This window comes from Enterobacter cloacae complex sp. IR5418 (genome assembly GCF_049238105.1).
GTDB lineage: Bacteria > Pseudomonadota > Gammaproteobacteria > Enterobacterales > Enterobacteriaceae > Enterobacter > Enterobacter hormaechei.
Map to the genome: position 1 here is coordinate 1 of NZ_JBMKHS010000020.1, position 54335 is coordinate 54335.

General features: G+C 52.7%; 64 protein-coding genes, 1 tRNA gene and 2 pseudogenes. 8 read left to right on the plus strand and 59 right to left on the minus strand.

Translation table 11 applies throughout. The features are described 5' to 3' along the window. Window positions 1–108: 108 nt before the first annotated feature. A complete protein-coding gene (locus tag ACOTX7_RS15520; protein ID WP_221813627.1) occupies window positions 109–1206 on the minus strand; it encodes a hypothetical protein in 1098 nt (365 codons plus the stop codon). A 160-nt stretch (window positions 1207–1366) separates the two neighbouring features. After that, a complete protein-coding gene (locus ACOTX7_RS15525; RefSeq protein WP_350364030.1) occupies window positions 1367–1552 on the minus strand; it encodes a universal stress protein in 186 nt (61 codons plus the stop codon). An 876-nt stretch (window positions 1553–2428) separates the two neighbouring features. Between ACOTX7_RS15525 and rstB the strand changes: the two genes are divergently transcribed. Both rstB and tus read left to right on the plus strand, forming a co-directional pair. Beyond that, on the plus strand, window positions 2429–3727 hold the full coding sequence (rstB, locus tag ACOTX7_RS15530; RefSeq protein WP_221255894.1) for a two-component system sensor histidine kinase RstB: 1299 nt from the start codon (window positions 2429–2431) through the stop codon (window positions 3725–3727). A gap of 74 nt (window positions 3728–3801) precedes the next feature. Continuing rightward, window positions 3802–4731 (plus strand): DNA replication terminus site-binding protein, encoded by a 930-nt coding sequence (tus, locus tag ACOTX7_RS15535; protein ID WP_221255893.1) that lies wholly within the window; start codon window positions 3802–3804, stop codon window positions 4729–4731. On the opposite strand, the gene fumC is transcribed toward tus, so the two are convergent. Next, a complete protein-coding gene (gene fumC / locus ACOTX7_RS15540) occupies window positions 4732–6126 on the minus strand; it encodes a class II fumarate hydratase (protein ID WP_006808928.1) in 1395 nt (464 codons plus the stop codon). A 182-nt stretch (window positions 6127–6308) separates the two neighbouring features. Then, complete coding sequence (fumB, locus tag ACOTX7_RS15545) at window positions 6309–7955, minus strand: class I fumarate hydratase FumA (RefSeq protein WP_221255892.1); 1647 nt, start codon at window positions 7953–7955, stop codon at window positions 6309–6311. Window positions 7956–8154: 199 nt separating this feature from the next. Here fumB and manA point away from each other — a divergent pair, with 199 nt between their 5' ends. Together manA and ACOTX7_RS15555 are read left to right on the plus strand one after the other, a co-directional pair. Beyond that, window positions 8155–9330, plus strand: a complete 1176-nt coding sequence (gene manA, locus ACOTX7_RS15550; RefSeq protein WP_221255891.1) for a mannose-6-phosphate isomerase — start codon at window positions 8155–8157, stop codon at window positions 9328–9330. Window positions 9331–9429: 99 nt separating this feature from the next. After that, window positions 9430–10956, plus strand: coding sequence for a YdgA family protein (locus ACOTX7_RS15555; protein WP_221813626.1), 1527 nt, complete (start codon window positions 9430–9432; stop codon window positions 10954–10956). A gap of 81 nt (window positions 10957–11037) precedes the next feature. Here the strand turns inward: ACOTX7_RS15555 and ACOTX7_RS15560 are convergent, their stop codons facing one another. After that, the gene (locus ACOTX7_RS15560) at window positions 11038–12066 is read right to left on the minus strand and encodes a Mal regulon transcriptional regulator MalI (protein ID WP_205920995.1); all 1029 of its coding nucleotides are present in this window, start codon (window positions 12064–12066) and stop codon (window positions 11038–11040) included. A gap of 179 nt (window positions 12067–12245) precedes the next feature. On the opposite strand from ACOTX7_RS15560, the pseudogene ACOTX7_RS15565 reads away from it, so the two are divergent. Next, a pseudogene (locus tag ACOTX7_RS15565) lies at window positions 12246–12440 on the plus strand (PTS sugar transporter subunit IIBC); the annotation flags it as partial. 139 nt (window positions 12441–12579) lie between these two features. Here the strand turns inward: ACOTX7_RS15565 and ACOTX7_RS15570 are convergent. From ACOTX7_RS15570 to ACOTX7_RS15830, 53 genes and pseudogenes are all read right to left on the minus strand, one after another. Beyond that, a complete protein-coding gene (locus tag ACOTX7_RS15570; protein ID WP_023306078.1) occupies window positions 12580–12897 on the minus strand; it encodes a hypothetical protein in 318 nt (105 codons plus the stop codon). Beyond that, complete coding sequence (locus ACOTX7_RS15575; protein ID WP_421626106.1) at window positions 12897–13136, minus strand: hypothetical protein; 240 nt, start codon at window positions 13134–13136, stop codon at window positions 12897–12899. Before ACOTX7_RS15575 ends, ACOTX7_RS15570 begins: the two co-directional genes overlap by 1 nt. An 82-nt stretch (window positions 13137–13218) precedes the next feature. Next, on the minus strand, window positions 13219–14550 hold the full coding sequence (locus ACOTX7_RS15580) for a phage tail protein (RefSeq protein ID WP_421626107.1): 1332 nt from the start codon (window positions 14548–14550) through the stop codon (window positions 13219–13221). A gap of 60 nt (window positions 14551–14610) precedes the next feature. Next, complete coding sequence (locus tag ACOTX7_RS15585) at window positions 14611–15576, minus strand: DUF6453 family protein (RefSeq protein ID WP_032659060.1); 966 nt, start codon at window positions 15574–15576, stop codon at window positions 14611–14613. Window position 15577: 1 nt separating this feature from the next. Continuing rightward, window positions 15578–19477, minus strand: a complete 3900-nt coding sequence (locus tag ACOTX7_RS15590) for a phage tail protein (protein WP_421626108.1) — start codon at window positions 19475–19477, stop codon at window positions 15578–15580. Between the two features lie 55 nt (window positions 19478–19532). Continuing rightward, a complete protein-coding gene (locus ACOTX7_RS15595; RefSeq protein ID WP_213812725.1) occupies window positions 19533–20126 on the minus strand; it encodes a tail assembly protein in 594 nt (197 codons plus the stop codon). Next, window positions 20114–20845, minus strand: a complete 732-nt coding sequence (locus ACOTX7_RS15600) for a C40 family peptidase (RefSeq protein WP_047731824.1) — start codon at window positions 20843–20845, stop codon at window positions 20114–20116. Before ACOTX7_RS15600 ends, ACOTX7_RS15595 begins: the two co-directional genes overlap by 13 nt. 12 nt (window positions 20846–20857) lie before the next feature. Further along, entirely contained in the window at window positions 20858–21628 is a 771-nt protein-coding gene (locus ACOTX7_RS15605) for a phage minor tail protein L (protein WP_421626109.1), read from the minus strand. Continuing rightward, window positions 21628–21978, minus strand: coding sequence for a phage tail protein (locus ACOTX7_RS15610; RefSeq protein WP_045621122.1), 351 nt, complete (start codon window positions 21976–21978; stop codon window positions 21628–21630). Before ACOTX7_RS15610 ends, ACOTX7_RS15605 begins: the two co-directional genes overlap by 1 nt. Before the next feature lie 75 nt (window positions 21979–22053). Then, the gene (locus ACOTX7_RS15615) at window positions 22054–22491 is read right to left on the minus strand and encodes a type II toxin-antitoxin system YafO family toxin (RefSeq protein WP_421626110.1); all 438 of its coding nucleotides are present in this window, start codon (window positions 22489–22491) and stop codon (window positions 22054–22056) included. A gap of 8 nt (window positions 22492–22499) precedes the next feature. Beyond that, window positions 22500–23072 (minus strand): hypothetical protein, encoded by a 573-nt coding sequence (locus ACOTX7_RS15620; protein ID WP_047731821.1) that lies wholly within the window; start codon window positions 23070–23072, stop codon window positions 22500–22502. Window positions 23073–23553: 481 nt separating this feature from the next. Further along, window positions 23554–24378: a hypothetical protein gene (locus ACOTX7_RS15625; RefSeq protein ID WP_407205775.1), complete on the minus strand. Its 825-nt coding sequence runs from the start codon at window positions 24376–24378 to the stop codon at window positions 23554–23556. A 14-nt stretch (window positions 24379–24392) separates the two neighbouring features. Continuing rightward, window positions 24393–24803, minus strand: coding sequence for a hypothetical protein (locus tag ACOTX7_RS15630; protein WP_421626111.1), 411 nt, complete (start codon window positions 24801–24803; stop codon window positions 24393–24395). 73 nt (window positions 24804–24876) lie between these two features. Continuing rightward, complete coding sequence (locus tag ACOTX7_RS15635; protein WP_421626112.1) at window positions 24877–28008, minus strand: phage tail tape measure protein; 3132 nt, start codon at window positions 28006–28008, stop codon at window positions 24877–24879. Then, window positions 28008–28295 carry a DUF1799 domain-containing protein gene (locus ACOTX7_RS15640; RefSeq protein ID WP_045626282.1) on the minus strand — a complete coding sequence of 96 codons (288 nt, stop codon included), beginning with the start codon at window positions 28293–28295 and terminating at the stop codon, window positions 28008–28010. The genes ACOTX7_RS15635 and ACOTX7_RS15640 overlap by 1 nt, the downstream gene beginning before the upstream one ends. A gap of 17 nt (window positions 28296–28312) precedes the next feature. Then, window positions 28313–28651: a phage tail assembly chaperone gene (locus tag ACOTX7_RS15645; protein ID WP_213812717.1), complete on the minus strand. Its 339-nt coding sequence runs from the start codon at window positions 28649–28651 to the stop codon at window positions 28313–28315. A 65-nt stretch (window positions 28652–28716) separates the two neighbouring features. Further along, window positions 28717–29649, minus strand: coding sequence for a phage tail tube protein (locus tag ACOTX7_RS15650; protein WP_213812716.1), 933 nt, complete (start codon window positions 29647–29649; stop codon window positions 28717–28719). Window positions 29650–29695: 46 nt separating this feature from the next. Next, window positions 29696–30142 carry a phage tail terminator-like protein gene (locus tag ACOTX7_RS15655; protein ID WP_421626113.1) on the minus strand — a complete coding sequence of 149 codons (447 nt, stop codon included), beginning with the start codon at window positions 30140–30142 and terminating at the stop codon, window positions 29696–29698. After that, a complete protein-coding gene (locus tag ACOTX7_RS15660; protein WP_149462219.1) occupies window positions 30132–30731 on the minus strand; it encodes a hypothetical protein in 600 nt (199 codons plus the stop codon). The genes ACOTX7_RS15655 and ACOTX7_RS15660 overlap by 11 nt, the downstream gene beginning before the upstream one ends. A 2-nt stretch (window positions 30732–30733) precedes the next feature. Further along, window positions 30734–31087, minus strand: coding sequence for a hypothetical protein (locus ACOTX7_RS15665; protein WP_421626114.1), 354 nt, complete (start codon window positions 31085–31087; stop codon window positions 30734–30736). A gap of 1 nt (window position 31088) precedes the next feature. Beyond that, entirely contained in the window at window positions 31089–31571 is a 483-nt protein-coding gene (locus tag ACOTX7_RS15670; RefSeq protein WP_421626115.1) for a DnaT-like ssDNA-binding protein, read from the minus strand. 2 nt (window positions 31572–31573) lie between these two features. Beyond that, a complete protein-coding gene (locus tag ACOTX7_RS15675; RefSeq protein WP_421626116.1) occupies window positions 31574–31903 on the minus strand; it encodes a hypothetical protein in 330 nt (109 codons plus the stop codon). Window positions 31904–31942: 39 nt separating this feature from the next. Then, window positions 31943–33079 carry a P22 phage major capsid protein family protein gene (locus ACOTX7_RS15680; protein WP_421626117.1) on the minus strand — a complete coding sequence of 379 codons (1137 nt, stop codon included), beginning with the start codon at window positions 33077–33079 and terminating at the stop codon, window positions 31943–31945. A 17-nt stretch (window positions 33080–33096) separates the two neighbouring features. Beyond that, on the minus strand, window positions 33097–33849 hold the full coding sequence (locus ACOTX7_RS15685) for a DUF6651 domain-containing protein (RefSeq protein WP_421626118.1): 753 nt from the start codon (window positions 33847–33849) through the stop codon (window positions 33097–33099). Window positions 33850–34643: 794 nt separating this feature from the next. Then, a complete protein-coding gene (locus ACOTX7_RS15690; RefSeq protein WP_421626119.1) occupies window positions 34644–35747 on the minus strand; it encodes a hypothetical protein in 1104 nt (367 codons plus the stop codon). Window position 35748: 1 nt separating this feature from the next. Next, on the minus strand, window positions 35749–37152 hold the full coding sequence (locus ACOTX7_RS15695) for a DUF4055 domain-containing protein (RefSeq protein WP_221925515.1): 1404 nt from the start codon (window positions 37150–37152) through the stop codon (window positions 35749–35751). A gap of 4 nt (window positions 37153–37156) precedes the next feature. After that, window positions 37157–38461 (minus strand): terminase large subunit domain-containing protein, encoded by a 1305-nt coding sequence (locus ACOTX7_RS15700; protein ID WP_045351056.1) that lies wholly within the window; start codon window positions 38459–38461, stop codon window positions 37157–37159. Then, on the minus strand, window positions 38439–39437 hold the full coding sequence (locus ACOTX7_RS15705) for a terminase small subunit (RefSeq protein ID WP_421626120.1): 999 nt from the start codon (window positions 39435–39437) through the stop codon (window positions 38439–38441). Before ACOTX7_RS15705 ends, ACOTX7_RS15700 begins: the two co-directional genes overlap by 23 nt. A gap of 67 nt (window positions 39438–39504) precedes the next feature. Next, window positions 39505–39741 (minus strand): hypothetical protein, encoded by a 237-nt coding sequence (locus tag ACOTX7_RS15710; protein WP_016042202.1) that lies wholly within the window; start codon window positions 39739–39741, stop codon window positions 39505–39507. Between the two features lie 293 nt (window positions 39742–40034). Next, complete coding sequence (locus ACOTX7_RS15715) at window positions 40035–41108, minus strand: phage head spike fiber domain-containing protein (protein WP_421626121.1); 1074 nt, start codon at window positions 41106–41108, stop codon at window positions 40035–40037. Then, the gene (locus tag ACOTX7_RS15720) at window positions 41066–41212 is read right to left on the minus strand and encodes a hypothetical protein (RefSeq protein ID WP_231372884.1); all 147 of its coding nucleotides are present in this window, start codon (window positions 41210–41212) and stop codon (window positions 41066–41068) included. Before ACOTX7_RS15720 ends, ACOTX7_RS15715 begins: the two co-directional genes overlap by 43 nt. A gap of 4 nt (window positions 41213–41216) precedes the next feature. Next, window positions 41217–41486: a hypothetical protein gene (locus tag ACOTX7_RS15725; protein ID WP_045618277.1), complete on the minus strand. Its 270-nt coding sequence runs from the start codon at window positions 41484–41486 to the stop codon at window positions 41217–41219. 7 nt (window positions 41487–41493) lie between these two features. Then, window positions 41494–42123, minus strand: coding sequence for a glycoside hydrolase family 19 protein (locus ACOTX7_RS15730; RefSeq protein WP_214596942.1), 630 nt, complete (start codon window positions 42121–42123; stop codon window positions 41494–41496). Further along, complete coding sequence (locus ACOTX7_RS15735; protein WP_421626122.1) at window positions 42123–42401, minus strand: phage holin family protein; 279 nt, start codon at window positions 42399–42401, stop codon at window positions 42123–42125. The genes ACOTX7_RS15730 and ACOTX7_RS15735 overlap by 1 nt, the downstream gene beginning before the upstream one ends. Continuing rightward, complete coding sequence (locus tag ACOTX7_RS15740; protein WP_013096310.1) at window positions 42391–42780, minus strand: phage holin family protein; 390 nt, start codon at window positions 42778–42780, stop codon at window positions 42391–42393. Before ACOTX7_RS15740 ends, ACOTX7_RS15735 begins: the two co-directional genes overlap by 11 nt. A gap of 779 nt (window positions 42781–43559) precedes the next feature. Further along, a tRNA-Asn gene (locus tag ACOTX7_RS15745) sits at window positions 43560–43634 on the minus strand. Between the two features lie 156 nt (window positions 43635–43790). Further along, the gene (locus tag ACOTX7_RS15750) at window positions 43791–44600 is read right to left on the minus strand and encodes an antitermination protein (protein ID WP_125358661.1); all 810 of its coding nucleotides are present in this window, start codon (window positions 44598–44600) and stop codon (window positions 43791–43793) included. Further along, a complete protein-coding gene (locus ACOTX7_RS15755) occupies window positions 44600–44716 on the minus strand; it encodes a hypothetical protein (RefSeq protein ID WP_017383030.1) in 117 nt (38 codons plus the stop codon). The genes ACOTX7_RS15750 and ACOTX7_RS15755 overlap by 1 nt, the downstream gene beginning before the upstream one ends. Further along, complete coding sequence (locus tag ACOTX7_RS15760) at window positions 44713–45096, minus strand: hypothetical protein (protein WP_110921173.1); 384 nt, start codon at window positions 45094–45096, stop codon at window positions 44713–44715. Before ACOTX7_RS15760 ends, ACOTX7_RS15755 begins: the two co-directional genes overlap by 4 nt. Next, window positions 45093–45725, minus strand: a complete 633-nt coding sequence (locus ACOTX7_RS15765) for a recombination protein NinG (RefSeq protein WP_421626123.1) — start codon at window positions 45723–45725, stop codon at window positions 45093–45095. The genes ACOTX7_RS15760 and ACOTX7_RS15765 overlap by 4 nt, the downstream gene beginning before the upstream one ends. Continuing rightward, entirely contained in the window at window positions 45718–45888 is a 171-nt protein-coding gene (locus ACOTX7_RS15770) for a NinE family protein (protein ID WP_421626124.1), read from the minus strand. Before ACOTX7_RS15770 ends, ACOTX7_RS15765 begins: the two co-directional genes overlap by 8 nt. Continuing rightward, entirely contained in the window at window positions 45885–46322 is a 438-nt protein-coding gene (locus ACOTX7_RS15775; protein ID WP_013097726.1) for a recombination protein NinB, read from the minus strand. Before ACOTX7_RS15775 ends, ACOTX7_RS15770 begins: the two co-directional genes overlap by 4 nt. A 183-nt stretch (window positions 46323–46505) precedes the next feature. Then, a complete protein-coding gene (locus tag ACOTX7_RS15780; protein WP_045344901.1) occupies window positions 46506–46787 on the minus strand; it encodes a hypothetical protein in 282 nt (93 codons plus the stop codon). 45 nt (window positions 46788–46832) lie between these two features. After that, window positions 46833–47081: a hypothetical protein gene (locus tag ACOTX7_RS15785; RefSeq protein ID WP_250023314.1), complete on the minus strand. Its 249-nt coding sequence runs from the start codon at window positions 47079–47081 to the stop codon at window positions 46833–46835. A gap of 181 nt (window positions 47082–47262) precedes the next feature. Continuing rightward, window positions 47263–47757: pseudogene (locus ACOTX7_RS15790) on the minus strand (hypothetical protein); the annotation flags it as partial. Continuing rightward, window positions 47754–48062, minus strand: coding sequence for a hypothetical protein (locus tag ACOTX7_RS15795; protein WP_017693172.1), 309 nt, complete (start codon window positions 48060–48062; stop codon window positions 47754–47756). The gene ACOTX7_RS15795 and the pseudogene ACOTX7_RS15790, both read right to left, overlap by 4 nt. Window position 48063: 1 nt before the next feature. Beyond that, a complete protein-coding gene (locus tag ACOTX7_RS15800; RefSeq protein WP_421626125.1) occupies window positions 48064–48672 on the minus strand; it encodes an ead/Ea22-like family protein in 609 nt (202 codons plus the stop codon). Then, complete coding sequence (locus ACOTX7_RS15805; protein ID WP_063840967.1) at window positions 48669–48872, minus strand: hypothetical protein; 204 nt, start codon at window positions 48870–48872, stop codon at window positions 48669–48671. Before ACOTX7_RS15805 ends, ACOTX7_RS15800 begins: the two co-directional genes overlap by 4 nt. Continuing rightward, window positions 48869–49168, minus strand: coding sequence for a hypothetical protein (locus tag ACOTX7_RS15810; RefSeq protein WP_023311412.1), 300 nt, complete (start codon window positions 49166–49168; stop codon window positions 48869–48871). Before ACOTX7_RS15810 ends, ACOTX7_RS15805 begins: the two co-directional genes overlap by 4 nt. A gap of 1 nt (window position 49169) precedes the next feature. After that, on the minus strand, window positions 49170–49859 hold the full coding sequence (locus ACOTX7_RS15815; RefSeq protein WP_110875521.1) for a replication protein P: 690 nt from the start codon (window positions 49857–49859) through the stop codon (window positions 49170–49172). After that, window positions 49856–50791, minus strand: coding sequence for a replication protein (locus ACOTX7_RS15820; RefSeq protein ID WP_017383042.1), 936 nt, complete (start codon window positions 50789–50791; stop codon window positions 49856–49858). Before ACOTX7_RS15820 ends, ACOTX7_RS15815 begins: the two co-directional genes overlap by 4 nt. A 184-nt stretch (window positions 50792–50975) precedes the next feature. Further along, entirely contained in the window at window positions 50976–51521 is a 546-nt protein-coding gene (locus ACOTX7_RS15825) for a toxin YdaT family protein (RefSeq protein WP_221813249.1), read from the minus strand. Between the two features lie 30 nt (window positions 51522–51551). Next, on the minus strand, window positions 51552–51770 hold the full coding sequence (locus ACOTX7_RS15830) for a helix-turn-helix transcriptional regulator (protein WP_022650973.1): 219 nt from the start codon (window positions 51768–51770) through the stop codon (window positions 51552–51554). Window positions 51771–51878: 108 nt separating this feature from the next. Here ACOTX7_RS15830 and ACOTX7_RS15835 point away from each other — a divergent pair, with 108 nt between their 5' ends. The 3 genes from ACOTX7_RS15835 (at window position 51879) to ACOTX7_RS15845 (ending at window position 53940) form a co-directional block, all read left to right on the plus strand. Continuing rightward, window positions 51879–52538 (plus strand): LexA family protein, encoded by a 660-nt coding sequence (locus ACOTX7_RS15835; protein WP_032645823.1) that lies wholly within the window; start codon window positions 51879–51881, stop codon window positions 52536–52538. 95 nt (window positions 52539–52633) lie between these two features. Then, a complete protein-coding gene (locus tag ACOTX7_RS15840; RefSeq protein ID WP_017383046.1) occupies window positions 52634–53176 on the plus strand; it encodes a hypothetical protein in 543 nt (180 codons plus the stop codon). Continuing rightward, window positions 53164–53940 (plus strand): DUF1828 domain-containing protein, encoded by a 777-nt coding sequence (locus ACOTX7_RS15845; protein ID WP_026080590.1) that lies wholly within the window; start codon window positions 53164–53166, stop codon window positions 53938–53940. The genes ACOTX7_RS15840 and ACOTX7_RS15845 overlap by 13 nt, the downstream gene beginning before the upstream one ends. Window positions 53941–54073: 133 nt before the next feature. Here the strand turns inward: ACOTX7_RS15845 and ACOTX7_RS15850 are convergent, their stop codons facing one another. Further along, the gene (locus ACOTX7_RS15850; RefSeq protein ID WP_063869141.1) at window positions 54074–54271 is read right to left on the minus strand and encodes a hypothetical protein; all 198 of its coding nucleotides are present in this window, start codon (window positions 54269–54271) and stop codon (window positions 54074–54076) included. Window positions 54272–54335: the final 64 nt, after the last annotated feature.

Consider the following 54335-nt stretch of genomic DNA (forward strand, 5'->3'; position numbering starts at 1 on the left):
GAAGATGCGTGATCTGATCCTTCAACTCAGCAAAAGTTCGATTTATTCAACAAAGTCAAGATTACCCTAAAGGTTAGCCCGCTTACGCGGGCTTTTAAGGCAGCTTGCCTACAGAGGGTAACGCAAAGTCGCGTACAGTTCAGCGCCAGAGGGCAGATCTTCACCGCGCACAGCTAAGACCCTTGCCCCGGTAGCCATTGCCCGTTTAGCGATCTCGTCGATGATACCGTAACTGTTTTCTCTGTCGTCCAGTGATAGTAAGCCATCCTCGTCAATGGTTCCCTTTAATGCGCTTTCGATATTAACCAAAAGCAGCTCGATAGCCCCAAAAGTAGCGGCGCGGGCGGCATCCGATATCTCCTGAGTCACCCGCCGTTGACCTGCGCGGATTTCGAAACGTGTTTTAAGGGAATCCAACTGCACCTGATAATAGTAGTCCAGTAAGGGACGTACCTGGGATACCAGGTCAGTTAAACCGATATGTTCAGCGTTAGTGAATAAGGTTTCGTCGGTAAGGTTCGACAGAGAATTAGTTGCACGATATATAGAGGCTATAGGTTCGGCAGCGACTAAAAAAAGCGGGTGATCGTGGCTGGCAAACAGAGGACGCAAGGCTTGATCTATCTTTCGGGTGTATTGCGCGAGTCGTACCTTATGATGTACAGCGCCATGATGATGGTCGTTTAATGCCGCTTCGGTCATTGCGTCGCGTCTGCATGTCGGCATGTTCGGCACGTCTACTTCTTCAGGGGGAACATCCGGGAAAAACTCAATTAGCCGAGCTTCGTTCACTGATAACGCCAGGATATACGCAGAGTGCGGGAACGTAAGCGCACGTAACAGCGGCTTAAGGTAAAAGCGTTCGCTTACTTCAAGCTGGTCAGATAAATTGTTCGCTAAACGGTAAGTCGTAATGCTTTCCGGTGTCGCCAGAATGGCGAGGCTTCTGGCGTGGCAATCCCAAAACTCAACATCTTCCAGCACCGAACAGAGTTCTTCTTCGAGCATGGCTAAACGGCGTTTATCAACGCCTTTTTCTTCAACCTTCTGCAAAGCCTCTTTGATAAAGTTGCCTAACTGAATTTTGCTCGCATCTAAATTCTGCCGGATCGGGGAGGTGCCCAGGTAGATAGAGACGCAGGCATCGGAGCGAATATCAGATAAATGGGAAAACTCTTCACGGCCAAGAATATCAACATATAACATATACTACCTCAAGAAATTACGTTTTAAGTAAAATTACGCCACCCGTATTAAGCTTTATGTCATCTCGACTGAATATATTCTTTATGGGTGGGAATTTATTGTTTCGTGCAGTGAGTTAACTCTAGCCTTCCCCCCTTAGTAGAACTAAGGGGGGAGTAAATCATCGAACGACAAGTACAGAGCATTCAGCGTGCCTTACTACTGAAGCGGTCGTCGATCCGAGCAGAAATTTAGTAAGTTTGTCGCGCCGCGAACTAATAATAATCAGGTCGGCTGAGAGCTTCTCCGCCATTTCAAGGATTTTGTCTTTTGGGGAACCTGCCGTGACATGAATAAAGGTTTTCACACCAGGAATTTCGAAGTTTCTGACTGTTTTTTCGAGGGTTTTTCTTGCATCATCTACGAGTTCATCGATCGATGGGATGTGGATGGAGTGACCCCACCCAGCGCGGGATAATACGGGAACGGCTGTACTACTGATAAAAAATGTATTTCAGCAGTATCAAACCGTGATTCATTTTGCGTATGGGCAATAATAGTGTGAGCTAACTCACCTTCTGTCACAGCAATAGGTACAAGTAATCTTCTGGTCATAAATCCTCCATTATTTATAATTTTTCAATTTATTTTGATGGTAGTACCAGAGATAATCCAATCAGTTATCTCTATGAGGTATGAAAGATATTGCCCATTAAATATATCCCTTTTTTGTTTGATTCAACTTAAACGTTTTTTAAACAAAAAAAAGATAAATAATAAAGCATGCAACAAATTAATTTATTTAATGTGACAGGTGTTCTTATAATAATCTGCATCAAATAATTTATCTGGGGTTTGTTATATGAGCAAAGGGTTAGAAAGTACAACTGTGATAAAACACATCCTTTAATTTAGTAATTCCGAATATTTATCGAGGCCGTATATTTACATTCTTCTGGTTTGAAAATAGCAATAAGCCACAGGAAAAATGGCAGCATTCGAACCGGAAGCACAACATACCGCAACCTCCGCTCCTTGTACAAAGTGGGCTAACGCGTACCTAACCCTGAGCAGACCGGTAGCAGTTATAGCGGCAGTATTGATGCTCACCACAAAGCTGGAGTTGTCGGCAGGCGTTAATCCTGCTTTCATAGCGAATCAAATGGGACATGTGAATGCCCCTGTAGTGCCCCTGAAGGTAAAAAGTAAAGTAGTTAACTATTTGATTTCCCGGTGATGCTTAATGAAAAAGCTGTTTGTGCAGTTTTATCTCCTGCTGTTTGTCTGCTTTCTTGTGATGACCATGCTGGTCGGGCTGGTCTATAAATTCACCGCAGAGCGTGCGGGCAGGCAATCCCTCGACGATCTGATGAAAAGCTCGCTCTACCTGATGCGTAGCGAGCTACGAGAAATTCCTCCCCATGACTGGGCACGCACATTGAAAGAGCTGGATCTAAATCTGTCGTTTGATCTGCGTATCGAACCCATGAAGGATTTTGATTTAGCGCCGCCTGCGATGCAGCGTCTGCGCGACGGAGATATCGTTGCACTGGACGAGAAATATACCTTCATTCAGCGTATTCCCCGCAGCCACTATGTCCTGGCCGTCGGGCCGGTGCCCTATCTCTATTACCTGCACCAGATGCGCCTGCTGGATCTCGCTCTGCTCGGCTTCATTGCCATCTCGCTCGCTTTCCCCGTGTTCATCTGGATGCGACCGCACTGGCAGGACATGCTGAAACTGGAATCCGCCGCACAGCGTTTTGGGGAGGGTCATTTGACTGAACGCATACATTTCGACAGCGGCTCCAGTTTTGACCGTCTCGGTATTGCCTTCAACCAGATGGCCGATAACATTAATGCCCTGATTGCCAGCAAGAAACAGCTGATCGACGGCATTGCCCATGAACTTCGCACTCCGCTGGTACGCCTGCGTTATCGCCTGGAGATGAGCGAGAACCTCACCAGTGCGGAATCGCAGGCGCTCAATCGGGATATTGGCCAGCTTGAAGCGCTGATTGAAGAGCTGCTGACCTATGCCCGCCTCGATCGGCCTCAGACGGAGTTGCACCTCAGTACGCCGGATCTCCCCGTCTGGCTACAGACGCATATTGACGATGTACAGAGCGTTAACCCGCAGCGAAAACTGCTGTCAGCCATTACCCCCGGGGCGTACGGCGCGCTGGACATGCGTCTGATGGAGCGCGTGCTGGATAATCTGATGAACAACGCCATGCGCTACAGCGAATCTACGCTGCGCATAGGTTTAGATTTGCAGGGAAGCCAGGCGATTCTGTGTGTGGAAGACGATGGCCCCGGCATTGAGCCAGCTGAGCGTGAAAAAGTTTTCGAGCCGTTTGTGCGCCTCGACCCCAGCCGCGACCGTGCTACTGGCGGCTGTGGTTTGGGGCTGGCTATTGTCCGTTCCATTGCCCAGGCGATGGGTGGTACGGTTCGCTGCGAAGCGAGCGAGCTGGGCGGGGCGCGTTTCGTCTTTAGCTGGCCGATCTATCACAACCTCCCCCTTCCCGTACCTGCCTGACATTAACCGCACGCTGGCCTGACCCGGCGTGTTGTGCTATATCTTTAGTATGTTGTAACTAATTAAGGTCTACCATGGCGACTTACGATCTCATCGAAAGGCTGAACACCACATTTCGGGAAATAGAGCAGGCGTTACTGACCCTGACGGGGCAACTACAGGACTGCCGCCTGCTGGCCGCCCGCGTCTTTTCCCTGCCCGACGTGGCGAAAGGCGCGGAACACGACCCGCTGAACACCATTGAGGTGACACAGCACATCGGTAAGGCGGCGCTGGACCTGACGTTGCAGCACTATCGCCGCCTTTTCATCCAGCAGCAGTCCGAAAACCGCAGCAGTAAGGCCGCCGTTCGCCTGCCCGGCGTCATCTGTCTGCAAACGGATACCGCAACGCGTGAAGCGATTGAGGCACAGATTACGCATATTAATACGCTGAAAGCCACCTTCGAAAAGATTGTGACCGTTGAGTCCGGGCTGGCACCCGCTGCCCGCTTTGAATGGGTGCATCGTCAGCTGCCGGGGCTGATCACCCTGAATGCTTACCGCTCGCTGACGGTACTGCGTCACCCCGCCACGCTGCGCTTCGGCTGGGCCAACAAGCACATCATTAAAAATTTCACGCGCGATGAGATCCTGGCGCAGCTTGAGAAAAGCCTGAAATCACCAAGGACGGTCGCCCCGTGGTCACGGGAACAGTGGATTGAACGGCTGGAGCAGGAGTACCACAGTATTGCCTCTCTGCCAGCTGATACGCGTCTTAAAATAAAGCGACCGGTGAAGGTGCAGCCTATCGCCCGCGTCTGGTATGCCGGACAGCAGAAGCAGGTGCAATATGCCTGCCCGACGCCGCTGATTGCGCTCTACGATGCCGATCAGGGTGCGGTGGTGCCGGATATCGGGGAACTGCTTAACTACGATGCGGAAAACGTTCAGCATCGCTATAAACCCCAGGCGCAGCCGCTACAGTTGATTATTCCGCGGCTGCACCTGTATGTGGCGCCGTGATTATCTGAGGCTGCCCACCATCGCTTCCGGGCGGACCCAGGCATCAAACTCGGCGTCCGTCAGGTAGCCCAGCGCCAGCGCAGAGGCTTTCAGGGTCAGCCCCTCTTTGTGCGCTTTTTTAGCGATTTCGGCCGCTTTGTCATAGCCGATATGGGTGTTCAGCGCCGTTACCAGCATCAGGGATTCATTCAGCAACTGGCTGATTCGCTCGCGATTTGGCTCAATGCCCACCGCACAGTGCTCGTTAAAGCTCTCCATGCCATCAGCCAGCAGACGAATCGATTGCAGCACATTGTGGATCACCATCGGGCGATAAACGTTTAGCTCGAAGTTACCCGACGCACCGCCCATATTGACCGCCACATCATTACCCATGACCTGACAGCACAGCATGGTCATGGCTTCGCACTGCGTCGGGTTCACTTTACCTGGCATAATGGAGCTACCCGGCTCGTTTTCCGGAATGCTGATTTCGCCGATGCCGCAGCGCGGGCCGGAGGCCAGCCAGCGGACGTCGTTGGCGATTTTCATCAGCGAGGCCGCCAGCCCTTTCAGCGCGCCATGGGTGTGCACCAGCGCATCACAGGTCGCCAGCGCTTCGAATTTATTCGGGGCGGTAACAAACGGCTGCCCGGTGATCTTCGCCAGCTCTTCGGCCACGCGGACCGCGTACTCGGGATGGGTGTTCAACCCGGTGCCCACCGCCGTTCCGCCAAGCGCCAGCTCCGCCAGATGCGGCAGGCTGTTGTCGATATGCTTAAGATTGTGCTCAAGCATCGCCACCCAGCCGGAGATCTCCTGGCCGAGCGTCAGCGGCGTGGCGTCCTGGAGGTGTGTACGACCAATTTTAACTATGTCGCGGAAAGACTGCGCTTTCTCGTTAAGCGTAGATTTGAGCACGTTGAGCTGCGGGATAAGCTGCTCGCGGATAGCGATGACGGCCGCCACGTGCATGGCCGTCGGGAACACATCGTTGGAACTCTGGCTTTTGTTCACGTCATCGTTAGGGTGGATCTTCCGCTCCATGCCGCGCACGCCGCCAAGCAGTTCGCTTGCGCGGTTCGCCAGCACCTCGTTCATGTTCATGTTGCTCTGGGTGCCGGAACCGGTCTGCCAGATGGCAAGGGGGAATTCGTCGGGATGTTTGCCCGCCAGCACTTCGTCGGCGGCATTGATGATGGCGGTGGCTTTATCGGCGTCCAGCAGGCCCAGATCCTGATTCACCTTGGCGGCAGCGCGTTTGGTCAACGCCAGTGCCTGGATGAGCGAGACGGGCATTTTCTCTGTCGAAATGCGGAAATGCTCCAGCGAACGCTGGGTTTGCGCGCCCCATAGCTTGTCGGCCGGGACGTCGATAGCGCCCATGGAGTCTTTCTCGCGGCGATGCATTGTCATTACTTACTCCTTGATAACAAAGATGGGATTGCTCACATGCTTAAGAGATAAGTATTGATGACTTCTGAGAAACGTTATGGCGCTTTGTGCGCTCTTTTTGATGTCGGGTGGCGGCTGCGCCTTACCCGACCTACGAGAATGCAGGCCGGGTAAGCGACAGCGTCACCCGGCACTTTACAGAATTACTTCACACACGCCGAACACTGAGACGACTGGATCTGTTTGAAGAAGTCGTTACCTTTATCATCCACGAGGATGAACGCCGGGAAGTCTTCCACTTCAATTTTCCAGATCGCTTCCATACCCAGTTCCGGGTATTCCACGCACTCGAGGCTCTTGATACTGCCCTGTGCCAGCACCGCCGCCGGGCCGCCGATGCTGCCGAGGTAGAAGCCGCCGTGCTTGTGGCACGCGTCCGTCACCTGCTGGCTGCGGTTGCCTTTCGCCAGCATGATCATGCTGCCGCCGTTGGCCTGCAACTGGTCGACGTAGGAGTCCATACGGCCCGCCGTGGTTGGGCCTAACGAGCCGGAAGCATATCCATCAGGCGTTTTTGCCGGGCCTGCGTAGTAGATCGGGTGATCTTTAATGTACTGCGGCAGCCCTTCGCCGTTGTCCAGGCGCTCTTTCAGCTTCGCATGGGCGATGTCGCGACCCACGATAATCGTCCCGTTCAGGGAAAGGCGCGTTGAAACCGGATATTGCGAAAGCTGCGCCAGGATCTCCTTCATTGGGCGGTTCAGGTCAACGCGTACCGCTTCGCCCTCACCCGCTTTACGCAGTTCTTCCGGGATATATTTACCCGGGTTGTTCTCCAGTTTTTCGATCCAGATGCCGTCGCGGTTGATCTTCGCTTTGATGTTTCGGTCCGCGGAGCACGACACGCCCATCCCCACCGGACAGGAAGCACCGTGGCGCGGCAGACGGATCACGCGAATGTCATGCGCGAAGTATTTGCCGCCAAACTGCGCGCCCAGTCCCAGATTCTGCGCTTCGGCCAGCAGTTCCTGCTCAAGCTGCACGTCGCGGAACGCCTGACCATGTTCGTTACCTTCCGTTGGCAGACCATCGTAGTATTTGGTTGAGGCCAGCTTGACGGTTTTCAGGGTGCTTTCAGCGGACGTTCCGCCAATCACAAAGGCGATATGGTACGGCGGACAGGCCGCAGTGCCGAGGGTACGCATCTTCTCGACCAGATAATTCTTCAGCTTGCCCGGGGTGAGCAGCGCTTTGGTTTCCTGGTAAAGATACGTTTTGTTGGCTGAACCGCCGCCTTTGGCGATGCAGAGGAATTTGTATTCATCACCGTCGACGCTGTAGAGGTCAATCTGCGCAGGCAGGTTGGTGCCGGTGTTGACCTCTTTGTACATATCCAGCGCCGCGTTTTGCGAATAGCGCAGGTTATCTTCGATATAGGTGTTGTAGACGCCACGCGCCAGCGCCGCTTCGTCACCGCCGCCGGTCCAGACGCGCTGGCCTTTTTTACCGGTGATAATCGCTGTGCCAGTGTCCTGGCAGGTAGGCAGAATGCCTTTCGCCGCGATATCAGAGTTACGCAGGAATTGCAGCGCGACGTATTTATCGTTCTCACTGGCTTCCGGATCGTTCAGGATATCGGCAACCTGCTGCTGATGCGCCGGACGGAGCATAAAGGACGCATCGTGAAAGGCTTGCTGCGCCAGCAGCGTCAGCGCCTGCGGGTCAACTTTGAGGATCTCCTGCCCTTCAAACTCAGAGACAGAAACGTAATCGCGGGTTAACAGGTAATACTCGGTCTGATCCTTACTGAGGGGGAAAGGATCCTGATAATGGAAGGGTTTATTCGACATTGTTCTCTCACTTACTGCTTCGGTCTGTTTATTCAGGGCAGATGTTCCGCTGCCCGGCTTAAAAGCGAGTCAGCTTATCCTACACAATTTTTTAACAAAAACTGAGACTAGTACGACTTTTTACATCCGCAGGTTACTTCCAATCGGTTTATTGCTTTAATACGCGGAGTTAATTCCACATTTGAATCAGGGCTTGATAATGCAAAAACTCATCAACTCAGTGCAAAACTACGCCTGGGGAAGTCAAACTGCGTTAACGGATCTCTACGGTATCGCCAACCCGGACAACCTGCCGATGGCAGAGCTGTGGATGGGCGCGCACCCGAAGAGCAGCTCAAAAATTGAAGATGCCAGCGGCCAGGTGCGCAGCCTGCGTGACGTCATCGACGCCGATAAAGCCGCGCTCCTCGGCGATAAAGTGGCGAATCGTTTTGGTGAGCTGCCGTTCCTGTTCAAGGTATTGTGCGCCGACCAGCCGCTCTCCATTCAGGTGCATCCGAACAAACAGGCATCTGAAATCGGTTTTGCCAAAGAAAATGCCGCCGGTATTCCGTTAGACGCCGCAGAGCGTAACTACAAAGATCCTAACCACAAGCCGGAACTGGTTTTCGCCCTTACCCCTTTCCTGGCGATGAACGCCTTCCGCGAATTTTCCGACATCATCTCCCTGCTGCAACCGGTCGCCGGGGCGCACAAAGCTATCGCCCACTTCCTGGAGAACCCGACCGCAGAAGCGCTGAGCGAGCTGTTTGCCAGCCTGCTGAATATGCAGGGCGAAGAAAAATCCCACGCGCTGGCGGTGCTGAAAGCCGCCCTGAGCAGCCAGAAAGGTGAACCATGGGATACCATTCGCGTGATTGCCGAGTTTTACCCGGACGACAGCGGCCTTTTCTCTCCGCTGCTGCTGAACGTGGTGAAGCTCAACCCGGGCGAAGCGATGTTCCTGTTTGCTGAAACGCCACACGCCTACCTGAACGGCGTGGCGCTGGAGGTAATGGCGAACTCCGATAACGTGTTGCGCGCGGGCCTGACGCCAAAATACATCGACATCCCTGAACTGGTTGCCAACGTGAAGTTCGTGGCAAAACCTGCTGCGGAGCTGCTTACTCAACCAGTGAAAAACGGCGCAGAGCTGGACTTCCCGATTCCGGTTGACGATTTTGCCTTCTCCCTGCACGACCTCAGCGCCGACGAAACCGCCATTGCTCAGGAGAGCGCGGCGATCCTGTTCTGTGTTGAAGGTGAAGCGACGTTGCATAAAGGTAGTGAGCGTCTGGTGCTCAAACCGGGTGAATCCGCCTTTGTCGGGGCAAATGAGTCCCCTGTCAGCGTGAGCGGCACCGGCCGCCTGGCGCGTGTTTTTAATAAGCTTTAGGGACTTACTGAATTTTTTAACAACTCTTGCTAAGCTAGTAACAGGCGTAGTAACACCAGGCGGTTTTCACCGCCTGGTTTCATTTTAGGGATAATCGCAATGAAAAAATCGGTCGTAGCGGTAGGTGTGATTGTTGCTTTAGGCGTGATCTGGACGGGTGCTTCCTGGTATACCGGGAAACAGCTGGAAAGCCGTCTGGCAGAGATGATGGCGCAGGCAAATAGCGAGATTAAGCGCAGCGCGCCTGAAGCAGGCCTGGAGCTGAGCTACCAGAATTACCAGCGCGGCGTGTTTACCAGCCATATGCAGGTGGTGGTGAAGCCGGTTGCGGGTAATCAGAACGCCTGGCTGAAACCGGGCCAGAGCGTGGTGCTGGATGAGGTGGTCAGCCACGGTCCGTTCCCGCTGGCGCAGTTGAAGAAATTTAACCTGATCCCCTCCATGGCTTCCGCCAGAACCGTACTGGTCAATAATGAGGTGACGAAGCCGCTGTTCGATATGGCGAAAAACACGTCGCCATTTGAGATCAATACCCGCATCAGCTATGCCGGTGATACGCATTCGGACATCGACCTGAAAGCGCTGAATTACGAACAAGGCACCGATAAAGTCGCCTTCAGCGGCGGCAATTTCCAGCTTGATGCCGATCGTGATGGCAAGACTGTCTCCCTGACCGGTGATGCCGCCAGCGGCCTGGTGAATTCAGTCAATGAATATAACCAGAAAGTCCAGCTTACCTTCAACAACCTCAAAGCCAGCGGCAACAGCCGTATGACCGATTTTGATGAGCGAATTGGCGACCAGAAACTGAGCCTCGATAAGATCGCCATTGCGATTGAAGGCAAAGAGATGGCGGTGCTGGAAGGCATGGATCTGGACGGCAAGTCCGACGTGTCCAAAGACGGTAAAAGCATCAACACCCAGCTGGATTACAGCCTGAAAAGCCTGAAGGTACAAAATCAGGATCTCGGTACCGGTGAGCTGTCTCTGAAAATCGGCAATATTGACGGCCAGGCGTGGCACGAATTTAGTCAGAAATACAGCAAAGAGAGCCAGGCTCTGCTGACCGATGCCGCCCTGCAACAGAACCCGCAGGCGTACCAGCAGCAGGCAATGGCGGTGCTGTTTAATAACCTGCCGATCCTGCTGAAGGGCGAACCGGTGATTACCGTTGCGCCATTGAGCTGGAAAAACGACAAAGGCGAAACTAACTTCAACCTGTCGCTGTTCCTGAAGGATCCGTCAGCCGCGACCGGCGAGCCGCAGACCCTTGCCCAGGAAGTTGATCGCAGCGTGAAGTCGCTCGACAGCAAGCTGACTATCCCGATGGATATGGCGACCGAGTTCATGACGCAGATTGCGAAGCTGGAAGGTTATGATGAAGATGATGCAGGCAAACTGGCAAACCAGCAGGTGAAAGGCCTGGCGGCGATGGGCCAGATGTTCCGCATCACGAAGGTGGAAGACAACACCATTTCCACCAGCCTGCAATATGCGAATGGTCAGGTGACGCTCAACGGCGACAAAATGGCGCTGGAAGATTTTGTCGGCATGTTTGGTATGCCGACGCTGGGCATGCCGGAACCGGCTGAACCGGCAGCGCCACCGGCAGTACCGCAGCAGTAAACGACAAAACCCCTCGCATGAGGGGTTTTTTATTGCCGGGTGGTGGCTGCGCCTTACCCGGCCGGCGATTCTGAGCCTGCGTCACTTCGCCGTCACTAACCGCGCCGCCACAATCTGATGCCCGGCCTGCACGTCTGCCTTCTCAATCCGCTGCATGATCCTGTCTGCCAGGGTATACCCCATTTCACGAGCCGGTGTCGTCGCCCAGACGATGGGAAGATCGTCCAGCGCATTTTCACCGACGTCAGCAAACGCCCCCAGCGCTACCTGATGGCCGAAGAACGTTTCTACCCCACCCTCACCGCTCTGGCGTCCGGCGCGGATCAAACCGAACCACGCCCCCATTGCAATGACATCGTTATAGCAAATCACCGCGCTGATCGTCGGGCTGTTGCGGAGCAACGTGCCGATGGCTTCCGCGGCTTTTTTCTGGCTGGATTCACACTCCACCACCCATTCGCTGTGAAACGGCAGGCCGTATTTGATGAGCGTGGAGCAGTAACCGCCCACCCGCTCGGCACGCGTCAGGGACGAGCTTTTCCCACCGAGCCAGGCGATGCGCTGATGGCCGCGATGAATAAGATGTTCGGTCAGCATTTGTGCGGCCTGCATATTATCCGGCCGAAGGGTATCGGCTTCGTCGAGATAGCTGGCGCGCGACGCAAACACCAGCGGTACGCCTTTCTGCGCGGCGCGTTCGCACAGTTCACTGCCCACGCCAGACGCGCCAGCCACGATCACCCCATCGACCCCTTGCGTCAGCAGCATATCCAGCCGGGACAGCAGTTGCTCCGGTTCACGCCCGCCGTGGAGCAGGAAAACCATTCGCCCCTGCGCTTCAAGCGCCTCGGTAAGCCCGGCGGTCAGTTCCGCATAAAACGGCGACGTGAGGTCGCGAACGATCAGCCCTATCACCCCGCTTTGCCCGCCGCGCAGCGCCGACGCCTGGCGATTACGCACAAAGCCCAGTTGCTCAACGGCCTCGTTGACGCGCTGACCCGTTGCAGGAGAGATGCGCCCCTTCCCGCTCAATACCAGCGAAACGGTGCTGACGGAAACGCCTGCCGCCAGCGCGACATCGTTGATGGTGATCTTTTTCGCTACAGCCATGGGGTGGCGTGACTCCTTGATAATGAGATCGCTAAAACGTTTTATCAATACGTTATCTTTATACTACCAGTAAAAGCCTGAGAATGTGATTTAGCGCGCACTAAAGTTTGATAAAACGTTTTATCTTCTCGCCCCATCGAGGCCGTTAAATCTCTTTCCACCATTTAAGGAGTCGTTTTATGACGACGAAAGCAGCACAAAAAATATCGCTGTGGGAGTTTTTCCAGCAATTGGGTAAAACCTTTATGCTGCCCGTGGCGCTTCTCTCTTTTTGCGGGATCATGCTGGGGATCGGCAGTTCGTTAAGCAGCCACGACGTCATTACCCTGATCCCTTTCCTGGGAAATCCGGTACTTCAGGCGATCTTCATCTGGAGACTATTAAGTCTTTTAATGAAGTGGCTTGATGTTGGATTGATGTGCGGTAACTTCTGCTATGTTGCCGCGATACGATTTGTCATGTGCAATGTACTAACGTCGTTTCGCGGTAACTTTATGCCCCACCCATGCCCCATCACACCACCCTGTCATCCTGCATCACGCTGTTGATGAAGAACGTCACCCGCCCCATCACCTCAACCTCTTCCGCAGCCTCCCCCTCTATCGCTTCACCATCATCACAAATCAGCGCCCTGCCCATGACTCTGGCAAACTGAGTCCGTCCGCCGCTGAGGATTAGCAGAACCTGATTCTGTACCAGTCTGGTGCACGGCTCGATAACCGCAAAGCCAGACGAGGTTTCGAGGATGCGGCTGTCCATGCCGATCCCGCAGATAATTTCCGGAGATAAACGCGGTGCTACGAAATCAGCCGCCGGTGAAGGAAATCCCATCAGTGCACCCTCCCCATGTTACGCAGGATCCAGTACCGGTTATCGCTACCGTCTGTCGTCTTGTCAGCGAAGCCTGGCTGATTGCGCTCTATCCATGCATTGGCGTCGGCTCGGGTGAAGTGCCAGTTAAAACTACGCAACTTTTCTATAAAGCTGTCTGTTCTCAGGTAGCGGTAGCCCATTGGGTTAAGCTCTATGGCCGCAATAAAGGCGGCCTGGATATCTGAAATTCGGGGCATAATCTGCACTCCCTTTATTACTGTGTTTATATACAGTAGTTTCAAATGGAATGCAGATCAATTTGGGTTCGCCTATTAATTTTTAAGGCTGAATGTCTTCAGGCTGCTCTGTCAGTTCAAGAGAAGCTTCGGAAGCTCTTGTTTTCCAGATGCTATCCTCTGGCATATCAAGGCGAACGTCGATCCAGCTGTTCGCCGGAACATCCATAGGAGCCCCTTTTGTTTTAACAATTTCGCCTTCTTCGCTAAGCATGTATTTCCGCTTAAAAAGCCGAATTGTCAGCCCACCGCTTTCTGTCTGCTCCGCTTCAACAACACCCAGTTCTCCCATTCCACCCGGGTCCATTGGCGGCAGTAATTGCCAGCCTGATGAGGCAAGACCAGCCGAACCGGTGAGCATGTAAACCCCAACATCAAGGCGGGAAATGGTTATTCCCTCCGCCTCGGCGTTCGCCGTACCACAGCCGCACCAGACAAAGCCTGGTTCATCAATATCAGTGCGCTGGTTTTCCTCCTGGGTTTTCACGATTCTGGCGACTGGTGAGGCCGCTTTCAGAGTACCGTCTGATGCTTTAGTGGTGTTAGCCTCTGTATACACTTTCACCCATGAAAAAGTATTATTAGCGGTCCCGCTTTTTATATAAGCGCTCCCTATTCTACTCCATACAAAGGCGGTAACTGACGGAGAACCATCATAGGCGGCCTGAATGCCAACACCGCCTTGATTATCTGGAGCATATTGAGTGCCAGAAGTGTAGCGAAATACGCCAGTTGTCATATTTCCAAATGACGATAAATGTCGTGGGGATGCGAAACCAAGCGTACCCGCATCAAGCAACTTAGAGCCATCCATCGCAGGCGACATCTGATCTGAAGTTGCAACATCACGTGTAGCACTATTTCCCAAACTGAGGTTTGTGCGAGCGTCAGCGGCATTCGTTGCCCCGGTTCCGCCCTGGCTGATACTGAGCGCGGTAGTCAGGCCGCTTAGGCTGGTTATATCGCTGTTATCCCCTTTCTTCGCCAGAGATTTTTGACCCGGCACGGTAACGGCCACACCGTTAATCGTGATAGTGACGTCTGTAGTACCGTTCATCACATCAGCGAACCCGCTCATGTAGCGCTGGTACATCGTGAAGGTTTCAGCAATATCCTGCGCCAGACCATCCACGCTCAGACTGTCACTCAGAAGAATGGCAAATCGGGTTCCGGCGGGAACTGCTGGGTTAGCCGCTGGCGTTACGGTGAGACTTGTTGCGCTGCCAATGGTGGTAATCTGAAATACCTGCACAGGGCTGGTCATTGCAATAACGGTACATCCGTTACGAATAAGAGATCCAGCAGCAGTGAAGTTTGTGCCGGTACCTGCAAGGGTGTTTCCGCTGATGGCGATAGTGCCAGTGGTATAAATCATGTTTTCTCCAGGCAATAAAAAAACCCCGCCGGAGCGAGGTTGATTAAAAAGACAGTTTATTCAGACGTACATATCGGGTAGAACGGGAAGGTTCAGTGGCGTTACCGTGTCATTACCAAAAATTGCATACCGCTCGCGCCCAAGATATTTCCCACCCTGAACTGAAGCACTGCCGTTCTGTATTTTTATTCCAAACATTCGATACACATACATGCCATTTACTTCATGGGCCATCAGCCCGAATCTGCCCAGCGGAACATAGCCGCTGCCGATGCTCACGGCATTTTTCGAAGGCGTCCAGAGTTGATTGAGGTAAACGAAAGGCCGCTTTGTCGTCGAAAACGTGCAAGCCCCGGCTGCATTGAAGATGTTTAGCCCCGTGCCAGGCTGCGGCGCCACGCCACTGGCGAATATGACGATATCAATCGTGCCGGTTGTCGGAGCGTCATCGTTGGTGGATGGAGGGCTGAAGAACCTGACCGTGTTGCCATCGAAATCGACTGTGTTACCGCTATTGCAGCGCCCAAAGACGATATATTTGGACTTGTCGTATCCCGCTATTGTGGGAACTGCCCAGCCGCCAGTGGGGACATTGACGGTCCCCTTCCAGATACACTGCCCTGACTGCGTGGCATTGGTAATCGCCAGGAAGTCAGTACTGTCATCAATAAGCAGGCCTTCTCCTTTACGCTGGCCAGGAGGAAATATCTGCCAGATGCTTCCGGGGAACGTGTACGTACTCTCACGCTCACTGATGCTCACATCCTTCATCGTGGAATTCTGCGTCACGCGGCCGCCGGATATGGTGACCGAGTTCATTTTATGAAGCAGACCTGAATCAAGATAAGCCGTCGCGTGAGGGATAAACAGCACCTGCGCCCCGGAAACATAACCGGCAATATCAGCGTACTTTGCTTTCTGGTAGCCACTGTCAAAGTAGGCTCCAAAAGACGGGCACCGAAGACCCGCCGTTATCTCCATCCGCTTTCCGCCATCATTCAGATCAATCAGTAGTCCTCTTGGCATGTTATGTCCATTCTCCAAGTACGATACGGCCGCCTCCGGTCAGGTTGATAGTTACACCATTACTGTCTATCACCGTCGCCTTGTTCGGCCCACTGAATCCAAAGTTACCCGTTGTGGCGTAAATCGAGCCACGAACAGTCACGTTGTTAAACACGGCATACCCGGACTTGTTGATATGCCATCCGACATTCCCTGTCCCATCCCAGGTTGATGACTGGATGTAATTACCGATTTTGGTGTTACCGATCGTCCCCTCTCCGATAACAGCATCACGGATTATCAACTGCCCATTTTGCGTGGTGAAGACGATGGTAGGGGTTCCTCCTGCCTGCATCATCACTGCAAAACGATCTGCGAGGAATAATACCTGCGACTGCATGCCAGATGGAGTATTCTCAACACCTATCCCCATACCAGCAGCATACTGTTTTCCGTTCGCATCCACGGCAACCTTGATGCTGTACATCGCCTTCAGGTCGCCGTTGACGTTCGCAATGGCCTGCGCGTTGGTGGTGATCGCTGAAGTGTGCCCGTTGATGGTCGCCGTAATGCCGTTTATCTGCGTGGCCGTGGCCTGCTGATAATTGGAAAACGTCTGGTTCAGGCTGTTGATTGCTGCCTTGTTGCCGTTCACGTCAGTCTGCAAACTCAGCAGCGAACGCGCTGTTGCCTCCCTGTCGCTTGCCATAACATTATCAATACGATCGATGCTGGCCTTACTGTCACCGTACTGCGCGCTGAGTCTCACCTGCTGATCAACCTGCGCCAGCGTACTCGTTATTAGCGCGATGGAGTTACTCTGAATGCCGCCGCTGGCAGTATCTGTCCTTGCTCCCAGTTCCTCCAGACGGGATGCCATTGATGAAGTCGTGTCGGTGACAACCTGTCGCAACGTGGTGATATCAGCGGTATTTTGCGAGCTGGCTTGCTCGGCCGCATCTGCCTTACCTGATGCAGCGTCAGCTTTACTCGAAGCCGAATCAGCTTTATCAGAAATGACCTGAGTACTCGCAGTAAGCTGGTCGACAGCTGTCGCCCTTGCCTGAGCTTCATCTGACAGAGCCTGCCTTACCTCGGTAATTCCCGCCTCGTTCTGCTCAGTTTTTGCCTCAAGACGAGTAACATCCGTGACGCGAGCCTCCGTCTCAGTGGCGATCACCTCCCGGAGCTGTTCGAAGGTCGCAGAGTTAGCGCCCTGCTGGGCTGTCTGGCGCACGATAACATCGGCAATAGCCAGCGCGTTGCCGATGATTGCTTCTGCTGTCTGCTTATTCGAACCTACGGCGGCAGCCAGCCCATCGGCGTTCTCCTTAATTGCATCAGAAAGCTCGGCCAGTTTCTCGCTACTGTCTACAGCACTTTCAATCAGATCCTTAAATACCTCGGAATCTTTAATCTCCTCCAGGATTGCATCGGTGATATCGGATACATCGATGCTGGCCTGCCCGCGCACCCAGTCGGTCCAACCGCTCTGATTCCCGATCCTGTCGACAAGCCGTGCCTGGTACCAGAATTCCTGCCCCGCCTTCAGCCCCATCTGTTGATAAAGTTTCTGCGGATACGGTACAGATGCCAAAAGCATCGGATTCGAGCCGTCAGCGGCAATGCTGTATTGCAGCTCAGTGCTCAGGGTGTCGCCGGTATTAGCCGGGAATCCCCAGGTGACGTTGATTCCGAATACGACGTCTTCGGAGGCCTTAAGCCCGACAGGTTTGGGTACCTCACCCGCGCGTCCCTTCAGGTGTGTAAGCGTGGAAGTTGCCCAGAGACTCGATGCACCGCCGGAGTTGATCGCGCGTACACGGACCAGATAATCACCATCGAAGATGCCAGGCACTTCGATATTGCGAAGACCGGTCTCCGGTACGTTAACCCACTCATTGTCGCCGCGCTTCCACTGCACCCGATAGGCTATGACATCCGACTGTGGTTTGCCGTTCTTGTCGACCGGCGCATCCCAGGATGCCGTCAGGGTAGCCACTCGCTGCCCCTGGCGCACTGCGTCATAGCTCGATACCGCGATATTGGTCGGCTGGTTAACGAGGCCGGTTGGTATCAGACTGATTGGCGGCGTGTCCAGGCGGGCATTGTTGTCGACCGCATCATATTTTGATGCGTTATATTCGGCCCCGGTGATTGTGAAGGTGTTTTCTTCATCATTAAATCTCAGGTTCGTAACGCGGAAGTATTGCAGGCGTAACTGCCCGGCATCGATGACGAATACAGCATTGGGTAACGGCGCTGCCGTGAAAGGAGTGGCAACCACCAGCTGCGTGCCGTTTACGGCCTGGATCACCCTGCTTTCAACGGTACCGCCCTGTGTGCGGATCATCAGTGTGTCACCCGCAACGGCACTGGTACCCCGATCGGTTGTAACAGCCTTCAACCCGGCGTTATATCCGGTTATACGCCCGCCATAAACACGCCCTGAAAGGCGTTCGTCAGCAAATGCAAACACGGTACCCGGCACGTAGACATAGCCATCAAGCCCGGTCTGTAGCGTAATAATCCGGTCGAGTGAGTTGGAATACACCGCCCACCCGCCACGGCGCTGTGCTTCGCTCTCGCGCGTACAGCCGATTGCGGTGATCTGCGTCTGCTTAAACTTGAACTGCTTAACCAGGTCCGGGAACATCACCGCTGTTGTGCGGTCCTGATAGTGATTGTCAGGGTCGCTGAAGTTAATCAGCGCGCTGGAGAAGCGGGTCTTTTCACTGCAGCTCGAGTAAACCGGTTTGCCCACCACCGAGGCGCGGGTAAGGATTTGCAGCTTCGACGTATCCGCCGGCATGTCCGAGACAACATTGAACATATTGTTGCCCCAGAACGTCATGCCATTGAACCCTGCGGCGATGTCTTTGATTACCTGCCACGCATCAGCCTGCGACTGGATGTAGACATCAAACATGAAACGCGGCTCGGTACCGTCGCCGCCCTTCCCGTCAGGTACTTTCTGATCGCAACGCTGGGCAATACGGTAAAGCTCCCACTTATCCAGCATCTGCGCCGTGACGCGTCGTCCAAGTCCGAAACGCGGCTCAGTGAGCACATCGAACCAGATCCATGCTGGGTTATTCGTCCAGCCCCACTTAAACGTCCCGTCCCATGTGCCGCTATAGGTTCGGGCTATCGGATCGTAATTCGAAGGGATGCGGATAATGCGCCCCTTAGGTTTACAGGAAACCTTCGGGATATTGTTGAACGATTTGGCGTTAAACGACACATACAGCAGCGCCGTATGGGGATAACGCAGGCGCGCATCAATCACCTCAGTGATTGCCTGTACCTGCGTTTTATTCTGTAACATCTGACTGGTGGTGTCATCGGTGTCACGCACCACTCGAATTTGCCAGCCAGTGCTGGCTTTGGGAAGATTAATACGGTGGGTTAGTTCATAGAGCGAACTGAGCTTCTCTGTGACGGTTTTAGTCATGACTGTCGAGTAAGCGCCACCGTCCACCGCCAGATCAATATGGTACTGAACCGTAGTGCCGACAATATCCGCATCGTTTTCCTGCTGCTGTAACCCAGGGATGCCAATACGAACCAGCACCGCGTCAATCTGGGTGTTACTCAGTGCGCGGGTCCATGGTGTGGCCTTTGTCAGCGATACGCCAACCGTAGTTTCGTTCTCCACTGCGGGAAAACCCGGGATCGGCGTCTGGGTCTGTGTTCCCGGCCGAAATTCCCAGGAAACGTTTTCAAAGTTCATCGTACCGTCGGCGTTTCCCAGCGGCGTACCGTCCAGGAAAATGCTGGTCGCATCCAGACCACCAGCAAACTCACCTTCCCCGAGCGCCAGCAGCATGCGGCAGCGCGCCATTGACTGCGCAGAATCAGGTTGTTCTACAGGTGTGTGCTGCTTCTGGCCGCCACCCTTTGCACCAGTGATCGCTTCCATATTACATCCATAAAAAAAGCACCCGACTGGGTGCTTGATAATCAGAAAGGAGTTTTCAGATGTCTTCAGCGACTATGCCTGCACTGATGATGGCGCCGCCGATCTCTCGCTCACCATAAAGAAGCGCGACCGGGTTTCCCATCGCAAGGGTATTCACTGAACCACCGAAGGCATAAGAGGGTTTATTGTCAGGATCGTCTCGCACCTGTAACCCTTTGGGCTGGGGAGAAAGCATCTGGTAAATACCGCCGGCCATCATACCGATGCCAGCGGATATCATCGCCCCACCAACTGGCCCAGCCCAACCAGCAGAGAGACCCGATACTACAATGCCCGCAACCACCATCACGGCACCAAGGATGGTTTGAAAAATGCCGGCTTTTTTGGCCCCCTCCATCACTGGTGCGATGCGGATATCGGTGTCCCCTGACAGCGCCTTAAAGTCATCAACGCCGATGTTGCGCTTACCGCGAAACACCGCGAAGGTCATGCCATTTTTTTTTGCATTCATCAGATAGTCTTCCAGCCCGTCGAAGTTGATACACAGGGCTTTGACCGCTTCGGCAGATGTCTGCACTGCCAGTTTGTGCACGCGCCCAAACCGGGCGCCCAGTGCGCCATACAATCGAATCGTGGTTAAACGCGCCATGGCTTTATCTCCTGCGGCAAGTTTTTGTGACGAACGCAGATCATCGTGCGGTCTTTGAAATAGCCTCTGGAATATGGGGTAATGCATGAAGGCTGGCCGTAAAGATGGTGGAGTAGTTCACCTTCTTCAGTGATGATCCCCGCGTGGTTCCACTTAGCGGATTCAACCTGCATGATTACCATGCAGCCTGGCGCGGGGTCGCATTCGACAAACCCTTCCCGCTCCCAGTTTTCGAAATAGAGATTGTCCGGGTACTGGCTTTCCCACCATGGGTAATCGACGCGAAAATCGTTCAGCGTGACGCCCTGAATGGCGTGCCAGTCCATAATCAGCCCCCAGCAGTCATTCGAGCCCAGGATAAACGGACGCCCAATAAGCGGCACCGCCTCCGGCATTATCTCGGCGTATTCATCGCTGTCCGGCGCGTAAATGCCCCAGACCACGCCGGAGTTATTGCACTGTTGTCGGTCCAGATCGGACGGAATAGGCCGGGCACCGTCGCCAGGGTGGGAGTGGATGACGCGAATAATCGTCCCGATATCTTCGGCGTTAGCCCAGTGCTCGCCGTCGATGCGAAAATGTTCTGTCGGATTTTCGTGCGTATTCGGCACGGGAATGTAGCGCTGGCGACGGCCAGACTGAATAACAAAGCCACAGCACTCACGCGGGGATTCATCCAGTGCATGCGCCCGGATAGCTGCCATTATGGTTTTATTCATTGGTACGTCCGGTTATCTGGAAAAAAGCACGGTGGCTGGATAGCCCCCAAAATCAAGGGTCGCGGTATTAGGCTCTGCCAGCCCGGCACCAAACCGCTTACGGCAGTCACTCAGGCAGCCGCCGCACACATCCAGCGCCGGGTCAGCGACAGGATTACCCTTCGCATCAAAATACGCCGTGCCGTTGTAGGTGCATCCATCGCCGCTCCGGTACTGCCCGCGTAGCGCCCATTCGCAGAGCGAGGTGATTTGTCTGGTTGGGATAACAAGCCCCTGCAAGTCTGCGGGGCTACTGAGTGACCATGAAACCACTTCGTCGTCTTCGGAGGTTTTCGTGTCAAGCCAGAAGGTCTGAAGGGTGAACATTGACGAATCAGTTGTAGGGTTTACGCCACCAGGGTAATTCACAGCATCGAGATAGACCGCATAGGTATCGATAATGCTCACTTTGGCGTTAACCATGTCCTTAAATTGCAGGCACAGCGCAGTGATATGGCCGTCAAGGTTTGAGACGCTGAGGGTGGGCTCCGCCGCCTGGTCTGTTGATAGCTCCAGGCCTGAAACCTGAAATGGCCAAAAATCGTAGGTATTGCCACCGAAGACGATTGGCTTGGGTCCGAGCTTTTGTTCATCTCCATTGGCAACATCGATCTCTTCGGGTGTATGGGGGAAAGGTGCGTAGTGGAAACGGTGGATACCACCACTGAACTCTGAGGCGTCAACTTCAACCAGGCGGACTCTGCCACCTGGTGCCAGCATCGCCGCCTGATCGACTAATGCCATTATGCATACACCCCATAAGCCCGTTTGATAGTGAATGTCAGCTCCGCGAATTTGCTGCTGATCTGATTTTTCCGCACAGAATCTGCGACTACACGGTAAAGCCCCTTCTCTTCTCCCGGCGGCGTGATGATGAAGGCCTTCACGGTATGAGCCAGGAGGAAATCACGGACTGCATCAACCTCAGCCTCTGCTCCTGTATGCTTCATCGGCACCTGAATGGCTGTGGAGTTGATGCCATTCTCAGCCACCTGCTCATAGCCATCACCGAACTGCGCCGCGCGTACCGCCTGACTATATTCAATCGCCCCAGCACCGAGCTGCGAGCGCCAGCTGTATGTTTCAACTGCCATATTTGCTCCATAAAAAAACCCGCCATAAGGCGGGCTTGGATGTAGCGTATTAAACAAAAACCCGCCGAAGCGGGTTTAGATTTGATTCTTAAACTCTAAAGCATACGATGCCAATAGTCTCATTCGGTCAAAATTCTGAGCTTTACTGTGCGCTAACGGGTCGAAGAGAGCGATAAGAGAATATTGATTTTCATCAAGTAGATTCTGAGCATATAGCAAAGCCGAATCTGAGGTTCTATCCCACTGTGGCGTACTGGAGTCTATCTGCTTACCTTGAGGTGTTAGCAGTTTGTTCTCATGCAAACCTAAATGGATATGCATAAGGCCAGAACCCTGAATATCTGCTGGCCTTGCATAATCAGTATCTCTTCCAAAGTAGTGGGGTAGCTGATTAGTGGCCTTATATGCTGAAAAATCATCAAGTAATGATTGTTTCAAGTGCGGAAACTCAAGGAAGATAGGTTTAAAGAAGAAGTCGTAACTTTTAACATTATATGTGACAGTTACGTGCATCCTTCACCTCAATGGAAACGACCAGAGAAAAAGGTCTCTGTGCCATATTTTGCCAGTGAACGCAGCCCTTCCATATCAATCTCGCTGGTGAAATTGTCAGCAGCTTTAGTCATTTGGGCAATTAAATGATTCAACTTTGTAGAAGCTGAGCGGGCTTCAGCAATCGTCATCAAATACGGTTTCAGAAGTTCTTTGTCCGCCTCAGAGCAATTCTTAAAGACGTTTTTCAAACCACCCTCAAGTCCGCGTAGCTGAAGTTCAACCAGATCCGTTTGAGCAGGGTCCAGCTTGCGAATATAATACTCACGCTCATTTAAGTGAGCATCAGAAAGGAGAACGTAACCTTTCTGTAACATCTCTTTCAGCCCCTTGATGAATTCGAGGGACTCCTCCATCTCAGGGCTAATCATGTGCGCGTTCGCTGCCACACTTGCCTGAAGAGTGTAAAACGATGGATGTGGCTGCGGGCCTTCAGAGCAATGTAATGCGGCTGTTTGCTGCATCAGCAAACCAATAGCGGCAGTAGTCTTAAAGGCATCAAAAAAAGGCATATTTCGCTTATCTTTTTCATTCTTAGGCATAACGTCCTCCCAGTTTCCTTGGAGCACCTCTGACAAGAAAGGCCGAAGATAAGATTCTTCAGCCCTATAAAATTCATGTTCTGTTATTCATCTTAATACCATTCGTCATTTTTGAGCAACGGGCGTATCGCTCAAGATCCATTCACGTTCGACGAACTTAGAGGCGGCCACTTTGCAAGTTAAAGGCATTTTCGCAGAAATTACCCCTCAGGTAATAGTAAACTATTGTCACGATCACAGGAGATAGGTTGAACCTATGGTTCGCTTCAAACGGTCAAAATCTTGCTCAATAGCACTTTTTGCACAAAAACCGTGTCCAGATAGCAATGCACCAACCAAAAGATTGCTGTAGTATTTGGCCCCATCTGAAAGAGGTGCTCAGATTTTAACCAACAAGACCGAGCCTTGCGCCGACAAAAAAGCCCCGCATTTGCGAGGCTTGTGGATGGTTGAAAACATGTATAAAGGATTTGAATTAATATCAATAATCGCCACTATCTTTAGCAAAAGCATCTCTCGTTCTAAAAACCCACTCAAGCCTAACGGGGTAAACGATTTTGCTCTTCGCATTTATCAACCTGGCGGCTATTAATTCCCCTTTATATATCTGCACTTCATGAGTCGTATCTGTCGGATTAGTAAGTGTAGGGGAGTTACTACCAGCATAATCCTTATTGCCAATTCCAGTTATGCGAGCTAAATACTCTATACGTAAATCATTGAGGTTTATATCAGCAGGTAACGGACCGATAACATCAATATCCGGCCATACAGCATCCATGCTATTTTCCCGCAATTGCGTTGTCCCGAATACAATTTCGGCGCCTCGAGTATTTAAAATTTCCACATCAGCCTTAACTCCGAAAGCATTTGCTCCAACATAATTCCCGCGCTTAGTTGTCTCGGAGCGATCGACATGAAAACCATACCAACCCGCCATATCCTTACTCGATACGCCAGGTGAGCCAAGCCCTTCCATGTAACCTTTTACCTGAAAACGTCCAGCACTGGTAATAGTAGAGGGAACGAGCAATCCATTCTTAGTCCATGTGTTTTTATAAGGCCCGTAGGTTTGTGAATGTACGATGTAGCCCTTCCATGTTCCATCTTCAATTTTTTTGGAAATTATGTGGTTAAACTCTGTTCCTGTAATAAGTTTGGAACTAAAATCCCCATCCGAAGAAATTGAGATTCTTCTGGTTGTCTCAATTGCCCTCACTTCTGGAGCGGAAAACTTATTTGCATTCGGCGCAACACAGCCCGATAAAGCCAAAGACAAAAGGAAAATGCTTGAATGTTTTTTCACCTTCATTTCCTTGATTACTCCGGAGTGGACTGGCCACAGCGACTAACATAAGATTTTCCGTCGAGATCTACCCACGACTCGTCTCTTCCATCAGGGTAAATGGCTTTTTCTCCAACCTCATAATTCACACCTGTTGAAAATAGCCCTTTTGAAGTCATTTTTAGATGAACATAGAAAGGATGGTACCCCACGTACGCACCAAACCCATTTTTTCCAGCAACCCTGCCACAAACGAAACCACTTACAACATCCCCGGACTCCTGGTTTTGGTCCATGTTGAACCTTACCATTTTAAACTTGGCGCTATCCGGGTCCATCAACCCATTCGCAATTTCTTGCTGCCCAAGTTGTAGTGCTTTTTCCTCGGAAGGTTTACACGCAACAAGTGCGATGCAGGCTAAGCTTAAGCAAAGAATTTTTTTCACAATCATCCCCTGAGTATCATATTTTTTCTAATAATAACCAGGGGATATGAGAATGTAACGCGATGAGATGATATTACTTTTTCACAAAGCGCCCACCGATAGCACCATCATCCCTGATGGCTCGGATGATGCCTTCCTGTACGTATTGCTTCATCCTCTCCGCTAACGCCCGGGCTGCCGCATCGCCCCCCCCGCTAGTATTTGCTGTCGCGTTACCTTTGTTATCGACATAGATATCCACATTGATTTGATGCCCAGAACCACCAGCGCCATCCGCCCTCACACCGAGACGCCCGGCAGAATCCCGAGTAAGTGGCATGATAGCTTCTTCACCAGCCTCTGCGAAAACACCGCCTTTCGCAAACTTCGATGCGCCCTGGAAGGTGAAATACTGAGGCGTATCGTAAACACCGTTAACATATTTACTGAGACCTGGGGAATCATAGACGCCACCTTTAGCGTTGAAGGTTACCCCAGCAGCGGCGTTTGCATATGCACCACCAGGCGTACTGCCACCACCACTGCCACCGCTTATCCAGCCCATTGCTGCCTGTACAGCATATGCGACCAGCAGCCGGTTAGTCACTTCGGCGATCATCTTCAACATGGATTTGGTGAATTCTTTGAAGCTGGCTGTACCAGTTGTGACCAAACTGGTTAGCATGTCGGAAAGGCCACTGAATGTGGATCCAGCCACGTTACGCATTGCTTCGAATGTGTTAGTTGCAGAATCCGCATAATCAGCCCATCCGCGCTTTGCTCCAGCCTGCCAATTACTGCGAAGTTCGTCTTCCTTCCGGTATGTCTCTTCCTGCTGAGCCAAAACTTTTTTTTGCGCGTCAGGATTGAAGGCATAGGTCTCAGACAAACGCTGACGTGTTGCCGCCCGCTCCGCCTCTCTGGTTGATGTCCCTTTAGCCGCTGCGTCAATTTCCGCTTGCTTAGCTGCCTGCTGCTGAGCAAATTTTGTTGCCTGATCGGCAAGGGTGTTCAGTTTCTGCTGTTTGGCAATCTGATCGCCCAGTGCGGCATTAATATCAGCCTGAGCGAGAAGTTTATCCTTATTGGCGAGAAGTGACTTCTCATCAATGGTAAGCGCACGGCCTTTTGGATCATTTGCCGTTGACTCGAGAATACTGATTTTGGAAATCAGTTCCCATTGCTGCTTACGCTGCTGGCTAATCACATCGTTGATATCACGATGTTCCTGGAGCGTTTTTAGCTGCGCTTGCAGAGCTAAAGTCTCAGCATTGTAAGTGTCGGTTGAGCGATCACCAGCAGACACCTTAACGGCTGGAGTTTTGGGCGTTTTATTTGGGTGAAACTGTTTGTTTATCGCGTCGACTGCCTGTTGGCGTTGTTGATCACTCCATTTATCAGGAGCAAGTGCGACATTTTTCCACAATTCAGAAAGGGCTTTACTACGTTTCTCTTGCCAAGTGGCAGATTGCTCGAGGATGCGGTTTCTATAAATCAGCGCATCGGTGCGCTTATTATCAACCTCTATACCTTTTTGAACAGAAACATTGATATCTTCCTGAAGCTGTGCGGCTTGCTGAAGTGGCCCTATCTGCGCCTTCAATGCGCTTATCGCAGATAATTGTGCCTTCCTACGAGCGTCATATTCCTTATCATTACTGCTCGTATCATAGCTGTACCCATAGCCTTGGCGCTGCCGTTCTGGAAGCAGCGCCTTTTCTCGCTCAGCCAACTCTGCCTGCATTTTCCGAAGCATATCATTTGGAGCATCAGGGCGACCGATATTCAGAAGCTCGTCCCACATCCCCTTGAGTGCTTTACTGACGCTGCCAGCGGCCCTCTCGATTAATCCCATATTGTCGAGGATTTGCTGGCTGCGCCTCTGCTCAGCCTGGCTGTAGGCTTTGGCTGCCGCTTCCGCTGCGTCCTCTTTTTCACCGCGCCGCTCCAGTGATGATATGTAGTCGTATTGCGAAGATGTCAGAAAGTGAAGGGTCGAATTAAGATCTTCTGCCGCCTTGGTTGGGCTGGCATATAGCTTTTGGAAGTTCTTAATAGTGGTATCTACAGACTGGCCGGTGGCCTCCTGCATAGCCAATGCCGCTCTTGTGACTGTTTCGAGCTGATCGGTTTTAAACGTACCGGCCCCAACCACCTCTGCGAGTGTACGAGCAGCTGCGGCTACTTTACCGCTTGAACCACCAATTTTTTGGGCCAGGTCTGCCAGTTGGCTCGCCGATCTAGCAGAATAATTCCCGGTTAATATGAGCTGCTTATTAAACTCTCCAGCTTCTTGGCTGCCTTTGTACCAAGCTACAGCAATTGCTCCAAGGCCAACCACTAGGCCGCCAATACCCACTGTCACCGGATTAATGAAGCCAATCAGAGTGCGTAAATAATCGCCTACACCAGTCAGCGCGCCTTTCACTCCACCAAACTGGTCTTTAATCTGCCCGCCCTGTTGCAGCAGGATCAGGAACGGAGACTGACCGCCAGCCAGCTGCGTAGCGATATCCGTGAACTGAGCCGGAAGCGTACGCATTGCTGCGCTGTACTGACCAACGGAGATTCCAGCGCGCCGGGCAGCAGCTTCCTGCCGGGATAGCGCTTCTGGTAGTACGTCTGCGACACCAGAGAGGCGCTCACGCGTCTGGTTAAGGATTGTGTTGAAGTGCTCGAACTGCGCGCCGTTAATGCGGCCTGCTTCAAAATGGGCCACCAGCTGTGCGTGCTGTTCATCCAGTGAGTTGAACGCACGGATTGTCGGGTCGATGGAACCCAGCAGGTTCTTTAACGCTGCGGACTGCTTCTCTGCCGCCTGGGTAGCGGCTAATTCGGCCTGAGCGCGCGCCGCGGCTTCTCCGGTATCGGTCAGCTTGAGACGGGTGTCGTCCAGGATTTTTTGATAATGAGTAAATTCCTCAGTATCGAGTAACCCCTTGCTATGAATTGTCCGCAGTTTTTGCTGCTGATCATCAAGCCTACCTAAGGCTGCGAGAGTTGGATCTATGCTTTCAAGCAGCCCCTTGAAGGATTTTTGTTGCTCCCATAAAGCCGCTGCGCTCTGCTTGCCGGCATCGGCCCCAGCGCGAAACACGCTATTCAGATCATCTGCTTTATCTACAGCACCGGCCGCCGCCTGGCCGAGTTTATCCAGTTCGTTGCTGGCTGTTTTCAGGTCAGAAACATCGGCCCGCAAAGTAATCGAGGCGATCTGGTCTGTCATTATTTCGTCTCCTTATGCATTACCTTGAGAGCCTCGCTTTCCATAATTTGAAGGTCAGCCATGCAGGCCGCCGCATCCTCAACCCCGTGTAACTCGAACATCCAGGGGAGAACGTTGTAATCAAGGCCGGTCGCCCCGCTCGCGCCGACTCGCCACTGGGTCGCCAGGGCAGAGAAGATGGTGAAAGACTTCCACACAGAGGGCAGGATCCCCACCTCTTCCTCCACGTCCTCAGGCGTCAAACCAAAAGCGCTCAGCTCCGCGAGCGTCGGTCCCGGCGTGTACAACGCTGCGGCGACCTGCCTCAGTTTTTTTCGCGGATACCCATCAGCTCTTTGGTGTATGCCAGACCGATGCTGTCGAACGCGCGTGGATAGTTCCGCAGAAGGACAATAACGTTTTCGCGGTTGAACTCATCGGGAAGCGCCCACCCCTCGACAATTTCCATGAGGTAGTCGGCCTGCGGCTCGATAGCATCCTTTTTACCTTCGGCGGCCTTTTGCAGCTTCTCGTCCATGGAGCGCAGCTCTCCCAGCGTCTTATGGCGGAAAGTGAACGTCAGCTTGCCGTCTTCGGCACCAGCGCGTGGAATGTTCGCGGTCACAGAAAAAGTTGGGTTGGGGATCAGAGAAAATTTGGTCATTACGGTTCCTAAAAAAGACTTTGGTTTCAGTAGCGAAGAATGCCCGGCGTACCGGGCTTGAGTGGTTAGCTGACCGTGACGGCGCAAGCAGCAGAGGTGATAGTTTTACCCGCCGCGTCAGTGACTTCGCAGGTGTAAGAACCAGCATCACCGGATACCACAGATGGAATGTTGAACGTCGAGGCGGTTTTGCCCGGAATAGCGGTGCTGCCTTTCTTCCATACGTAGGTGTAAGGTGCTGAGCCGCCCTTCATTACCACCGCCAGATCCAGCGCCGCGCCTGTGGCAACCGACTTGGTGGCCGGCAGGCCGGTCAGGAACGCCAGAGGCGTCACGGATGAATCGGCGATCGGGTAAATCTGCATGTCCGATTCGAAGTTCATGCGCGCCTCGTTACTTTCCACGGCGTTGATTTCCGTTCGCGGCACGCGCTGGAACGATACTTTGGCTGAGTAGAAACGATCGGCTTTGCCGCGTGGGTTATGGAACCAGACCGCCGTTGTGTCGCTGGAGTCATCCAGGTCAATGAGGCGTTTGTAGATCGCCAGTTGAGGGTCATGTGCAAAGGTGTAAACCTGAACCACCGCGTTTTTAACCGTTGGGATAGTGCGCGCTTTGTCATCTTCGAGGAACTGCACACTGATGGTCTGCTGGTCACCACCTTCAGTTGATAGTGTCATCACCTGAGGCATGGTGATCCATGAGTCGATTTTGCGCAGCGTGCCCGCGCCAGTGCCTGCCGGGAATTTGGTGGTGTCGGTAGTATCGAATGCTTCCAGCACGATTTTATTACTGATCACCGATTTGACGCGCAGCACCATGTTATCGAGCTTTAACCAGCCGGAACTCACCTGAACTACGTCACCAGCCAGAATGCCGGAGGCCGATGCAACGGTCAGTTCGCATTCCGTCGCGTTAGAGGCTGCGGTAAAGGTGATTGGGGCTTGATAGGCCTTGGCCACGTTCACACGCGAGCCGTTAGGGATTGCGAATGCCATAGCACTCTCCTGAATTTAGGTAATAAAAAACCCGCCATCTGGCGGGTCAGTAGTCAGCGCGGTACTGCATGCTGACGGGAATGGTGTAGGTTATGGAGCCACTGGACCCGTTGGGCGCCGAGGTTGGCCGGTCCTGGATGGGTTGTCTCACCTGCGGCGGCCCGTTGATGTAAACCGTCAGATTACCGTCCACCAGCGGCAGTCCTTCAGGGAATGCATCTGCCACCGACTGGGCCAGCCCTCTCGCCTGGCTCACGCCTGAGCCTGCGGGAGTAATGATGTTTACCTGCAAGATCCCCTGATAGGTACGCATCAGACCTTCTATGTCCTGACCTACAGTTTGTGCAGGTAAAACATAAACACGGGCGTATGGCGCATCCGGTGGAGTAAACGCGATGTTCGGCCAGGCCACCGGCAGCCCGAGCGAGGAGCAGATAACCGCGACGCGACCTTCCAGCAGGCCAGCGATACGCATTGACTGATCACCGGCCATTGCGCACCTCGCTCATTGCCTCACGGAACAGCTGCGCCGCGTCGATAGCTGTAATGCCCACCATCCCGCCCGGCGCCTGGGTGGAATGACCGTTTTCCAGCGCTGCCGCATATGGCAGGTTATTGGTGAAGTAAATCGAGCTGACCTGGCCCACTCTGAATACCTCAAGCACCGCCATGCCACGGGAATTTGAGCCCTGGCCGGAAGCATCTGGTGTATCGTTTGACTGAGTCGGCTGGCTGTCGAAACCAACATACCAGTTGTTTTTGAACCGCCCGCCGACATAGCCGTCTGGCTTTTTGATGTCCATCGAGTCGTTTACGCGCAGGCCGCGCTTGAGCCGCCCGGCTTTGGTGAGGTTAGCCGGATTATCACGTAGGTTCGCGTTATGCTCCCGAACTGCATCGTTATAGGCCGATGCTGTCTGGTTCACCTGCCAGAGGTCGGGGTTACCAATTGGAGACATCTCCACCAACTGAGCGAGGATTTTAATACCCGTCCTGCGTACCACCTCATCCATCTCCTCTTTTGAGCTATCCACGAACAACTGAATGGCAGCCAGGAACGGCTGATTAGCAGTACTGGCCATACTCACGCCCTCAGTTGGATGTTGTAGGAGATAAGCACATCAGCAGGCTTAACCGGATTCGGCTGCACTACCCGCCACTTTTTGCCGTCAATCTCGATGCGGTCATCGATACGCACTTCCGTTTCGAATGTGGCTGCCAGTTTCTTATCGCCAGTAGCGATCAGCGAACCATCAATTTCGCGGGAGGAGTATTCGGTGATAACTCCGGTCACGGTCGCTGTAATAGGCTCGGTGATAACCTCTTTCCCGTACTGATCGCGGGTGGTGGTTCCGCCGCGAGTCAGTTGGTAGGTTTTGCCGTTTTCGGTTAGCAGACGGGTTGCCGTGTTGCGCATGCGGCGGTAGTCGATTGCCATATCAGCCCCTTTCAATTCGGATTTGATTGCCGCCCACTACAAGCCCGCGCAGTGCGGAATAGAACCATGGGAATGACGGAGAAGCTTTATTCGTTCCCGGCTCGTACTGCACAGAGACGGCCCCCTGTACGCTCTCAGCTATGACCGCGCCGCCACCGGAGACCGACGGCGTGAGGTCAATCTCCTGCGACTCAATAGCCAGGCGGCATTGGGCATCAATCAGGCGCTGTGGAATAGCATCATCCTGCAGCTCCACACCATCGAAGCGTACGCCTGAGCGAGGCCAGGATAGAGGCTGAGATGCGCTGGAGCGCTGACCGCGCCAGGCCTTCCCTTCCAGAAAGTCCATTGCCTGCATCAGCATCTGGCTACACTCGCCATCATCTGCAGGAATGCTATATCCGCGCGCGGCGGCAAAGACCCGCAGGTCGGACACGCTGGCGTAGCTGTTAAAGTCCGGCGAGTGGGGATCGGCAACCAGCATGGTTATTCCTCCAGACGCCAGTCCAGCGCCTGCCAGTTATCCACTTCGTCATGGTGAACCTCAGCGCTCAGCGGGCCGCCGGGGAACTCTGGGGTGTCACGCACCATGACCACCAGCTCAATGCCTGGCTGTTCCTGCTGCTGTTCCTGCTGCTGTTCCTGCTGCTGTTCCTGCTGCTGTTCCTGCTGCTGTTCCTGCTGCTGTTCCTGCTGCTGTTCCTGCTGCTGTTCCTGCTGCTGTTCCTGCTGGGCAGGATTTTTATCAGCGGCCTGCTGAGCTGCAAGCTTTTCCGCGTCACGCTGCGCGCGCTGCTCTTTTGTTAATCCGGCCATCGGGCCTCCTGAATAACAAAGGGGCCGAAGCCCCCTGGGTTAACCCATGATGATGGTGGAATGTTCAGGCTGAACGGAGGCCACACCCCACGCCACACCAACCTCGTAACGCACCTGACGGTACTGGCGATAGAGCGCGATCTGGAAGGTGATGCCTGACACCGGGTCGGTAACATTCATCACATCGTCGGCGGTGTCTCCGCCTTTTGGCATTGCCGGGGTGCGGCACGCCAGCAGGAAAGCATTGCGGTCGAATGCCATGTTTGGTGTGAATTCGCTCACAACGGTAATAGCTGTATGGTCTGCCAGATCCTGGCGCAGTCCCGGTGCTGCAATAGTGATGCTTGAGGCCGTGGAGGCCACAACCAGATACTGGTTAAAGTCGCCATCGAACTTAACCGCAGTGCCTGCTGCGATACCACCGGTACCTGTGGAGATAGCGATGATGATATCGCCTTCCTGCTTCGCGCCGTTGACCGTATAGCCCGCCGCCGTACTTTTCGCTGTGCGCTTGATGTTGGCGGATTCGTGAAGGTTAAAGCCCATCACGCGGCCAATAATACCTTCACGCAGAAGCTGATCGGTACCTGCTTCGTTCGCTTTGAACAGAACCGACTGTTTTCCGCGAATTGAGGCCATCGCTTCGCCGCCCAGCACCATGCGCATGTCGGTAGTCGGTGCACCGTTATCCACTAAAATCTGACGCGCCAGCGCTGCATCAGACAGATCGTCTTTAATGCTGAATGGCGTCTCTTTTGGTGCACCAACTGCACGGGAAGATTTGTAGAACAGCGCAGCCAGGTCTGCGTCCATTTCGTTGCTCAGCGCGCGGAAGGCCTGAGAAAACTGATCGGCAAGGATAACGTCGTAGTTACCTGATGGCCCCATCGCCAACTGTTCTTCACCGTTCCATTTGACCGGAGCCATTTTTGACTTGGTGATTTTGACATCCACGGTGCCGATGTTCTGATCTCCGTCGTTTGGTGCGGTCGGTGCCGGTGTGATGTCTACCGTGGTGGTTTTTGGTGCTACCGGCGCGGTGACGGTCTGGTCTTTAGCTGCAGCATCGGCCTTAGCGTTACGAGCCACTGCCGGGATAAAACCTACCTGCTCACGTGAAACGCGGTTAAGCGCCGTATAAATGGTCGGGATCAGGCCAGTCAAAGTATTAGACATGTATTTATTCCTTTCGATTAATCAACGATGCTTGTGCCGCCGCCAATCACAGCCTGTTGCTCTGCTGGAGGTAATGCATCAAACGCATCGCGTTTCATGGTTTTTTGCCCGGCCTGGTGCTGCGACTGGTGAGAACCGCCGCCGCTGTTACCGGACGATTTGAGGATGTAATCTTTCTGCGGATGCGACTCGACCAGTGACTCCAGCGCTTCGTCGAAGCTAGCCAGCTCGCCAGGCTTGGTGCGAGAGAACACCTTATTGCCCTGACCGTCGAAGGCCACGACCTTGCCGTCTTCGATTTTGAAGTTCTGCCCGAAGTACGAACGCACGAACTCAGCCGGGATCGCCATCTTCTCTGAAATGAATTTGGAGCCACCGAAGCGGCCGCCGATCATCTCGTCGTAGAGCTGGCTTTCGAGCTGTTTGGTCTTGCCGTTCGCTTCATCCAGCTGCTGCTGGAATACCTTGGTAATCTCAGCCTTAACCTGGTCAACAGCGCCAGCGTCGATCAGTTTTTTCTGGTCGATTTTGGTCATCATCTCCAGGGCTTCGAGCGCCTTGGCCGGGTCGGTGATGCCAGAGAATTTCGCGAGACTGGCTTCCGCCGCTTCCTTCGCTTCGCGGTGAGTTTTCGCCTCACCATTCAGGGAGGTGATTTTGGTCATCGCTGCGACCGCATCGAACGGGATCTCTTTGCCATCTTCATGGATGTACACAGGCATACCGTTTTCAACGACCACATTTCCGTTAGCATCAAGTTTCAGTTTCATTGTTTTTGCTCCAGCCTTCCGGCCATTGGTAATAGGTCATCCGACCCGGTCACCGCGTCGCATCCGCTCAGCGGCAGGCATAAAAAAGGCCGCTCGGAGGCGACCTGATACGAATTTAAGATAATAAAAAAGGCCGCCTTAGCGACCTATATGGCTAATCCCCATTTAATCCGGGGCCATTCTCTTTATGCCAGTCATTGTGGCACTTACGACACAGCCATTTCACCGAAAGCGGGAGGTTGTAATCGTAATGGTGTCCTTCCAGCCTAACGTGTTTGCCGCAGGATTCGCAGCTATCTGGCTTTGAAATCACCCCTCTCTCTACCGCCTTGTTAGCTTTATATCGAGCGGCGCTCTTTATAGGGTTGCGCTCTTTGTAGGCTGAAAGAGTTTTGCTTTTGACGATCTTCCCTTTTTCAGATGTGTCATATCTAGCCTTGATAACCCTCCTCACTTCTTTCCCGTTTTCAGTCTCACGATATCTATCAGTGGCCTGATTCCGTAGGGTTTTACCCCTATCAGAGGCGTTATAATCTTTGGTTACTTCCTGTCCATGCGGAGTGCGGTACCATGCTGCGTGTGCGGCTCTACAGCAAGATGCGCAGGAGGCCCGATAACCAGATGATTTCCGGCTATCTCTGTGAAATTCAGATAGCGGCTTACACTCGCCGCATTTGGTGCAAGTTTTCATATCAAACCTCGTAGTAGGCTGCGTAGATGATGGTGCGCGGCAGGAGTGTCTACGTTCACTCTTTTCGACTGGCCGGTCTAGCCGCGCAGGATTATTTTACCCTTTAAATGAATGCTTCCCTATCAATTTCTCTGAGTTGCTCAAGGGTTAAAAACTCACCTCTATCATTAAAAAAGTCCGGGACCTGCATCTTTCCATCCCGGAGCATTTGAGCCCTGGTAACTCCAAGTACTTGCTCCATTCGTGCGTAGGGTTGCCTTACCAGCCACTCACTGAAGCTTAGCCCAGCGGGAATTTGGCCCGACATGCTCGCCCGCGTGGCGCTGCTCAGTTCGCCAGAGGCTATCTGCAATTCCTCCCACGATTTAGTGATCAGAATTTCGCATGAGCGACAGCAGAAATGAATTTTGCCGGGCCCACGCAGGTACGGGATTTCATGGCCCAGCGGCTTACCGTCGAGGGTGTAGAGTTTGCGGTCGCGGATGATGCACCAGCTTGATGTATGTGTGTCGAGCGTAGATGACCATTGTTTGGCCTTCACAATATCGCTGTTGGCCTGCGCGAACTCCTGACGTGCCGTAGCAGCCATGTGGTTCACTGCCGTGCGAGTGACCACCGCAAGGTCGCGCCGGGACGCATTAATCACCCCGTCCTCGCGATTACGCTGCGGCGTGCCGGCGACCCGCTTCACAATCTGCTCGACGGTTTCACCCTGAAGAAATCCGGTGCGCACGGCACTGGTAATTTTTTCCAGCCGATCCGATTCGAGTTTCTTGCCCCACTCTTTCAGCAATCTCCCCTGAAAAGGTTGCGCCACCGCAGAGGCGTAGACCTGCTCTGGAGCAATGCTTTGCAGCGGGACGTGCTTAAGCACCTGGCCGGGAATGAGGCTGCTGAACAGGTCAAACTGATACCCGGTCTCATAATCAGCGTAACGAGTCAGTTCGCGCATCAGAGCAACATTGACCGGTTCGTAGGCCTGCTGGTTTAGCTCCCGCACACCAGCCAGTAGCGATGCAAGGCGGCGCGCGCTGTAGGTGTCGGCACTCTTACCCTCCAGCAGCACCAGCAGCCGGGCAGCCAGGTCGGCATCCATCTTGCTGAGCAGCGCCACCATCCGACGAGCGACGCCAGTACCGTAGCGGTTTACATACAGGCCGTGCGCTATCGTTTCGTCCTGCAGGCGGTCATTGACGGAGCGGGCCATGCTATACCTCGTCTAACGTTCTGGTATCCAGAGACGCTGATTCAGCCAGCAGTTCGCTCAGAACCACATCAGGATCCGCATCGGCATCAATAATGTTCAACTTCTGTAGCGATTTAATCGCATCAGCTCGACGGATATCACCACCCTGGCGCAGTGCCTGGATGGCAAGCGCGGCGGACGGATTGAATACGGTCGATTCGACATCCAGCTCAGTGCGAACATCAACGTTGCCACCATCTTTCTCGCCGATGTACTCGGCCATGATTTGCAGAATGTTGTCGATCGCATCTTCAAGGCTGGTAGCCATGGTGTAGAGCGGTGACTGCTCCTGCATTTTCTCTTCGGAGGTCTGGTCTACCGATTTGGTAGAGGTGTTTTCCGTACGCAGCAGCTTCGCACCAGCCTGGCGCATCTGCTCCACAAGTTCTGCCAGCGACTCTTTACCAGCACCGATGGAGGAGCCTGTATGCTCGACGTATTCCAGACCCTGCTTTTGCCGATCAGTGAACGACGTAGCTGAAGACGAGCCAATTATCAGCTCTTGCCCCTCTTCCAAACCGAACACCGTGAGCAACGGCACCCTGGCGACGTGCAGGATGTTGTCCTGCTCGCTTTGACTCTGCCAGTGCTTGATGTTCAGCAGAGCCATATTGAGCAGTGGAGGTGAACCACACATAAACCCGGTGCGCTTGGTGTAGAGCGTGACCAGAGTGATATCCTGGCGGGATGTCTGCCACCCATCGAATAGCGCCCAGGTCGCGGCGCCGTCAGCATCTATAGCCTTGCGGTAAATTTCCACCTTTCCGGGTGTCAGGTATCGGATTTGCTCGACTTTGGTCTGGCCGAAGTCGTCGCCGTCTTCGACCACAACCTCTTTGATACGCAGCGCAGTCAACACCACTTTGCCGTCCACCATTTTCGACTTCCAGCCAATTACCTGGCGTGGATTGAGCATGGTGACATAGGGGCGCGCGCCGGTAGCTTTCTCTTCCGCTTTGGTTTTCACCTTTTCGGTGTCCACCCTGGGATAATCCACCAGCGCGTGCGAGAGGCCATACTGCATCGCCAGACCGAAGAATGCCTGCGCCCATACGTCCAGGCGCGTCCCCTCAAGGTCGAAGTTTTTCGCATACTCTCGCAGCTCATCCGGCACATTCTCGGCAAGCTTAATGGGCTCAGCAAATACACGCCCGATGTTTTGCTTAATGGTCTCTTCGTAGGCTGGCAGAAGCGTGGCCACGGCGAGGCGTTTTTTGTAGTCCTCTTTGTCTTCTTTTGGCCAGCGCGGGAGATAAGACTCTCCAAGCTGTCGCATATAGAGCGTGCCGCCCATCAGGGCGTCGTTGATATCCCACGCCTGCACCATGTTCCCATAGTCCAGATTGGGTGTAGAAATATCAGGCATGGAGTTACATCCGTAGTTGAGTGACTTTTCCTGTGGGCTTGATGATCGGGAATTGCTTCACGATGAAATAGCCACCAGCGTCGTTTGGGTGATCATTGTCGGCTGATTTATCCGGCTCGCCGTTTGCCGCCCACACCTGCTGCTCAAGGCTGTCTGTATAGACCGGGCAGCGTGCAACATTAACTTTGTAGCGGCGCTCACCGTTGCCGTTGCAGAACATGGCATTCATGGAGTTAATGCGATCCTTCACTGGCGGGTTGGCTGCGTTTACCACCACGCTGAATCCGGCCTGTTTGAGTTGCGCGATATCGGTGGCGCTGGCGTTATTGGACTTACGTGAATCGCCGGAAGCATCCGGATAGACGTAAATCTGCCTGGAGGCAACATAGCGCCCACCCTCGTAGCGCCAGAACTCTTCCTGGATGCGCTTTATCATGGCCGGTGTGTCATAAACTTTTATCAATTCACGTACTGCGCGCGGCTCGCCATTGCGAAGGACGTGGACGATGGCCGCCATTTTGCCAACGTTAAAGTCCATGCCGATATAGAGCGGCTCGCCTGCCTGCTCTTCATCGGTACAGTTATTCAGACGTCTATCGAACTGGTGATAGATAGTGCCGCTGGTCAGGTTTGTAAAACGCCCCCTCAGGTACGCCTTAATTAGCTCCGGCGGGTAGGAGTTCATCAGCGACGGGATGTAATCCGGTGGCAGGTTCTTCGCGTTGTCGAACGTACTGGCCTGAATCAGCCCATACAGAGCAGAAAGCTCAGGCTTTTCACGCACCGCTTTCACGAATTGCTGGTAAACGAACTTGAAGCCCTCCGGCGTAGTCGTGACATCGATACCGTTACGCAGACCATCAACCTTGTAACGCATACGGGCTATGATTTTTCGCCACGCCTGCTGCGCTTTGGCAGCCGCCATGACGTCCAGCTCATCCACCATCGCGTTACCGATTTTAAAGCCGACTATCGATCCGGGCTTCTCCATCGAGCGGCAAATTGTCGTGCCGCGATACCGACGCCCCTCATAGAAGTGAACCTCTTTGTTCCCCTCATTGATTTTGACACTCAGCCCCCAGTCAAAGGCCACCTCTTCGATCGTGGGGTAGAAGATGTCACGAATCTGCGGATACGTCGGCGCGAAATAACCCTGGTTGATTTTCGGGTGCTCCCACATCCCCTTACAGATGCCGCCACAACCTACCCACGTCTTGCCGGAACCGAACCCGGCAACATAGGCTTTGAATTTGTGTTGCATCGCGAGGAAGCGCGCCTGTGGGATGTTAAGTGTCGGGCTGATCCCCATCTTCCGCCCTCGCGTCCACTACGTTGATATTGATTGCAACTGGCGTTGGTTCGTCATCATCACCATCACCGGCCAGCTCTTTGCGGAGTTTCTCAACCTCCAGCTGCCGGCGGTCGATTTCGATCTGCTGGAGGCGCTGCGCGAATTCGCTATCTTCCAGGCCAAGCCGCTTCATAACGGCTTCATACATGCGCTCGCGGCTGATTGCCGTTATCTCAACACCATTCTTCCCAAGCTTGACGCCGGAATAAGCCAAAGCAGCATCAGGGGAAAGTTTCCGGGTGTCTGCGAAGTAAGGCTGTCCTATTCCGTCGCCATTGCAGCGCGGGCATTCAGGGTTAGGCTCTCGGTTGTGGTCATAGCCGTAACCGCCGGAATCTTCAGGTTCACGCCTGTCACGCTCAACAGCCTCGAGCCTTTTCTCTTCAAACTCCACGGCATCGCGCCACTGATACTGATGACCGAAGCCCCAGCAATAACGGCATGCGCCGCGACGATACTGTGAAAGCTGGTTTGCATCGAAAGTGGCGAGTTGCCACATCTGGGAGAGAACCTCATCAGCACTGCCAAGCGTGCGCGCAATGGAGGCTTTCTGCTGCTGCGCAATGACCTGCGCAACCTTAACATTTGATAACAACCGACTTGATTGCTCCTGTGCGGTCTTCTTGCTGTACCCGGCACGGATAGCTGCCTGTGTGGCGTTGTTATCCTTCAGGTACTCTGCGACGAATAAGCGCTGCTGAGCAGTAAGTCCATCATCATCCACCAGCTCATTTGCGCTTTTATCTTTCTGCGCAGTGCGCATTTTTTTCTGCGCAGGTTTTTGCGCAGTATGCGCAGAAAGTTTTTTGATATATCGACGGGCGGTAGCGTAGTTCAGTCCCTGCGCTTCACACCATTCCTTTGGTGATACGCCGGTTGCGGCATGTTCGGACAGGAACCGTTGCTGAAGCTCGCCCCAGTCCGGTTTTGCCATTACTCACTCCGTAGTTGCTTTTGATGAATGCCATTCTGCTACCACAGCGTGGTGGTATCACTCATGGCTACCATCGGGTTACTGCAACTTCATGAGGGCCTGGCCCATCAGACCACAGCCATACTTTTAATGGCGGGTTTACCACCATCTTATCCCTGATGATGTCGCCCACTGATTTGTCAGGCTCAACATCTGAATCAGCAAAACTGATAGGGTAGCCGCCAAAAACGGAAATTAGGGCGCTGTTAGTGCCGTCAGTTATCTGAACTGGCTCACTACCGATTGTCATTCTTTCTGTTGCCATGTGCTCCCCCTACGCCAGTACGTATTCAGGTGTTGATGGATTGATGATAAATTTCTGCGCAGCTTCAGGTATGAGGCCATAGATAACATCAATGTGATAACCGTCCTTTAGGGTCGGCTCCTTTATCACATTTCCGGCCTCGTCATATTCACCGTCACTGTTATACAGAACGCCCCGCACAGAAAACTGAATAGACTTAGTAGGTACTGCCCATCCAGCCCCCTCAGACCACCAACCCGTGGCTGCTCTCGCAGTAGCCTCATCAGGGAATCGTAAATATGTCATCCTGCTCATTATCTTATGTACTCGATTCGTTGGATGTGGCGCTTACCCCAGTTAGTTGCCGCATGGGGGAGCTGTAGTTTTAAACTGTGGGCCGGGAAAGCGAAGTCTTCATACGTTGCGTCGGTAAAGTGCACCCGGACGGATGTGGCGAGCCTATCAGGATTTTGAATGCTCGCAAAAGCAGCGGCGCGTGTACTCGCTTTACCGGCAGTGATAATAGGTGAGCCTGGCGTGGCGGTATTTTCTACCTGAAAACCTGTTACTGAAAATACGTTTGCTCCGGCACCGGTATACACCACAATGGCGGAAGTCGTTGAGGATGACGCCCCGGAGAACCAGTATCTGACCCAGCCATCCGCAAAATCATCAAACCCATACTTAAAAGCATTACCTATTGTGGATGTTCGCTGATCAAAATCGACAGTCACAGATTCTCCGCCAATGGCACCCTGCCCTATCATTAAGGAAGGAGAGGACATCGACGGCACATGAACGAACAATGATGTGCAATATACCACCCCTTGCGTCAGCGGAATGCGGTAATTAATACCAGCCGTGATGGCCCCGTCCGTTGTGATAACTTGGGCATGATCGCCAAAAGGAGTGGTCAGATCTTTACTTGTCGTTATGGTGACACCCCGGTTTTTACCGAACTTTGTCACATCATTGCTGTAAGGGAGAAAATTCGTTGCCTGCGGTTCCGGCTCATGCCTTCCAACTGCCACTCCATTTCGGTACTCAAGCGGCCATACGTCAGGTGCAGCGAACTGAATAGTTCCGTCAGCTGAGTAGTATGCATGGTTGCTTGCACAGCTGAACGAAACCCGATAATCCAGTGCAGAGGAGGTAAGATCGATATCGCTAAGGTCAACCCACTCGCCAGGCGGCAGCGTCATAACATTAGCACCGGGAATAACTATGCCGGATGGAAAACTATCTGATGATGCGCCAAGCTCAGTCACACCAGGGATAAATAAGCCTTTCATAATTGCACCACAAGCGATGATAAATATTTCAAATAAAACCGGCATAGGCCATGCTATTTCATGGTTCTGGTTTCTTTCTGGCAGTTCGCCTGCCACGCTTTGTTATGCGCCAGGATGTCACGCTTCGTCTGCTTATCCAGTACATCCCAGTCGTGGTCCGTACCGTAGATGGGTTTAACCCAGTCACAAGCCGTGTCCACTACCTCAACCCTTACGGGTCCAGTTGTCCCGCAGCTCGCGATCAACATCGTTATCAGGCAAGTGGTTAACAGTCTGCTGTACATTGCTGGCCTCTTTCGTTGCTTCTACCCGGCGTTCGGCTACTGCTTCAGTCGCTGCGGCCTTTTCTTCGGTTCGCTGCTGGTCAGCTTTCGCTTCAGCTTTGCTGGTGCCGCGGATATGACCCAGACCGAAAGCACCAGCGATGGCGGCAATGACTGCTGCAGCAATACTAATTAAAGTTTCAAACCCCATAGCAACCTCATACCAGCACTGATTTCGCCTGGTTAAACAGCACGCGGCGTTTATCCAGACCTTTACGGCCGCCATTAATAATCAGCGTGACGCGCTCCACATCGCCGGAATGAAGCAAACAGCCGTGCGAGACATAGAACCATGCAGCTGAGCGAGCAGCATATTCATCCTGTTCCAGCAATTCAGGCTGTGTTACAAGGTCCAGCTTCAGCGCGTGGCCACAGTTGCGGTAATTGCTGAGCCCGGTAATTTGCTTCAGGCCGCGACCGCGATATTTCCAGCCATCACCAGTAACCTGGTTTCCAAGGTTCTTTTTGCCCCACTCACCGCCGTAAACCAGATTGGCTATCGCTTTCTGGTTTGCCGGTTGAGTTGCCGTTCTGCCGAGCGCGGCGGCCTGCTGGGGAGTAATGCGGTGTCTGCCGAATGTAGGCACTAAGTTTTCAGCCGCGTAATTCAGGTTTTCCACCAGCCGGGTAAATCCCGTGGACTCATGCCCCATCTGTGCGATGAACATGGCCTGATCGAGCGGCGCCGTGATGCCGAATTCCTTCATTGCAGCATCGATATGCTGAAACCAGCGCAAAGCGAGCCCGGCGCTAATGCCAGCCGCCTTTTGAAATAGTATTTGGTTCATTAGTGCCTCAGAAGATCAACCAGACGCGACAGATTTCCCCGGACCTTCATAACAGCTGCGCATATCAGGAGGTTTGCCACCACCACCAGCCAACTGGAGTCACGATAGAGGCCGAAGATGAATTGCCACGGGATTACGGCGTAAACCAGGATGGTTATATACGCCAGGATTGAGATGAAAGGACGGTGCCGGGCACCATGGCGCTGGTAGAACATCAGAACGACGACGATCACCGAGCAGATAAACGCATTAAAGACAGCTGACGGGTCAATTACCATTCCCCCCTCCTCCGCGTAACCGTGAGAAAAAGCCGAACAGGCTGTTCAAATCCTGGTTATTAAGAAAAGTTAGGATTTTTATACACAGCGCAGACAGAATCACTGCTCCGAGTGCATCCAGTGGTTTTTCATAACTCGAGGCAGCATTTAGCCATGAGCCAACAAACCCGGCGCCAAGCACTCCAACAATGAATGAAGTCAGAAAATATGCAGCCAGGCGAGCACGCGTAAGGTTTGCAGCTGTCGCGACGTAAAACACCGCACCACCAAACGCTCCAAACACCACGCCGAAATCTGTATGAGTAAAGACACCGTACAGGACTGAGCCCAACAGGCCGCCCCCGAGAACTGCACCAGTGCCGGTTAATGGATCGGACATTACGCCCCCTCTGTTATTGCTGCGAATCCTCTCAGAAAAATTGAGGGGAGATAAAAAAAGCCCGCTTTTGAAGGCGGGCTAATGAGTGACTATTAGTAAGTAAGGTAGGTAGTCGTGAGTTTTGCTAACTGACCAGAGTGAGACAGTATCAGGCTGATTCACTATGGTTCAGGAGAACCATCAGGCAGTTATCTTCAACCCACTTTTCAAGCGTAGCAGCAGTTCGCAATTTCATAAAAAAAGGCCTGCTTTTTACGGCAGGCTCTCAAGGAATTTGAAACTGTATTGTTGTTGTCATGGTGCCGGGTGCCTCCCGGTGACTCTACTCCAGCCAGCAAAGTCGCGCGCATACCTGCAGATAGCAGTTGGCTGGAACGCCCTTTCGCTTAGAAAGGATTCACCACAGAAATAAATTACGCCGAACTTATTCCTGCAGTCAATGAGATTAGCCATTGCTTCCTGATGGTTGTCTTACAAATGAAAAAACCTCGCCGAAGCGAGGCTATTTGAATTTGAGGCACCTCACCCAACAAACCACCCGAGGTTAACTGGATTTTAACGAGATGCTTTTGGATGAGCGCTGAACCCAAAGGTCAGCATTTTCACACAGCAATTTTGCAAAAAGCAGCGCCCATTCAAAACTAGGTCGCTTTTCAGTCACTCCGGGGACCCCATCATCGCAGACCGAAAAGCTTAAACTGGAGCGGGCAGCGGGAATCGAACCCGCATCATCAGCTTGGAAGCCAGACGTAATTCCCAAACTACGACAGATGCAGAATTGGCGGGACAGGAAGGATTCGAACCTTCGACCATTCGGTTAACAGCCGAACGCACAACCGCTGTGCTTCTGACCCTGAAACGAAAAAGCCCAAGGCGTTAACCTCGGGCTTGAATTTTTTTGCTTCGGAACGACTGAACGGATTCCCAGCGTTAGAGATAAATCTATCCAGTTTTTCCGCGAAATGCAATACCTATTTCCTATATATTTTCAATATTAGGGGAAATTATTTTCATCTCGTTACTTTTGAGAGAATGGCATCAGCCATAGACTCCTGCTTATGGCATTCGGCGACCAGCTCCTCAAAGAGCGGCTGAAGTTGTTCATAGGCCGCCGTTTTCTTTATCTCCGCAACAGTATTAATTCCCTCAATCACCGTTGAGAATTTCAGTCTGGCGTAACCTCTTCCACCGCAGCGGTCACAGGCTTTCATCACCGGAACGCCATGGCGATCGCTTTCTGCTTTGTCCAGTACCTTGCCTTTGCCATGGCAGCGACACGAATTGCTGATAACGCCTTTTCCGTTACACGGCTTGCATTTAATCCGCACCACTTCCCGCGCTTCCGTCCAGCTCTCCCAGTCACTTGGGCGAACGGCCCGGGACATTTTCGACCAGTACGGCGGCTTCCCCCATGGATATGAGACCTTGTTGGTAAAAACTTGTGCCTCTGTAAATCCGCTACCATCACAGCAATCACATTTTCGAGTGCTGGCAGCACTTCTTGAATAATCCTGGTATGCAAAAGCGCAGAGAACCTTAAGCACGCCTGACCGAGCTGATTCATCGAGTTCCGACAGTGCTCTGAATTTACCTGATAACTTACGTGCCTGCTCATAGAGTCTCTCCAGTGCTATATCTGGGCTGCTAATGCCGATTTTCGAGAGGTAAAGATCGAAACCAAATCCGCACTTATGGCCTGCAAGACCAAGAGCAGCCATGACGTCAGTTCCGGTCAGGCTGTCTGATGCGGTTGCGCGAGGAGAGTCACTGAACATCGGTGATTTAGGCGCAAAGTATTTAGCGATTGATTCGAGGTTCATTATGCGGCTTCCTTCTGTGGCTGGTTGGTTTTGGTCTGGCTGTGCTTTGCTACTGGCGGCAGGTTGGCGCGCTTAACGCTTTCTGCCTGATACCGGATAATCTGGTCACGTGTCATTCGTCCACCCTCTCGTTCTGCCAGAGAGGAAGTGGTGACTTATCCCCGGCGCGGCGTATGCGGGACTTGGCGTTCTTCTCAATCTGAATGAGCTTTTCGATGTTCTGGCGGCGTTGCTTTTCCTCGCGGCGAAGATACTTTACGCTTTCCCAGTAGCGAGACTCCTGGTCGCAAAGTGTCATCAGGTAGTCGAATGGATCGATTAGCGTTTCGCACTTCCGGCAGCGTAAAGTCCGGTCTTTTTCATTCACCCAAACAGTAGAGTGCAGGCACATAACCTTCTGCCCTTCGCGCTGAATAACCAGCCCGTCCTGTAGGTCGTTATTCTTCGTCGGGAACGCGACAATCTTGCCCAGTTCAATTTCAGTTTCTGTGCTCATGCTGCCTCCTGTCGGCGGGCGCGGCGTTTTTCCAGCGCGCGGGCTTTACGAGTGAAAATGGATTTGATTCGCTGCAGGTATGGGATGTCGAACCGGCGGACGGAATTATCGTTGTTTATCGCCTCAACTTTTCCGGCACCGATGCGCTCAATAAGGCCCTGTTCGAATGCCTTTTGCGCGCCGTCACGATCCCGATTGCAATAGACACACTGGGCTGCGGTATTGTGTAGGTTAAAAGCCAGATGCGCGGCAGCTCCACGGGTGCGGTAGTGGCCGCAGTCCATGGTTCCGCCAAACTTCTGCTCTGGTAGACGACCGCAACTGATGCATGGCTTACCGGCATCCCTCAGACGGACATACCGGTTGAAAGCCGCCTGTGCTTCAGCTCTCCACTGAGGTTTCGTTTTTAGTGCCACCTTTCTTGCTTTCAGATCCCGGCGTTCCGCGCGCTCCTTCTCTTTGCGCTCCTTGATGCGCTTAGCTGCGGCTTTCACCTTCTCCTTTTCTCGTTCTTCCATCGCGAGGATTGTGCCGTGCTCCGGGCAGCACCAGCGGATCCGGATGTCGTGGAATTTCGGCACGAAGTATTCACCGCATACTTTGCACTTACGGCGGGATGGTTTACGCATGACCTCTCCTCGCCGCGAGACGCAGCCATTTCTGATCCACCAGGCGGGCGGTGTAGTCTTTCAGTGTCGGGATGTCGGACGGCTTAACCACGGCCTTGCGCTGGCGGCGCGCCGGAACGCGGAATATTTCGTTTGTGATGACGCGTGCGAGAGGGTTATTCATGCAAGCCTCCCAAAGTAATCGCCACGATAACGGACATCGCGAAGTTGGATGTTCTGGCTGACGGCGAAAGCCTGGGTGTACTCAATCAGGCTGTTCATCCTTTTGATCCCCATCGATGAGGTGCTTTCGCGAATTGCCACCAATTCTCCCTCAAGTCCGGCAATAACCTTCCCCTGCCCGCCAGTGGCAATGGAGTGACCGGAAACCAAAATTGATTTCCACGACGGAAGCGACCACGCAGAGCCAGCCCACTGAATGCGATGCTTTGCCAGATCGCCGCAAAGCGCGTGGAACAGTGAATTCTGAGGAAGAGTGCGCTTAGGGTCGGCAAAACTCACCACGAGCGGGAAATCTGCGTTTACAGGCTGCTTGTTGATGTAGTCGATGAGGTTGCGGCGAACCTGCTCATCACGTAGGTAGAATTTGATACTCATACGCCACCTCCGAGAGGTAACGCAGAATGAAGAAAATCGCAGGTGCATTTCTGCATCTGTGACAAGGTGAGGAGTTCAGATTGTGGTCGCATTTAAGTCCCCTTAAATGCGCAGAAGTCACCGGAGTTGTTCAGGCTCCGATGACATGATTATGGCGGGTTGATTCCAGAAAATCAAAGGTTACTAAACTGTGGAAGATTTCTTTGGGTGATATTTTCTGATTGCAGCATCGACACGATCGCGGGATGGTAAAACATCGAATGCTATGTTGTAGAATTCACCATCATACGCTTGCTGCCTTACAACATTAAATTCTTTGAACTGAGTCATTGGGTAGACCACTGGTTCGTTGGAATTGGTAGAACGCATTACAGCTTTTGTTACCACGCTTATCTTATCAAGACCCGCCTCATCGTTCTTGATATCACCTTCATGACCTAAACCAAAAACCAGATAATCTTCCATTTCAAGCTCCTATTGAACTTCAAGAAATTCGCATTGGCTGTTTAACTATTTAATAACATTCTTAGGTAAAAAGATTTTTTCACACTTCGCCATTGATGGTTCTCTACCTGATATTTCATAGTACTGGGCATGATTTAGCATGATTTTCTTCATGCTTTCTTCGCAGTCTTTCCTGCTGTAAAAGACATTCACCGGTTCTTTTTCAGTGTTCAAGTTCGCCACTTCCAAAGAACAACCTGACATATTGCTGAGGCTGGCGCAGGTACTCAAAACCAGCACAAATAGTTCGTGCATAAATGACTCCCTAATTACTGTGCTGGTTATATTGCCCAAACTTTAGCAGAAATTACGACTATTTTTTAACGGCGGCGAGCATCTCCTTATAGAGAACCGGGGATCGAGGACTCTCCCAGGGCAACCCCATGGCCTTACACATCTGATAGGCCGGCTCAACCGGCACCGCCACCTAACCCTCTGGCAACTTGTAAGCCGTCGTTACAGGTTCGGCACCCTGAAGCATGGCGGCGCGGCGGTTCATACCATCCAATGCAATGCGCATAGCCTGAATCCCTGCCGAACCATCAGGGTAAATCCCGTAACGCTCGAATACGTCGATGTGGTTACGCATGAACGTAGGAGTAAGCTCTTTGTAGGCATGAGCAAGCGGACCAGAGACATCACCAGGAACAGATACCGCCGTTGGCTGAGCTGGAGGATAATTTGCCAACATCCAACTAATGACGTAGTCGGCTTTGAACCGCTCAACCGGAAAGCCTTCATTCCAATCGCGGAAATGATAAATAACCTGACGCAGTTCCGGAATCTTATCTTTAGCTTCCAGCGATGCCAGCGCTAACTTCATTGCCGCCAGCGCCATAGCCGCATCTACGTTTACAACGCCGGGCACAGCATCGCGCTCTTCTTCAAGCTCCGCGATTGTCTGCTGGAGCCATTCTTTGGTTAATGTCATGGGTTGCTCCATTCATCTTCAATCGCCACGCCAAGGCGATGCAGCCAGTCAGCCAGTTTAAGCATTGATTCCCTGTCGCTTAGTCCGCTGGGGAAATCGTCCAATGCGACAACGGGTTTGAATGCACCATAGCGATCGCGATCGATAGTAACGTATTGCTCCAGGGTTGTTTTGCTAACGCTGGATGTGTGCCTTACGAGATACTTTGAAAACCTGTCCCGCTTGTCAGTGTCATATTTGTACTCAACAAGTGTCATGCTGCTGCGCCGTGAATCTATGCCGAGTAAGTCGAGCAAGTTAGCCATATCACTCTCCTTTACCGGCTGCGGCGGCCGACTCTTCGTATGTGCGTTTGGAAGCATTCAGAATTGCCGCCAGCGGCGTGTAAGCACCTCCACCTGTGATTGTGTTGTGAATGCCAGCCATTGCCTCGCGAAGATTGCTATGGCTTGCCTCCAGCTCAGCAATTCGCTTACGCGCTATATTAAGCTCTGACACATCCTTCTCGCGTTCTGCGATATTCTGCTTAGCCAGCCTACGCCATGAGTTAATTTGCTTGGCGGCCTCGTTATTCCCTTTCTCTAACAGGTCGATACGGTCTTGCTGCTGGTTAATATGGTCATCTTGTGCTGCATTGGCGAGCCTCAACACTTCCAGCTCATCCAGCAGCGCCAGCACATCAGGATCGCTTTCATCGGTGACTGTCACGCGTGATTGTTCATAATGGTCATCAGCCAGGCTTCGGCCTTCGGCATAGTGGCATCCGGTTTCATCGTAAATCGCACCTGAGCAGCCGTAAGTTACGCGACTGCCAGACATCCGCTGTATTGTCATTTTGGCGCCGCAGATATCGCATTTTGGTGTCGGTTTTGCGGAGTAGCGCTTACGCAGAGCCTGTTTGTCGATGTTGCTCATTGGGCGGCCTCCTGCTTCTGCTTGTTGTATACGGCCCAGCTCAGAGCATCGAGCTTGTCACGGCCTGCTTTGTCGTACATGTGGATACCGTCTTTGCAGGCGTGTTCGAGTTTCACCTGCTCCTCAAGCTGATTGAGTTCGTCGTATGACAGGGTGGCCAGCTTCAGGCGATTCCAGCCAAAGTTACGGATGCGTGTCATACCCCTACCCTCCCCCAAACCATCAATACCCTTCTCATCGCCGGACTGTTGCGGCACTCCTGAAATATTCCGTTGGTGCAGCTGCGCGCGGTGCCGTCCTGTTCTTCCGGCGTTGCCAAGCGATAAGTCACCGTTCGCCAGACCTTGCTCACCCGGACAATCTTGCGGGCCCGCTCCAGATCGATAGCGTTCTTCGTGATGCAGTTGATGGTCATGCCGCACTCTGTGGCCACATCCTTCGCGGTGAAGGTGCGGTGCGTTTCGAGATAACGCAGAATTGCCTGTTTGCCTTTCATCTCACACCATCCCGTTCGACTTGTTGCGGTTGTACTTGGCCTGAAGCAGCTGGATCGGCGTTGGCCCATGCTCTGCGGCAGGCGCTGCAATAGCCCGGCGTACCGGCGGCACTGGTTTACCCTCGGTGACGCGCTTCTCCCACATGTCCAGCAGGTCGCCCGCCTCGCGTGCCAGCTCACCATGCGTTAACTGTCGCTCTGTGCTGCGGTGGCGCAGTTCAACGCAGATGTGGTACATGACCGGCTGCGACCAGGGGAATTGTTCGCTGGAGGTGAATTCGAACGAACGGTTACGCCAGTCCCAGTATTCGGCGATCACCTGGTCAACGGTTATGCCCAGCGACCCGCCGCTCTGTTTGCACCAGGCGACAAACTGGCCCGGCGACGGAAGGAATGGGCGTACCTGGCTGCGCGCTACACGCATGCCGGCATCGACCTGAGCCATGGTGTGGATCCCGTTCTCCTGAAACGCCAGCAGCCACTGACGGCGAAATTCGTCCAAGTCACGCTGTTCGCGGAAGTTCGCCATGCTGGCCGGGAACGCGGCACGCAGCTGGTTGAACAGTCCGTTGAATACCTGCGCCACCTGCTCGACCGGAGCGCGCTCCTGGTACTGCTCTGGCAGGTTGTGGGCCATGCGACTCATCTGCTCGCGGTCATGGTTACGCATCTGCTCTGCAAGAGATTTCATCGAATCACCCCATAGGCCCAGTCAGTGTTGTTGAAGTCCAGATCCGGCTTTCCGCCTCGCTGCTCACCACCAGCACTGCGCTGCATCGTCAGCTTGTCCCACTGCTTACGCAGGCTTTCCGGGCTCAGGATGTTGGTCTGCCAGAAGTGGTGTTTGCTTGCCCAGTCGTACAGCGCGCAGATGTCCTGGTGCGACCTGTTGTCTATCTGGCGCATCAGGCGAACGGTGTTAGACCAGGAGGTCATGTCCGGGGCTTTGCAGGTTGGGTTAATCAGCTTCACCCTGGTGGAAATCCACTGGGCAGTTTTGAGGTCTTCAGCCGATCCCCACTTAGCACCGGATGGTGTGTAAATCGCAGCTTCTGGATGAGCTGATAAAAATTTCTTGAGACGTGCGTCAGAGGATTCGTCAGAATTCTCGGACGATAAGTTATTTATATTCTTGTTATTACCTTCTTGTTCATGATGTGCGGGGAATTGTGCGGCCTTATGTGCGGTATACCCATCTGAACCCGCGCCGTTACTGGCTTCATCATGTGCGCCTGTATGTGCGGCTTTATGTGCGGGTAAATCGTCCATTTTTTGAGCATATTCGACGTAGTTCGTGATGGTGATCACCCTGCCTTTTCGCTTCTCTCCTTCGATGGAAATCATCCCTTCGCGGACGAAAACAGACAGCATTCTCTCCACTGCGTCGCGGCTTGTCGGGTTGCCCTGGCGGTCACACAACTGAAGGCCTAGATCCGCAGCAGTGACGACCAGTTGACCGGGTTGCAGAGGCCATTGCTTGCCCTTGAAGAATGCCGTGTATGGCTGTCTGGCTGCGTCAATGAGCAGGTTCTCCCACAGCGCGCGCAGGAAAACATCCTTAGCCCAGGACTTCTTCTTGATGCTCCGGTACAACGGGACGTAACCAGATTTCTGGTTCTCCATCCTGTTGCTCCTTGCGGCTGAGTGCGCCGCGAAATTTGCGTAAGCGACGTTCGACACAGTTAAACCTCCTGCGCCTGGCGTTTTGGATTAGCATTTGTCATAATGACCTCGCACTTGTTATCTGCATTTGCACCTGAAAGTCGGTTCTGTTCGCGCAGACCGGCTTTCGCCATTTTTGTAGTTCTCACATAACCCCCAGCATCGACGTAACCATCGTCATCAGAGGGCCTACCTGCTCCGGCATGAGGCGGAACAGCGACGCTATACCTTCGCTTACCTCTTTCAGCTTCTGATGCTCTGGAGCGTCCAGCAGCACTGCCTGTTTAGCTTCAGCACACTCTTTCATCGCGGATGCGATCAGCGACATCGTGTCGTTCTGCGGTGCCAGCCGGTTGCGGTACTCTAGCGGCAGGACGGCCATGATTGCCGGGGCCAGCTGGCGAATATTGTTGGCGGCGTACTCAGTGTCGCCATCAATCCAGCGGAATACCTTCTGCATCTGGCGGTGCGAGTCAGTTGGGATATCCAGACCGGTTCCGCCGGATGCCCGCCACTCTTCAACAATCAGCGCCGCGACAAATTCACGGCTGCGGCAGTCAGCTGCCCAGGCGCGTACGGCTGCGCGGATCCCATCGATGTTTAACGCCGTGGAATCAGGTTCCCGGCGATTCTGGTAAATCATCGCCGTTGGCGAAAATTTGTTACCTTGTTGATACGCAAGTGAATGCATTGCTTTCCCTTTCGTGGTTAGGGCCGCCAATTAGGCGGCGTTGTTGCTGATTGGTGGAAAAACGTCATCAACGCTTACTGAAGCGCCATGCTTATTCAGAGCTGCAACAATCGCCCGGCACTGCTCAAGGCTTAAGCTGCGTTTATTTTTTTCGTAATGGCAAACCGCACCTGTCGACAGGTTCAGCTCTTCGGCAATCTGTCGCTGAGTCAAACCGATGTTTCTGCGGATTTTTCGGATATTGTTCATGTCGGGTCTCCTTTAAACAACTTAAATATACGTTTTGTATTCTTTGTTCGCAAGTAAAATATACGAATTGTGGCTCGCGCAAATATATACAACTTGTATCATTCGGGTATGACTATGAAATGGTACGACTTAGCTAAGACCCTGATGAAAAGTCAGGGCATCAATCAGGAACAGCTGGCGGAGCACCTCGGTATTACTAAAGGTGCGGTAAGTCATTGGCTGAACGCTCGGCGTGAGCCAAGCCTTTCCGAGATCGCAAAAATATTGCAGTTCCTTGGCAAAAAGAACTTCTCCGTAGGAGCTGGCGGTATGATCATTGACGACACGCTTAAGGGTGATGTGGAGTACGCTGGCCCCTACAATCCTGGTAACAAGTATCCAGTAATCAGCAGTGTCCAGGCTGGTTCATGGTGCGAAGCGGTTGAGCCATACACCCTAAAAGATATAGATCTGTGGCTTGAGTCGAATGCTCACATTCAGGGTGACGCGTTCTGGTTGCTCGTTGAGGGCGAGTCAATGACAGCCCCTACTGGCTTGAGCATACCTGAAGGAACCTATGTACTTTTCGACACCGGTAGAGATGCGGTAAATGGCAGTCTGGTTATAGCTAAGCTATCCGATTCGAACGAGGCAACATTTAAGAAGTTAGTGATCGACGGTGCGCAGAAGTACCTGAAGGGTTTAAATCCACAGTGGCCATTGGTAGCGGTGAATGGTAACTGTCGAATTATCGGTGTTGCAGTAGAGACGAAGATGCGGCTGGTGTGAGCGGAAAGATGTTCTGGTCAGCGCATGGTTGGTGAGTAGATATTGAGCGTCTATAAGCGCTCACATGACAATAATATTCAGGATGATATCAATCAGTGGCTAAAAAAGGTGACTTTAAGCCTACTCAGAAAGAGGTTGATCAGGCCATTTCTCGTCCCAAAAAAGTAACCTTTAATGGTGTTACTTGGAATGGTAGCGAGGGCCGCACTCCGATCTGGTTTAAGCTGGATCTCAAGGCTTTTGATGATAATGGCAATCCAATAACTGGCGTAAGATTCATGCTGCATTGGCGCGCACCTATCGTTGAAGGTGTTGATATCGTGAAGCTTTCTTTTGTCATGTTTTTTCATGATAAGCGAATTTATGCTCTCGACCCATACCCAGCTGATAACAAGCCTCACCGCAATAGATCTATAATTAATCATCCGGACTTTGTTGAGGTTGCTCGCGGCCCGCACTATCACATGTACTTCGAAGCGGCCGGTGAGGAGATAGCACTAAAACTCGATACCGACATCAGCCCGGATGACTTTTTGGGCTACTGGAATTATTTCTGTCGGGCGCTTAATATCACTTATGAAGGCCAACCGCCTTTACCAAATCAAGACAAATCAGGTCAGCTATCATGGGAAATGTAACGTGTTCAACAGTAATATCTAAGCTCGGGTTTGAATGCCACCCAATGAGCGACACGTTGCTGCGCGTTGTTAGCCCATTTACTTACTATGACGATAGTGAGCATATAAGCGTATTTGTTCAGGAAATGAGTGGTCAGTATAGGATCACCGATTACTGCGACACGTTAATGAACATTGAGGCTAGAGGCATCCACCTGACGAAAAAGAAAATTGACTTGATAAGGTCATCTCTCGCATCGCAGGGCATCACTCTGAATGATTCTGGCGAAATATCCGCCTGGGCCGATGAGCTTTCTGTTGGGCAGGTTACGGCTAGCGTCATAAGAGGTGGACTGCTGGCATCTGCTCAAACCGCTGATTGGTATGCGGAAGTTAAAGATGATAAGTTTGAAAAATGCGTGATTAGTTATCTAAAATCCGTAGGACTTGGTACAAGGTTGGCACTAAAAGAGAAGGTGCGGGGCATTAGCGGGCATAACATCACCGTTCCATTAACCTTAAGAAATGAGTCTCCACTTGTAGCTCCAAAGCGAGGGTTTACAGTCAGCTTATCCAGCAGTAAAGGCTGGAATACTGCTCACTCAACTGTGGGGAAAATAGTGGATTTAAGCCAGGCAGTCCCAGCCATAAGCAATAGATTTGTGATTGTTGATAGTGATGGCTTAACACCTGAATTACAGCAGTTATCATTGCTTTTCAATGACACAGCTTTAGTGCTCCCTTTCCACAGCAGGGACACCTGGATAGAATCACTCGTCGCCTAAACTAACCCGGCCACCGCGCCGGGTTTTTTATTGCCCACCCATAAAGCTATCCCCCATTCTGCCGATAACTATCCAGCCTGAAGCTGATAACAATAACTATCGCAACACTACCTGCCCGCCCGTGCGGGCTTTTTTATTGCCCTTTCCGCACTATCTCAGCCGCATCCCTGTTCACGCCCTTCCCTATCACGTTTCCTGTTTCCTTCCGGTACTGCTTCAGCTTGTCGATGATGTTTTGCTGGGTCATGGGTAAATCAGCCAGTGACAACTCCATGACCGCCCGCCCCATCGCCTGAATTTTCATGCTTATACGCTCATCATCCAGAACCATGCACATCCCTCCTGCTGTTTTTTTAAGCGTAGCACTGGTATTTAAAAAAATAAATCACCTTAGA

Excerpts from the sequence above, each read along its gene's own strand:
- ACOTX7_RS15520 (WP_221813627.1), bottom strand. The coding sequence starts at position 1,206 with ATGTTATATGTTGATATTCTTGGCCGTGAAGAGTTTTCCCATTTATCT.
- rstB (WP_221255894.1), top strand. The coding sequence starts at position 2,429 with ATGAAAAAGCTGTTTGTGCAGTTTTATCTCCTGCTGTTTGTCTGCTTT.
- tus (WP_221255893.1), top strand. The coding sequence starts at position 3,802 with ATGGCGACTTACGATCTCATCGAAAGGCTGAACACCACATTTCGGGAA.
- fumC (WP_006808928.1), bottom strand. The coding sequence starts at position 6,126 with ATGACAATGCATCGCCGCGAGAAAGACTCCATGGGCGCTATCGACGTC.
- fumB (WP_221255892.1), bottom strand. The coding sequence starts at position 7,955 with ATGTCGAATAAACCCTTCCATTATCAGGATCCTTTCCCCCTCAGTAAG.
- manA (WP_221255891.1), top strand. The coding sequence starts at position 8,155 with ATGCAAAAACTCATCAACTCAGTGCAAAACTACGCCTGGGGAAGTCAA.
- ACOTX7_RS15555 (WP_221813626.1), top strand. The coding sequence starts at position 9,430 with ATGAAAAAATCGGTCGTAGCGGTAGGTGTGATTGTTGCTTTAGGCGTG.
- ACOTX7_RS15560 (WP_205920995.1), bottom strand. The coding sequence starts at position 12,066 with ATGGCTGTAGCGAAAAAGATCACCATCAACGATGTCGCGCTGGCGGCA.
- ACOTX7_RS15570 (WP_023306078.1), bottom strand. The coding sequence starts at position 12,897 with ATGGGATTTCCTTCACCGGCGGCTGATTTCGTAGCACCGCGTTTATCT.
- ACOTX7_RS15575 (WP_421626106.1), bottom strand. The coding sequence starts at position 13,136 with ATGCCCCGAATTTCAGATATCCAGGCCGCCTTTATTGCGGCCATAGAG.
- ACOTX7_RS15580 (WP_421626107.1), bottom strand. The coding sequence starts at position 14,550 with ATGATTTATACCACTGGCACTATCGCCATCAGCGGAAACACCCTTGCA.
- ACOTX7_RS15585 (WP_032659060.1), bottom strand. The coding sequence starts at position 15,576 with ATGCCAAGAGGACTACTGATTGATCTGAATGATGGCGGAAAGCGGATG.
- ACOTX7_RS15590 (WP_421626108.1), bottom strand. The coding sequence starts at position 19,477 with ATGGAAGCGATCACTGGTGCAAAGGGTGGCGGCCAGAAGCAGCACACA.
- ACOTX7_RS15595 (WP_213812725.1), bottom strand. The coding sequence starts at position 20,126 with ATGGCGCGTTTAACCACGATTCGATTGTATGGCGCACTGGGCGCCCGG.
- ACOTX7_RS15600 (WP_047731824.1), bottom strand. The coding sequence starts at position 20,845 with ATGAATAAAACCATAATGGCAGCTATCCGGGCGCATGCACTGGATGAA.
- ACOTX7_RS15605 (WP_421626109.1), bottom strand. The coding sequence starts at position 21,628 with ATGGCATTAGTCGATCAGGCGGCGATGCTGGCACCAGGTGGCAGAGTC.
- ACOTX7_RS15610 (WP_045621122.1), bottom strand. The coding sequence starts at position 21,978 with ATGGCAGTTGAAACATACAGCTGGCGCTCGCAGCTCGGTGCTGGGGCG.
- ACOTX7_RS15615 (WP_421626110.1), bottom strand. The coding sequence starts at position 22,491 with ATGCACGTAACTGTCACATATAATGTTAAAAGTTACGACTTCTTCTTT.
- ACOTX7_RS15620 (WP_047731821.1), bottom strand. The coding sequence starts at position 23,072 with ATGCCTAAGAATGAAAAAGATAAGCGAAATATGCCTTTTTTTGATGCC.
- ACOTX7_RS15635 (WP_421626112.1), bottom strand. The coding sequence starts at position 28,008 with ATGACAGACCAGATCGCCTCGATTACTTTGCGGGCCGATGTTTCTGAC.
- ACOTX7_RS15645 (WP_213812717.1), bottom strand. The coding sequence starts at position 28,651 with ATGACCAAATTTTCTCTGATCCCCAACCCAACTTTTTCTGTGACCGCG.
- ACOTX7_RS15650 (WP_213812716.1), bottom strand. The coding sequence starts at position 29,649 with ATGGCATTCGCAATCCCTAACGGCTCGCGTGTGAACGTGGCCAAGGCC.
- ACOTX7_RS15655 (WP_421626113.1), bottom strand. The coding sequence starts at position 30,142 with ATGGCCGGTGATCAGTCAATGCGTATCGCTGGCCTGCTGGAAGGTCGC.
- ACOTX7_RS15660 (WP_149462219.1), bottom strand. The coding sequence starts at position 30,731 with ATGGCCAGTACTGCTAATCAGCCGTTCCTGGCTGCCATTCAGTTGTTC.
- ACOTX7_RS15665 (WP_421626114.1), bottom strand. The coding sequence starts at position 31,087 with ATGGCAATCGACTACCGCCGCATGCGCAACACGGCAACCCGTCTGCTA.
- ACOTX7_RS15670 (WP_421626115.1), bottom strand. The coding sequence starts at position 31,571 with ATGCTGGTTGCCGATCCCCACTCGCCGGACTTTAACAGCTACGCCAGC.
- ACOTX7_RS15675 (WP_421626116.1), bottom strand. The coding sequence starts at position 31,903 with ATGGCCGGATTAACAAAAGAGCAGCGCGCGCAGCGTGACGCGGAAAAG.
- ACOTX7_RS15680 (WP_421626117.1), bottom strand. The coding sequence starts at position 33,079 with ATGTCTAATACTTTGACTGGCCTGATCCCGACCATTTATACGGCGCTT.
- ACOTX7_RS15685 (WP_421626118.1), bottom strand. The coding sequence starts at position 33,849 with ATGAAACTGAAACTTGATGCTAACGGAAATGTGGTCGTTGAAAACGGT.
- ACOTX7_RS15690 (WP_421626119.1), bottom strand. The coding sequence starts at position 35,747 with ATGGCCCGCTCCGTCAATGACCGCCTGCAGGACGAAACGATAGCGCAC.
- ACOTX7_RS15695 (WP_221925515.1), bottom strand. The coding sequence starts at position 37,152 with ATGCCTGATATTTCTACACCCAATCTGGACTATGGGAACATGGTGCAG.
- ACOTX7_RS15700 (WP_045351056.1), bottom strand. The coding sequence starts at position 38,461 with ATGGGGATCAGCCCGACACTTAACATCCCACAGGCGCGCTTCCTCGCG.
- ACOTX7_RS15705 (WP_421626120.1), bottom strand. The coding sequence starts at position 39,437 with ATGGCAAAACCGGACTGGGGCGAGCTTCAGCAACGGTTCCTGTCCGAA.
- ACOTX7_RS15710 (WP_016042202.1), bottom strand. The coding sequence starts at position 39,741 with ATGGCAACAGAAAGAATGACAATCGGTAGTGAGCCAGTTCAGATAACT.
- ACOTX7_RS15725 (WP_045618277.1), bottom strand. The coding sequence starts at position 41,486 with ATGGGGTTTGAAACTTTAATTAGTATTGCTGCAGCAGTCATTGCCGCC.
- ACOTX7_RS15730 (WP_214596942.1), bottom strand. The coding sequence starts at position 42,123 with ATGAACCAAATACTATTTCAAAAGGCGGCTGGCATTAGCGCCGGGCTC.
- ACOTX7_RS15735 (WP_421626122.1), bottom strand. The coding sequence starts at position 42,401 with ATGGTAATTGACCCGTCAGCTGTCTTTAATGCGTTTATCTGCTCGGTG.
- ACOTX7_RS15740 (WP_013096310.1), bottom strand. The coding sequence starts at position 42,780 with ATGTCCGATCCATTAACCGGCACTGGTGCAGTTCTCGGGGGCGGCCTG.
- ACOTX7_RS15750 (WP_125358661.1), bottom strand. The coding sequence starts at position 44,600 with ATGAACCTCGAATCAATCGCTAAATACTTTGCGCCTAAATCACCGATG.
- ACOTX7_RS15755 (WP_017383030.1), bottom strand. The coding sequence starts at position 44,716 with ATGACACGTGACCAGATTATCCGGTATCAGGCAGAAAGCGTTAAGCGC.
- ACOTX7_RS15760 (WP_110921173.1), bottom strand. The coding sequence starts at position 45,096 with ATGAGCACAGAAACTGAAATTGAACTGGGCAAGATTGTCGCGTTCCCG.
- ACOTX7_RS15765 (WP_421626123.1), bottom strand. The coding sequence starts at position 45,725 with ATGCGTAAACCATCCCGCCGTAAGTGCAAAGTATGCGGTGAATACTTC.
- ACOTX7_RS15770 (WP_421626124.1), bottom strand. The coding sequence starts at position 45,888 with ATGAATAACCCTCTCGCACGCGTCATCACAAACGAAATATTCCGCGTT.
- ACOTX7_RS15775 (WP_013097726.1), bottom strand. The coding sequence starts at position 46,322 with ATGAGTATCAAATTCTACCTACGTGATGAGCAGGTTCGCCGCAACCTC.
- ACOTX7_RS15780 (WP_045344901.1), bottom strand. The coding sequence starts at position 46,787 with ATGGAAGATTATCTGGTTTTTGGTTTAGGTCATGAAGGTGATATCAAG.
- ACOTX7_RS15785 (WP_250023314.1), bottom strand. The coding sequence starts at position 47,081 with ATGCACGAACTATTTGTGCTGGTTTTGAGTACCTGCGCCAGCCTCAGC.
- ACOTX7_RS15795 (WP_017693172.1), bottom strand. The coding sequence starts at position 48,062 with ATGGCTAACTTGCTCGACTTACTCGGCATAGATTCACGGCGCAGCAGC.
- ACOTX7_RS15800 (WP_421626125.1), bottom strand. The coding sequence starts at position 48,672 with ATGAGCAACATCGACAAACAGGCTCTGCGTAAGCGCTACTCCGCAAAA.
- ACOTX7_RS15805 (WP_063840967.1), bottom strand. The coding sequence starts at position 48,872 with ATGACACGCATCCGTAACTTTGGCTGGAATCGCCTGAAGCTGGCCACC.
- ACOTX7_RS15810 (WP_023311412.1), bottom strand. The coding sequence starts at position 49,168 with ATGAAAGGCAAACAGGCAATTCTGCGTTATCTCGAAACGCACCGCACC.
- ACOTX7_RS15815 (WP_110875521.1), bottom strand. The coding sequence starts at position 49,859 with ATGAAATCTCTTGCAGAGCAGATGCGTAACCATGACCGCGAGCAGATG.
- ACOTX7_RS15820 (WP_017383042.1), bottom strand. The coding sequence starts at position 50,791 with ATGGAGAACCAGAAATCTGGTTACGTCCCGTTGTACCGGAGCATCAAG.
- ACOTX7_RS15825 (WP_221813249.1), bottom strand. The coding sequence starts at position 51,521 with ATGCATTCACTTGCGTATCAACAAGGTAACAAATTTTCGCCAACGGCG.
- ACOTX7_RS15830 (WP_022650973.1), bottom strand. The coding sequence starts at position 51,770 with ATGAACAATATCCGAAAAATCCGCAGAAACATCGGTTTGACTCAGCGA.
- ACOTX7_RS15835 (WP_032645823.1), top strand. The coding sequence starts at position 51,879 with ATGACTATGAAATGGTACGACTTAGCTAAGACCCTGATGAAAAGTCAG.
- ACOTX7_RS15845 (WP_026080590.1), top strand. The coding sequence starts at position 53,164 with ATGGGAAATGTAACGTGTTCAACAGTAATATCTAAGCTCGGGTTTGAA.
- ACOTX7_RS15850 (WP_063869141.1), bottom strand. The coding sequence starts at position 54,271 with ATGGTTCTGGATGATGAGCGTATAAGCATGAAAATTCAGGCGATGGGG.